The sequence below is a fragment of the Streptomyces sp. NPDC046308 genome (assembly GCF_055588065.1).
The window spans coordinates 361,381-417,538 of sequence record NZ_JBVJFB010000003.1 but is presented as its reverse complement, the minus strand read 5'-3'; the positions used below and the strand labels follow the sequence as shown (position 1 = coordinate 417,538).

General features: G+C 69.4%; 54 protein-coding genes, 1 tRNA gene and 3 pseudogenes (2 of these 58 running past the window's edge). 37 read left to right on the top strand and 21 right to left on the bottom strand.

What is annotated here, in order from left to right; genetic code table 11:
• Positions 1–245, top strand: the 3' end of a protein-coding gene (locus ACZ6JT_RS15705; protein WP_469210165.1) for a nuclease-related domain-containing protein. The gene continues 628 nt to the left of window position 1, outside the view; only the last 245 of its 873 coding nucleotides appear in the window; its start codon lies beyond the left edge, outside the window; its stop codon occupies positions 243–245.
• 336 nt (positions 246–581) lie between these two features.
• Here ACZ6JT_RS15705 and ACZ6JT_RS15700 read toward each other — a convergent pair.
• Positions 582–925, bottom strand: a pseudogene (locus ACZ6JT_RS15700) (transposase); the annotation flags it as partial.
• A gap of 61 nt (positions 926–986) precedes the next feature.
• Here ACZ6JT_RS15700 and ACZ6JT_RS15695 point away from each other — a divergent pair.
• Complete coding sequence (locus ACZ6JT_RS15695) at positions 987–1,805, top strand: hypothetical protein (protein ID WP_469210744.1); 819 nt, start codon at positions 987–989, stop codon at positions 1,803–1,805.
• A gap of 399 nt (positions 1,806–2,204) precedes the next feature.
• Here the strand turns inward: ACZ6JT_RS15695 and ACZ6JT_RS15690 are convergent, their stop codons facing one another.
• Positions 2,205–3,377, bottom strand: a complete 1,173-nt coding sequence (locus ACZ6JT_RS15690; protein WP_469210163.1) for a DUF6236 family protein — start codon at positions 3,375–3,377, stop codon at positions 2,205–2,207.
• A gap of 534 nt (positions 3,378–3,911) precedes the next feature.
• A pseudogene (locus tag ACZ6JT_RS15685) lies at positions 3,912–4,051 on the bottom strand (IS5/IS1182 family transposase); the annotation flags it as partial.
• 252 nt (positions 4,052–4,303) lie between these two features.
• Here ACZ6JT_RS15685 and ACZ6JT_RS15680 point away from each other — a divergent pair.
• Complete coding sequence (locus ACZ6JT_RS15680; protein ID WP_469210161.1) at positions 4,304–4,867, top strand: neutral zinc metallopeptidase; 564 nt, start codon at positions 4,304–4,306, stop codon at positions 4,865–4,867.
• Here ACZ6JT_RS15680 and ACZ6JT_RS15675 read toward each other — a convergent pair.
• Positions 4,812–5,332: pseudogene (locus ACZ6JT_RS15675) on the bottom strand (transposase); the annotation flags it as partial. The gene ACZ6JT_RS15680 and the pseudogene ACZ6JT_RS15675 overlap by 56 nt on opposite strands.
• Positions 5,333–5,701: 369 nt before the next feature.
• Here ACZ6JT_RS15675 and ACZ6JT_RS15670 point away from each other — a divergent pair.
• Complete coding sequence (locus tag ACZ6JT_RS15670; protein WP_469210159.1) at positions 5,702–6,823, top strand: pentapeptide repeat-containing protein; 1,122 nt, start codon at positions 5,702–5,704, stop codon at positions 6,821–6,823.
• A 125-nt stretch (positions 6,824–6,948) separates the two neighbouring features.
• On the opposite strand, the gene ACZ6JT_RS15665 is transcribed toward ACZ6JT_RS15670, so the two are convergent.
• From ACZ6JT_RS15665 to ACZ6JT_RS15645, 5 genes are all read right to left on the bottom strand, one after another.
• Entirely contained in the window at positions 6,949–7,401 is a 453-nt protein-coding gene (locus ACZ6JT_RS15665) for a cytidine/deoxycytidylate deaminase family protein (RefSeq protein ID WP_469210157.1), read from the bottom strand.
• Positions 7,398–8,081: a RibD family protein gene (locus tag ACZ6JT_RS15660; RefSeq protein ID WP_469210155.1), complete on the bottom strand. Its 684-nt coding sequence runs from the start codon at positions 8,079–8,081 to the stop codon at positions 7,398–7,400. Before ACZ6JT_RS15660 ends, ACZ6JT_RS15665 begins: the two co-directional genes overlap by 4 nt.
• Before the next feature lie 41 nt (positions 8,082–8,122).
• The gene (locus tag ACZ6JT_RS15655; protein ID WP_469210153.1) at positions 8,123–9,541 is read right to left on the bottom strand and encodes a helix-turn-helix domain-containing protein; all 1,419 of its coding nucleotides are present in this window, start codon (positions 9,539–9,541) and stop codon (positions 8,123–8,125) included.
• Between the two features lie 231 nt (positions 9,542–9,772).
• Complete coding sequence (locus tag ACZ6JT_RS15650; protein WP_469210151.1) at positions 9,773–10,123, bottom strand: winged helix-turn-helix domain-containing protein; 351 nt, start codon at positions 10,121–10,123, stop codon at positions 9,773–9,775.
• 111 nt (positions 10,124–10,234) lie between these two features.
• Complete coding sequence (locus ACZ6JT_RS15645; protein ID WP_469210149.1) at positions 10,235–10,675, bottom strand: DUF7674 family protein; 441 nt, start codon at positions 10,673–10,675, stop codon at positions 10,235–10,237.
• A 428-nt stretch (positions 10,676–11,103) separates the two neighbouring features.
• On the opposite strand from ACZ6JT_RS15645, the gene ACZ6JT_RS15640 reads away from it, so the two are divergent.
• Both ACZ6JT_RS15640 and ACZ6JT_RS15635 read left to right on the top strand, forming a co-directional pair.
• Complete coding sequence (locus tag ACZ6JT_RS15640) at positions 11,104–11,508, top strand: hypothetical protein (RefSeq protein ID WP_469210147.1); 405 nt, start codon at positions 11,104–11,106, stop codon at positions 11,506–11,508.
• 206 nt (positions 11,509–11,714) lie between these two features.
• Positions 11,715–12,365: a hypothetical protein gene (locus tag ACZ6JT_RS15635; RefSeq protein ID WP_469210145.1), complete on the top strand. Its 651-nt coding sequence runs from the start codon at positions 11,715–11,717 to the stop codon at positions 12,363–12,365.
• Between the two features lie 136 nt (positions 12,366–12,501).
• On the opposite strand, the gene ACZ6JT_RS15630 is transcribed toward ACZ6JT_RS15635, so the two are convergent.
• Positions 12,502–12,573 (bottom strand) — tRNA-Arg (locus ACZ6JT_RS15630).
• An 83-nt stretch (positions 12,574–12,656) separates the two neighbouring features.
• Here ACZ6JT_RS15630 and ACZ6JT_RS15625 point away from each other — a divergent pair.
• The 25 genes from ACZ6JT_RS15625 to ACZ6JT_RS15505 all read left to right on the top strand — a co-directional run bounded on the left by ACZ6JT_RS15625 (position 12,657) and on the right by ACZ6JT_RS15505 (position 38,897).
• Positions 12,657–13,154 carry a response regulator gene (locus ACZ6JT_RS15625; protein WP_469210716.1) on the top strand — a complete coding sequence of 166 codons (498 nt, stop codon included), beginning with the start codon at positions 12,657–12,659 and terminating at the stop codon, positions 13,152–13,154.
• A gap of 70 nt (positions 13,155–13,224) precedes the next feature.
• Positions 13,225–14,235, top strand: a complete 1,011-nt coding sequence (gene nrtL, locus ACZ6JT_RS15620; RefSeq protein WP_469210143.1) for an ArgS-related anticodon-binding protein NrtL — start codon at positions 13,225–13,227, stop codon at positions 14,233–14,235.
• A 19-nt stretch (positions 14,236–14,254) separates the two neighbouring features.
• Positions 14,255–15,646, top strand: coding sequence for a diaminopimelate decarboxylase (lysA, locus tag ACZ6JT_RS15615; RefSeq protein WP_365480955.1), 1,392 nt, complete (start codon positions 14,255–14,257; stop codon positions 15,644–15,646).
• A gap of 126 nt (positions 15,647–15,772) precedes the next feature.
• Entirely contained in the window at positions 15,773–17,062 is a 1,290-nt protein-coding gene (locus ACZ6JT_RS15610; protein ID WP_376612932.1) for a homoserine dehydrogenase, read from the top strand.
• 6 nt (positions 17,063–17,068) lie between these two features.
• Positions 17,069–18,139: a threonine synthase gene (thrC, locus tag ACZ6JT_RS15605; RefSeq protein ID WP_469210141.1), complete on the top strand. Its 1,071-nt coding sequence runs from the start codon at positions 17,069–17,071 to the stop codon at positions 18,137–18,139.
• A gap of 365 nt (positions 18,140–18,504) precedes the next feature.
• On the top strand, positions 18,505–19,431 hold the full coding sequence (gene thrB, locus ACZ6JT_RS15600; protein WP_030708122.1) for a homoserine kinase: 927 nt from the start codon (positions 18,505–18,507) through the stop codon (positions 19,429–19,431).
• 434 nt (positions 19,432–19,865) lie between these two features.
• Complete coding sequence (rho, locus tag ACZ6JT_RS15595) at positions 19,866–21,989, top strand: transcription termination factor Rho (RefSeq protein ID WP_469210139.1); 2,124 nt, start codon at positions 19,866–19,868, stop codon at positions 21,987–21,989.
• Positions 21,990–22,233: 244 nt separating this feature from the next.
• On the top strand, positions 22,234–23,334 hold the full coding sequence (locus tag ACZ6JT_RS15590; protein WP_469210137.1) for an LCP family protein: 1,101 nt from the start codon (positions 22,234–22,236) through the stop codon (positions 23,332–23,334).
• Between the two features lie 195 nt (positions 23,335–23,529).
• A complete protein-coding gene (rpmE, locus tag ACZ6JT_RS15585) occupies positions 23,530–23,748 on the top strand; it encodes a 50S ribosomal protein L31 (protein WP_030708126.1) in 219 nt (72 codons plus the stop codon).
• 117 nt (positions 23,749–23,865) lie between these two features.
• Positions 23,866–24,945, top strand: a complete 1,080-nt coding sequence (gene prfA, locus ACZ6JT_RS15580; RefSeq protein WP_469210135.1) for a peptide chain release factor 1 — start codon at positions 23,866–23,868, stop codon at positions 24,943–24,945.
• 50 nt (positions 24,946–24,995) lie between these two features.
• Entirely contained in the window at positions 24,996–25,841 is an 846-nt protein-coding gene (gene prmC, locus ACZ6JT_RS15575) for a peptide chain release factor N(5)-glutamine methyltransferase (protein WP_469210133.1), read from the top strand.
• A 49-nt stretch (positions 25,842–25,890) separates the two neighbouring features.
• Positions 25,891–26,538, top strand: a complete 648-nt coding sequence (locus ACZ6JT_RS15570) for an L-threonylcarbamoyladenylate synthase (protein WP_469210131.1) — start codon at positions 25,891–25,893, stop codon at positions 26,536–26,538.
• The gene (locus ACZ6JT_RS15565; protein WP_365480937.1) at positions 26,535–27,167 is read left to right on the top strand and encodes an arsenate reductase/protein-tyrosine-phosphatase family protein; all 633 of its coding nucleotides are present in this window, start codon (positions 26,535–26,537) and stop codon (positions 27,165–27,167) included. Before ACZ6JT_RS15570 ends, ACZ6JT_RS15565 begins: the two co-directional genes overlap by 4 nt.
• A gap of 357 nt (positions 27,168–27,524) precedes the next feature.
• Positions 27,525–28,754, top strand: a complete 1,230-nt coding sequence (locus ACZ6JT_RS15560; RefSeq protein WP_469210128.1) for a serine hydroxymethyltransferase — start codon at positions 27,525–27,527, stop codon at positions 28,752–28,754.
• A gap of 104 nt (positions 28,755–28,858) precedes the next feature.
• Positions 28,859–30,205: an MraY family glycosyltransferase gene (locus ACZ6JT_RS15555; protein WP_469210715.1), complete on the top strand. Its 1,347-nt coding sequence runs from the start codon at positions 28,859–28,861 to the stop codon at positions 30,203–30,205.
• Between the two features lie 274 nt (positions 30,206–30,479).
• Entirely contained in the window at positions 30,480–30,917 is a 438-nt protein-coding gene (locus ACZ6JT_RS15550) for a hypothetical protein (protein WP_469210126.1), read from the top strand.
• A gap of 213 nt (positions 30,918–31,130) precedes the next feature.
• Positions 31,131–31,967, top strand: coding sequence for a F0F1 ATP synthase subunit A (gene atpB, locus ACZ6JT_RS15545; protein ID WP_037805558.1), 837 nt, complete (start codon positions 31,131–31,133; stop codon positions 31,965–31,967).
• Positions 31,968–32,048: 81 nt separating this feature from the next.
• Complete coding sequence (atpE, locus tag ACZ6JT_RS15540) at positions 32,049–32,276, top strand: ATP synthase F0 subunit C (RefSeq protein ID WP_030386954.1); 228 nt, start codon at positions 32,049–32,051, stop codon at positions 32,274–32,276.
• Between the two features lie 41 nt (positions 32,277–32,317).
• Positions 32,318–32,857, top strand: coding sequence for a F0F1 ATP synthase subunit B (locus tag ACZ6JT_RS15535; protein WP_376678562.1), 540 nt, complete (start codon positions 32,318–32,320; stop codon positions 32,855–32,857).
• Positions 32,854–33,669: a F0F1 ATP synthase subunit delta gene (locus ACZ6JT_RS15530; protein WP_469210123.1), complete on the top strand. Its 816-nt coding sequence runs from the start codon at positions 32,854–32,856 to the stop codon at positions 33,667–33,669. Before ACZ6JT_RS15535 ends, ACZ6JT_RS15530 begins: the two co-directional genes overlap by 4 nt.
• A 129-nt stretch (positions 33,670–33,798) precedes the next feature.
• Complete coding sequence (gene atpA, locus ACZ6JT_RS15525) at positions 33,799–35,394, top strand: F0F1 ATP synthase subunit alpha (protein WP_469210121.1); 1,596 nt, start codon at positions 33,799–33,801, stop codon at positions 35,392–35,394.
• A 20-nt stretch (positions 35,395–35,414) separates the two neighbouring features.
• Entirely contained in the window at positions 35,415–36,332 is a 918-nt protein-coding gene (locus ACZ6JT_RS15520) for a F0F1 ATP synthase subunit gamma (protein WP_469210119.1), read from the top strand.
• Positions 36,332–37,774, top strand: a complete 1,443-nt coding sequence (atpD, locus tag ACZ6JT_RS15515; RefSeq protein WP_030386949.1) for a F0F1 ATP synthase subunit beta — start codon at positions 36,332–36,334, stop codon at positions 37,772–37,774. The genes ACZ6JT_RS15520 and atpD overlap by 1 nt, the downstream gene beginning before the upstream one ends.
• Positions 37,775–37,914: 140 nt before the next feature.
• Positions 37,915–38,286, top strand: a complete 372-nt coding sequence (locus ACZ6JT_RS15510) for a F0F1 ATP synthase subunit epsilon (protein WP_030708154.1) — start codon at positions 37,915–37,917, stop codon at positions 38,284–38,286.
• Positions 38,287–38,450: 164 nt separating this feature from the next.
• Positions 38,451–38,897 (top strand): DUF2550 domain-containing protein, encoded by a 447-nt coding sequence (locus ACZ6JT_RS15505; protein ID WP_030708156.1) that lies wholly within the window; start codon positions 38,451–38,453, stop codon positions 38,895–38,897.
• Positions 38,898–39,065: 168 nt separating this feature from the next.
• Here ACZ6JT_RS15505 and ACZ6JT_RS15500 read toward each other — a convergent pair whose 3' ends face one another.
• The 3 genes from ACZ6JT_RS15500 to ACZ6JT_RS15490 form a co-directional block, all read right to left on the bottom strand.
• Positions 39,066–40,919, bottom strand: a complete 1,854-nt coding sequence (locus tag ACZ6JT_RS15500) for a glycosyl hydrolase family 18 protein (RefSeq protein WP_469210115.1) — start codon at positions 40,917–40,919, stop codon at positions 39,066–39,068.
• Positions 40,920–41,103: 184 nt separating this feature from the next.
• The gene (locus ACZ6JT_RS15495) at positions 41,104–41,757 is read right to left on the bottom strand and encodes a response regulator (protein WP_469210113.1); all 654 of its coding nucleotides are present in this window, start codon (positions 41,755–41,757) and stop codon (positions 41,104–41,106) included.
• A complete protein-coding gene (locus tag ACZ6JT_RS15490; RefSeq protein ID WP_469210111.1) occupies positions 41,754–42,938 on the bottom strand; it encodes a sensor histidine kinase in 1,185 nt (394 codons plus the stop codon). Before ACZ6JT_RS15490 ends, ACZ6JT_RS15495 begins: the two co-directional genes overlap by 4 nt.
• A gap of 164 nt (positions 42,939–43,102) precedes the next feature.
• Here ACZ6JT_RS15490 and ACZ6JT_RS15485 point away from each other — a divergent pair, with 164 nt between their 5' ends.
• Positions 43,103–43,675, top strand: coding sequence for a hypothetical protein (locus ACZ6JT_RS15485; protein ID WP_469210109.1), 573 nt, complete (start codon positions 43,103–43,105; stop codon positions 43,673–43,675).
• A gap of 16 nt (positions 43,676–43,691) precedes the next feature.
• Here ACZ6JT_RS15485 and ACZ6JT_RS15480 read toward each other — a convergent pair whose 3' ends face one another.
• Positions 43,692–44,264, bottom strand: coding sequence for a cob(I)yrinic acid a,c-diamide adenosyltransferase (locus ACZ6JT_RS15480; RefSeq protein WP_469210107.1), 573 nt, complete (start codon positions 44,262–44,264; stop codon positions 43,692–43,694).
• A gap of 239 nt (positions 44,265–44,503) precedes the next feature.
• Between ACZ6JT_RS15480 and ACZ6JT_RS15475 the strand changes: the two genes are divergently transcribed.
• The 3 genes from ACZ6JT_RS15475 (at position 44,504) to ACZ6JT_RS15465 (ending at position 48,598) form a co-directional block, all read left to right on the top strand.
• Positions 44,504–45,352: a 3-hydroxyacyl-CoA dehydrogenase family protein gene (locus ACZ6JT_RS15475; protein ID WP_030708166.1), complete on the top strand. Its 849-nt coding sequence runs from the start codon at positions 44,504–44,506 to the stop codon at positions 45,350–45,352.
• Positions 45,353–45,529: 177 nt separating this feature from the next.
• Positions 45,530–45,853: an STAS domain-containing protein gene (locus ACZ6JT_RS15470; RefSeq protein ID WP_030153791.1), complete on the top strand. Its 324-nt coding sequence runs from the start codon at positions 45,530–45,532 to the stop codon at positions 45,851–45,853.
• 192 nt (positions 45,854–46,045) lie between these two features.
• Positions 46,046–48,598 carry an ATP-binding protein gene (locus ACZ6JT_RS15465; RefSeq protein WP_469210104.1) on the top strand — a complete coding sequence of 851 codons (2,553 nt, stop codon included), beginning with the start codon at positions 46,046–46,048 and terminating at the stop codon, positions 48,596–48,598.
• A 96-nt stretch (positions 48,599–48,694) separates the two neighbouring features.
• Here ACZ6JT_RS15465 and nucS read toward each other — a convergent pair whose 3' ends face one another.
• Positions 48,695–49,366, bottom strand: coding sequence for an endonuclease NucS (nucS, locus tag ACZ6JT_RS15460; RefSeq protein WP_469210102.1), 672 nt, complete (start codon positions 49,364–49,366; stop codon positions 48,695–48,697).
• 220 nt (positions 49,367–49,586) lie between these two features.
• On the opposite strand from nucS, the gene ACZ6JT_RS15455 reads away from it, so the two are divergent.
• The gene (locus tag ACZ6JT_RS15455) at positions 49,587–49,979 is read left to right on the top strand and encodes an SCO5389 family protein (protein ID WP_030660337.1); all 393 of its coding nucleotides are present in this window, start codon (positions 49,587–49,589) and stop codon (positions 49,977–49,979) included.
• 16 nt (positions 49,980–49,995) lie between these two features.
• Here the strand turns inward: ACZ6JT_RS15455 and ACZ6JT_RS15450 are convergent, their stop codons facing one another.
• Entirely contained in the window at positions 49,996–51,027 is a 1,032-nt protein-coding gene (locus tag ACZ6JT_RS15450; RefSeq protein ID WP_469210100.1) for an LLM class flavin-dependent oxidoreductase, read from the bottom strand.
• Between the two features lie 228 nt (positions 51,028–51,255).
• Here ACZ6JT_RS15450 and ACZ6JT_RS15445 point away from each other — a divergent pair, with 228 nt between their 5' ends.
• Complete coding sequence (locus ACZ6JT_RS15445; RefSeq protein ID WP_030009607.1) at positions 51,256–51,582, top strand: hypothetical protein; 327 nt, start codon at positions 51,256–51,258, stop codon at positions 51,580–51,582.
• A gap of 6 nt (positions 51,583–51,588) precedes the next feature.
• On the opposite strand, the gene ACZ6JT_RS15440 is transcribed toward ACZ6JT_RS15445, so the two are convergent.
• From ACZ6JT_RS15440 to ACZ6JT_RS15420, 5 genes are all read right to left on the bottom strand, one after another.
• The gene (locus tag ACZ6JT_RS15440; protein WP_469210098.1) at positions 51,589–52,425 is read right to left on the bottom strand and encodes an ABC transporter permease; all 837 of its coding nucleotides are present in this window, start codon (positions 52,423–52,425) and stop codon (positions 51,589–51,591) included.
• Positions 52,422–53,537, bottom strand: a complete 1,116-nt coding sequence (locus ACZ6JT_RS15435; protein WP_469210096.1) for an ABC transporter ATP-binding protein — start codon at positions 53,535–53,537, stop codon at positions 52,422–52,424. Before ACZ6JT_RS15435 ends, ACZ6JT_RS15440 begins: the two co-directional genes overlap by 4 nt.
• Positions 53,538–53,683: 146 nt before the next feature.
• On the bottom strand, positions 53,684–54,454 hold the full coding sequence (locus ACZ6JT_RS15430) for an ABC transporter permease (protein WP_469210094.1): 771 nt from the start codon (positions 54,452–54,454) through the stop codon (positions 53,684–53,686).
• Positions 54,455–54,456: 2 nt separating this feature from the next.
• A complete protein-coding gene (locus ACZ6JT_RS15425) occupies positions 54,457–55,488 on the bottom strand; it encodes an ABC transporter ATP-binding protein (protein WP_469210092.1) in 1,032 nt (343 codons plus the stop codon).
• Between the two features lie 104 nt (positions 55,489–55,592).
• Positions 55,593–56,158, bottom strand: partial view of a coiled-coil domain-containing protein gene (locus tag ACZ6JT_RS15420; RefSeq protein WP_030708181.1) — the 3' portion only. 373 nt of this gene lie beyond the right edge of the window; 566 of the gene's 939 nt are visible here — the last part of the coding sequence; the start codon falls outside the window, past its right edge; it ends in the stop codon at positions 55,593–55,595.

Genomic DNA, 56,158 nt, shown 5'->3' with positions numbered 1-56,158 from the left:
GGTCAGAGGCCGAGCGTGCGCGGAAGGTCCTGGAAGAGCACTGCGACTTCGCCGTACCGGTCGAACCGGTCCTGGTCTTCGTCGACGTCCTCAAGCTCGACGTCGTCGCCACGCAGCTCACGATCCGCGTCTACCGCGAACGGGAGGTCGCGGCCCTCGCCCCCCTCTCGGGAGCGTTCACCGCACCCCAGGTCGAGCAGCTCTACGACATCGCCCGAGACCGACGCACATGGCTCGCCGCGTGACCGTGACGAGGCCGTGCACCCGGCCCCGCTCCGCGTCGAGCACGTGCACAAGGCCATCACGCACCCCGGGGCCACAGCACTGTCATACGGCTGCGCAGCACGGCAGTTGACCGCGCACACGCGAAGACCCCGTCTCAACGAACTCGCTGATGGCGGGGTCTTTGGGCACTTCCTGCGAAGTGCCCCCGGCAGGATTCGAACCTGCGCACACGGCTCCGGAGGGCGTGATCTAGAAGGGGGCGATTGTGCCGTCTACCTGCGCAAACGCTGCCTGGCCCGGTGTCTGCTGGCCGTCTCACGCGTCCCTCACACGTGCTGCCCCCTCAGCCCGTGGGGCCCGACGAGCCAGGACGCGGTCCTCTCGACGACCCATGGTTCGCGTCCGAGTCGCTGTGAGGGTTCGACCCCTCTGCCGGCGATGCGGTGGTGGATGCCCTGTTCGCTGAGGCATCTGCGCAGGTGGTCGAGGTCGTAGTCGTAGCCCTTGCCGGCGTGTAGTTTCGCCGGGCGTTGATGGTGGGGTCCGTGACAGGAACGGATGGGCAGGATACCCCGCACGTGCGGCTCAAGCCCCTGGCTGTCGTGCATGTTGGCCCAGAGATGCCCAGCGACAACGGCAGTCCGTTCTGATCCGCGATCAGGTGGATCTTCGATCCCAGCTTGCCGCGATCACTCGGATTAAGGTCCCATTCGAAGAGAACCCCGCAGACAAGCCGCCAGCCGATGGGGCAGGATTCCCGGATGAAGAAGTGCCTGTTCTGTGGCCGGTCAGCTCCCAAGGTCAAGATGACCGGTGAGCACGTCCTCCGGCGCGAACTCGTCAACCAGGTCCTCTGGGAAGCCCCGAAGAGTCGCACCGAGACCGTCCGGCGCTACGCCGAGGGAACACCGACAGAGACGTCGCGCGAGATACCCCAGTCCATCCTCGATCAGACACTCAAGGACGTCTGCGGGGACTGCAACAACGGCTGGATGAACGACCTGGAGAACCGCGCGGGGAAGACTCTGGTCCCTCTCCTCCGCGGTGAGCGGGCAATGGTGACCAGCGCCGACGCCGAAGTCCTGGCAACGTGGGCAGTCAAGACCGCCATGGTCAGGGCGCGCGTCGACACCGACCCGTACACCGTCCCCGAAGACCACCGCACGCACCTTATGAGCGCCAAGACACCGCCTGCGAACGTCACCGTCTGGGCCGCGGCATGCGAACCCCACCCCAGCGCAAGAACCAAACATTTCCGAGTAGCGTTCGAGCTGCTGGCAACTCCCATCTTGGAAACCGACGAGGCCGGCGAGACGTGGGCCGTCGGCGTCGAGAGCAAGCACAGCCTCGGGCACGTGACCACCATTGTGATCAACCACCTCGCGCTCTTCATCGCCGAAGCCGATTCAGAGGAGCTTCACACCGACCTCGTCACGACCCTCGATCCCACCAGCACAGCAACAAGGCTGTGGCCAGCACCTCAACAGTTCCACTGGCCACTCCCACCAGTGCTCACGCCCGACCAGATCGACGACATCGGAAGCCTCGCCCAGCCCATCCCCACTACGAACACCCGCTGACACCCAACCAGTGCTCACCCCCTCACACCTGGCAAGGGCGAGCACGAGGAGCACCCCGTCGTCGCCGCGCCCGGACGCGGCGCTAACGCGCGCGGCCGCGGGTCTCCAGCGCGTTCCGAGCGTCGTACTGCGCGACCCACTCGACCACGTCGACCGGCACCAGAACGAATCCCATGGCTGGTCCGGCGTCGTGGTCAGGCCGGCTGCTCCGTCTGCTCCGGCGCCGGGTCGGTGAGCGGCTTCTTGAAGTGCTGCTCGGCACCGAGCGCGCACAGGAGGGGGCCGATCAGGCGGAGGGTGATGGCGCCTGGTGTGGTGGCCAGTTCATCTTCGCGGTCACGGCCGAACTCGTACGGGTGGCGATAACGGCCCGCCCTAGAAACCCCGGGCAGGCTCCTTTCAAATCTTTGGGCGCTGGTTCAGACCAAAGACTCGATCGGAAATACTACGGGGATGCAAATCCCGATGCAGGCCAAGCAAGTAACCGGCAGGACCTTTTCTCATTTTTTTGGCTTCCCTATGAGCTTGTGCAGCCGATGATACAGAGATGGCGGCTACGGCAAACCCCTTCCCTACGCCTGTCGGCACGGCGAGGGCGGCTATAGCCGCGGCCGGCAGAGCGGACAATTCAAATGACTTGATTGCCAGTGTTGCTTTAACGGGGTTCAGTGTATTGGCTCTCAGTCCTCGCTTTAGTTCGCTCACCGGTTTCTTGATGTGTCGATCGGCAAGGATTTCTAGCTCAGCAGTGAAGATTGCTTCACTGCTGATACTGGCGAGTTCGGAAAAATCTTCCACAAGCGAGTTCAATTGACTTCGGAAAGCGTCAAATTCTGCAGCAAGTTTTCTGCGTGCCTCGACAATTCTTTCGACGGGTACAGCGTCGAGGCCTCCAGGTACCACTATGTCGATGGCGAGGAGCGCATATGTCGAAGCCACTTGGTTTGCAGAGCGAGTAAAGTGTGTCGCCGTCTGCCGACCCAGAAGTTCGCCCGCGATTGCTTCCGTGGTCCACCCCTGAGTGTTGCCTAGGTTGTAAGGCTGGTCCGTTATGACCGCAGTTGAGTTGGCGTCGGCCACCCTCTGTGCAAGGGCGGTCAGGTATACGGCGGCAAGTCGAGGGTGCATGCCCAACCAGTGCCTGCCATGGTCGTCTACGCCGCGGATGGCCAGACCCAGCTCAATCAGCGGTTCCGCAACGTCGTCAAGCCCCTTGAACTTAAGGTCCACCCATTCGATAAGATGCTGCTCTACGGACCCAGGAACTCGATGAAATGGATGACCGCCTAGCCTGCCCGGCGGTGGTGCAACTGGAAATTTCGTAGGAAGACTATCGCGATACTGATACACGAAATCGAAAAATTCTACCCCTGTTTCATCTCCGTGATATTCCGGGTCAACGTCAACTAGGAATTCAAGCTCGTCGTTGAGGATTTCTGCCGTTCGACTCTCCTGAACGGGGTAGCCCTCCGGAATGATTCGCGCAATCTTCGGCCAATATAAGGCCGCGGCCTTTAGCCATGTATCGTCTTGTACGTGCATGTATGGGTAGTAGATCGGGATGTCATTCATTTTCGACCTCCACGAGGCTGCAAGCATGCTCCGCCCTATCTATCAGTATGGAGCAGAGTGCGGCAGCTCGCAGAACTAGTCTCTTATTCTCCCCTGCCCGAAGGGTGAGGCGACCCGCAGGGAGATGCAGCTCAGTTCAACAAAGTCTAAACAGGACGCAGCGACGCGGAGGGGCGGCGCCACTCTCTGCCTAAATTCCGACTCCGACTCTCCGAATTCACATTTTTTCAAGTTTCACCTGCTGCGCAGAACACACAGGTGGAGCGCAGTCCACGACGTGCAGTATGCGCGCTGTCGGCAGGGTCGGGGCGGCGCCAAGATCTAGCCGAGCCAGACGATGTCAGGACGAGGAGTACTTCGACGAGGTCTGCGCAGGGCTCGGCGTGCCCGGGCACCTACTGCACCCCGACACCGACGGCTCTCCCACCACGGCCGGCGCGGTGGAGCCGGGCCCGGAGCCGGCTCGGCTCTACTGGGCGAAGCGGCAGTAGACCGTCTGCTAACTCGGTCGGAACACCGGTGAAAGTGCCGCCGGGTGCAGCCCGACGTGGCCACGAAGATGATCGCGAACAAGGCCTCACGACCGCCTGCCCGACGTCGGCCCCCGCCCTCCGGGCGCGTCCCCTCAGCCGGGGGACTATCCGCCGAAACGGCGCCCGCAACCTGTCCGGCATCAGCCGCCTAACCCGGGGGCACAGTGCCCGCGCCCTTGCCAGGATGCGCTCTGCAAATATTGGGTGTCGACTGGATATTAGCGCAAGTCCATCGCGTCCACTGCGCTCAGCACTCGGGAATCAAAATTTCCAAACTATGGTGCAGCTATGATCGGAACACATTGGAAGCGTATATGTATAGAATTCGTTGTCACTCTACTAGTGGCTAGCGGTCCTTGTGTCTACGCCTTTCCTGCATCATTGAGCGACACAATGGAACAGGACATAGATGCGGCAGCGAAAGGCGTCGATGCGTTCTGGAGGAAGCACTGGTCTGAATTCTTTACAGGATCCTACGCTTCACCCATAGTTGTAGGCCTGTACAACGGTAATTCGGCAGATCCTCTTACGTGTGGCGGGGAGCCAGTGGAGGCCGGTAATGCGCTTTACTGCCTGCCGGAAGACTACCTCGCCTGGGACGTCGGTCTCATGCAGAAGGGCTACGAGGCTGGAGATGCTTACGTGTACTTCATCGTCGCACACGAGTGGGGGCATGCGGTGCAGAACCGTCTCAATGTCCGGCTGCGATCTATCGCCAAGGAGCTGCAAGCAGACTGCCTCGCCGGAGCCGAACTCAAGGGCGCCAAGGAAGACAAAATGATTATCTTCGAAGGCGGAGACACTGGTGAGTTGATCGAGGCGATCAATAGCCTTTCTGACGACCTGCCTTGGACCAAGGTCGGTGACCACGGTGACGCTACCCAGCGAGTCAACGCCTTTATCAGGGGGCTAGGAGGGGGAGTTGGAGACTGTCTGCCACTGGCGGCACCTCCCTAGTATTCCCGGGTGAGCCTGCTTCGATCGTCGCGAGGTGGATCACGGCTTCGGAGCGGTACGGGTGGGTTTCGTAGTCGCGAGAGAGGGGCCGTGATGCATGAACCAGCTGAAGGCCCGCTTTACAACTTTGAAGGGCGATCTCGACGTCGATGCCGAACCGGGCGCCATGGTCGATGGCTTTGGTCCGGTAGCCGGTGTCAGCCCAGGCCTTCGTGAGGCGGGGGTGGGCGGCAGCGATGTTCGCGAGTAGGCGGATGCCGCCAGCGTTGAACGAGACGCTGGCCGCGGTGACCCAAACGGCCAAAAGCAGGCCGAGAGTGTAGGCGCCCATGTGGCGTTTCGGTCGGCGATCTTCTTGCCCGCGTCGATAGCCTGGCCAGCGGCCGGAACGTTGGCGCTGGGCTTGACGCTCTGCGCGTCGAGGACGCATACACTCGGTTCGGCGTCCCGACCCTCCGCTATCCGCGGGTCCGCTCCGGCCGCGATGACTTCTTCACTCTGAGCGCAGACCTGGCCACGTCCGCATGCTGGCCTGCGACAGGAGCGCGTGCGGAGGCCATCAGCGAGGTAGTCGCGCGGGTGCCGCAACGACGGAGGTAGTGACGCCGACGGAGGCTATTCTGGTGGCTGTGATTCGCGCGGGTGAATTCGGGGACTGTATGGCTGACGTGGGTGAAGCCCATAGGTGCACGTCCCACGATTCTCTGGTGCCATGGCGCAATGTGGATCAGGCGGTCACAGCCGGAGGAACGGGTCGCGCATAGGCCGGCGGCGGCGCGACGGCGTCGGATGCGCCGCACCGGAGGGGCGTCGCCGTGGTTGACACTGGCTGGCATGTTGCCGGGGGTCGCCGCACTCGTGGGGCTTGGTTTGACCTATGCGGCCGTGGAGCAAACGCAGACCGAATTGGCGATTACCGAGCAGGGGCAGATCACCACCAGGTTCAATGAAGCGGTTTCGCACCTGGCTTCGCCGTCGAGAGACGTGCGGTTCGGGGGCATCTATGCGCTGGAACGCATCATGCAGGACTCGCCCCGCGACCAGCCGAGGATCATCGCGGTGCTTTCGACGTATATGCGTACCCGGTCCCCCACTCCCAGGAGTAGTTGGGAGGCAATGGACACTGGTTTCCCATATCCGATCGACGCCGACATTTCTGCTGCGGCAGAGGTGCTGGCCGAGCGCCCTCGCGACAAGGATGGTCGGGAAAGGGTTAATTGGAACTACGCGGATCTGCGCGGCCTGGAGTTGCAGGCTCGCCACGGCAATACGACGCTCGGAAGTGGAGATCCTTCCGCCGCGCCTTTCTTCACTTTCGGATACGCAAAGCTGAATCATGCGGACCTGAGGCGCGTGATCCTTACGGGTGTGGACCTGAATAATGTGTTGGCTTACGAATTGAACCTTGCCAATGCGTATCTCGTTAATGTGAGTTTTATTAGCGCGAGCATGCCCTGGGCGAACTTGACGAATGCGCGATTTGAAGGCAATACGAGTCTGGCATATGCTGACCTTTCTGATGCTACCTTGGTTGACGCTGAACTGATCGGTGTCGATTTGGTTAAGGCTGACCTGGGGCCAATCGAAACTGATGAGCAGGACAAGACCGGTGCGAATCTGACTCGCGCGAATCTGACGAATGCGAACCTTGGGCCGGGCAAGGAAGGGGGAAAGGGGGCGAACCTGACAGGTGCGATCTTGGACAGCGTGAACCTGGCCGGCGCGAACCTGACGAACGCGGACCTGACGAACGCGGACCTGACGAACGCGAATCTTGGACCGGCCGAGAAGGGGAGTAAGGGCGCGAATCTGACAGGCGCGAATCTGACAGGCGCGAATCTGGCCAACGTAGACCTGACCAACGCGAACCTGACCGGTGCCATCGTAACGAAGGAACAGCTGGCCGAGGTGAAGACGCACCACGGGGCAATCGGACTGCCATCGGAGCTTCGCTAGCTTCGCCGAGGTGGGCGGGCCATTTTGGCCAACGCCTGTGAAATCCCCGGACGTAGTTTGGGCGGAGATCATATGCTGTGGATGGTTGAAGTAACTCGTTGCCATTGCGGCCGAGATCCTTCGGGCTAATTCAACAAGTGGGCGTTTACCGCGCGGGCCTGGTCGGCGAGGTTGGGGAGCTCCACGACTTGGATGCCCTTTGCGCGGAGGGTCTCGACGCCCACGCAGTCGGCTACGAGGAGGCTTGGTTCCCTCCAGGCAATGACCACGTGGCGGATAGGGGAGCGGAGGATCAGCTGGGTGCAGGTGAGGGGGCGGGACTTGCGTTCCGAGCAGGGTTCCAGGGTGCTGTAAAGCGTGGCGCCGGCCAGGCGGGGGTCGTCCGCCGGGAGTTTGGCCAGGGCTGATTCCTCGGCGTGGACGTGGGCGTCCGTCTCGCGGGAGTAGCCGTTGGCGAGCTCCGTGCCGTCGGCGCCCACGATGATGGCGCCGACGGAGAAGGCGCCCTCGGCCGGTGGGCACTTGCGGGAGAGTTCGATGGCCCGCTCCATCCAGGTCACATCGTCGGCGTGCGTCATGCGGGGCCCTCCTGCTTGGGCAGGTAGCGGAGAAGGACCACGTCGCCGATCGTGCTGGCCTCTGCCAAGTGCATTCGGCGGGTGGAGCCTCCGGGGTAGGTGGCGGGGTTCAGGAAGCGGGGGGCGCCGGGGTCGCCGACGACCAGCGGGGCGATGGCGAGGTGGATCTCGTCCGCCAGGCCCTGTGAGAGGAAAGCGGTGTGGATCTGGCCGCCGCCCTCCACCATCAGCCGCTCTATGCCGCGGGCCCCGAGGTCGTCCAGCAGGGCGCCGAAGTCGATGGCCGGGCCAGTGGAGACGACGTCAGCCAGGCCGGCGAGCCGCTCGCGGAGCTTCTCCTCGCCCGCGTCCGTCGTGTAAGCGAGCTTCTCGCCGCCGTGGTGCCAGAACTTCAGGTCGGCTTCAAGGTCTCCGCTCGCGGAGATGGTGACCTTCAGGGGGTACGCGGGCTTGCCTGAAGCGACACGTGACGCGCGCCGCTCCTGGCTGTTCACCAGGAGCCGCGGGTTGTCGGACCGCATCGTGCCGGCGCCGATCAGGATCGCGTCGGACTCGGCGCGGACCTGGTCCACCCGGTCGAAGTCCTCGCTGTTGCTCAGCAGCAGACGTTCGGTGCTGGTGTCGTCGATGTAGCCGTCCACGGACGTGGCCACGCTCAGGAGGACGTACGGGCGGGGCATGGGGTCTCCTTCATGTGCTGGTCAGGGCGGAGGGAGCCTGTTCAGGCCTGGCGCAGAACTGCCTCGGTCAGAGCGTCCTTGAAGTCGCTCACGCCAGGGACCGTACGCCATTGATCAAGTGCGCCGTCGAGTTGGGCCAGCTCGCGCGAGATGCGGTCGGAGCCGGTCTCCTTCGCGATGGCCAGGGCCTGCAGTCCGATGGAGGCTGCCTGCTCGGCCTCGCCTGCGTGGGCCAGTGAGACGGCCTCGCGTCCCAGGTAGACCCCGCGGTCTCGGTGGAAGCCGGCGGGCAGTCGGCTGATGGCGTTCCGGAAGCCGGCCGCTGCTCCGTGGTGGTCCCCGAGTGCCGCGAGGCTGTGGGCTCGCTGCACGTCTATGTACGCGCCGTCGAGCCAGACACCCCACGGTGAGGAGGGGTCCGGATCCATCGTGGCGTGCAGCTCTCGTGCGTGTTCGTACGCGCGCTGCGCCATGAGCGGGTCTTTCCGAAGGGCGTGACCGTGGGCTCCGTACGTAGCGGCCACCGCAGCGAGGCGACTCCTCGGCGCCGCGCGGTCCTCCGCGGCCTCGGCGACGTCGACGGCCTCGATCGGATCCTTCATGTCGCCGGCCAGCTGGCTGCGGCGCGCCAGGATGTACGTGGTCAGTTCGTCGTCGCCCGCCATGTGCGAGGCCTCCAGGGCCTCTCGCATCCAGTGCTGGGCGGCACGGAAGTCCCCGAGGTCCTGGTAGAGCCAGCCGCACAGCTCGGAGTACTGCGTCTGCAGCTGGAGCAGCTGCCGGCGATCGGTGCCGCGGCGATCCGCGCGCAGTGCCTTGATTGCGGCGATCTGCTGCTGGACCGTCGGTATCACCCGATGGGGACCGAACAGGTTGTCGTTGTCGATCAGCACCCGTCGCGTTGCCTGGAGCAGCTCGATCGGGTCGGCCCCTGAGGCGATGAGATCGGACCGTGGGGCAGGGCTCGCGGCCGCTGAAAGGTCGGAGGTCGCGGCGATCGCGGCACCAGCGCCGAGCGCACCGATCAGAGCCCTTCGAGACAGGGACACGAAGATGATCCTTCCGTCATCGGAACGTACGGGGATGGACATCCCCTCCTCCGACGGTGCCTGAGGCTCCGCTTCCCCAGCCAGGGCCACAGAGCCGTTGGCCACATGGGGCCCTCGATTAGCCACATCCCCTGTGGGGAGGGCCTCAACGCTGACCCCTTCGAGGATCGTTGCGTGGAGCTGGACGAGCGAGCCGCTCGCGCCGAGCGCGTCGTCGTACGCCCGGACCAGATCGGCGGATGCGGCCTGCCCGCCGCGCTCCACTCGTGCCATGTAGCTGGTGTTGAACAGGATCGATCGGCTGAGCTTGCCCAGCGATAAGCCCCGCTGTGTGCGCCAGGCGCGCATCTCGGCGCCGAGGTAGTGCTGAGGGCTTGCATGCGGTGTCAGATCGTTCGGTCGCTGCCCCACTCGTCCCCCCTCATGCGGCCTGTGTGGTCGCCCGATGGCGGCCACATAGCAGATCTGTCGGTCCATCAAATGCCTGGTCTGCAAAGGATGCAGAGGGCGGCGACAGCCTAGCGGCGCAGGTCGGAGCCCTCCATTCGATCCGAGCGAAGGGGGCAGATTACGGCAACGGCAGCCGATCGTGATCCCGGCTCGCGCCCCGAGGGTGGCGCCCGGAGCGGTGTGGGGGAGAAGCTACTTCTCCTCCGGCTCCGCGACCCGCTCACGGAGGTCGGTGACCTCGCCCTGGAGCCGCGCCACCTGCTCGCGGAGCTCCGCGATGGCGGCCTCGGGGCCGGCGAACTTGGCGGCCTCGAAGGCTTCGGCGGTCAAAAACGCCCCCTTGCCCTGGTGCCTTACGGCGACACCGTCCGTCTTGAGCTGTCGGGTGGCGTCGCGAGCCACGGTCACGGTGAGGCCGTACGTCGCCTGGAGGTCCGCCAGGGACGGCAGCTTGCGCGACTCCGCGAACTCTCCGGCCGCGATCCTCCGCCGCAGCTGCTCGGCCACCTGCTGATAGGCGGGCTTGCCGGTCCACTCGACCATCTGCACCTCATGTCTCTGCGCTGTCACTGCCTCAGCGCGCCCAAGTGGCACAGGGAGAGCTAGTACTCCAGCCGGACTTCTCCATTACCGATGAACGCTCCTTCCGTACCGCTACCGCTGCTGGTCAGGAGGGGGCAGGCCGTCCTCGTAGCCCTCGACCTCATGGTTCCTGAGCATCTTGGACACAGGCTCCTTGAGGTTTCCCCGCAGGAACGGGACCGCGTTGACCAGGTACTCCCTGGCGTCGAGGAGGTTCTCCAGGACCTGGAAGTACACCGCGCCGCGGGTGAACTCGGTGTCCACCTCATAGATCTCCTCGACGAAGCCGAAGCACCGCCGCAGCAGGTCATCGTCCCGCTCCGGCGCCGCCAGGGCGGGCTGGAGGACGGGCCTGACCAGCCCGTCGAGCAGGATCGCGTAGAGGTCCAGGTCGGTGTCCGAGGTCGGCAGCGCCTCGATCGGTCCGTCCTCCTCCTCGTATACCTCCTCCAGGAAGGGCCTGGTCTCGGGAACCCTGTCGAGCAGGTGTCCGAGGTAGTGGTCCGCGATCATTCCTGATCACCTCATCCCGAAGGGTCCAGGAGCGTGTCGACGGCCGACTCGGACGCCTCGCCCCAACCGTAGTCGTGGACGTCCACAGGGTACGAGAGGACGCCCACACTCAAGCCGTTGACCAGCGGCAATGGAGAAGTCCCGGCTGGAGTACTAACTGGCAGATGGGTCAGGGGGGTGCTTGAATGGGAATGCCGCGGTGAGCTGGCACTTCGTGAACACACCGAAGCCGGACCGCGTATCTCACGCCACGCAGGCTGCCTATTGCCCTGCGGAGGATCCCGAGCCACAGCTGTAGCTCGGGCTGCTGAAGGGACCCAACCATGGCCAAGTACACGAAAGAGCCGCCCGACTGCAGATCTGAGATTCTGTTCGTCGGCACCACAGGTCTATGACCGCTCGCCAACTCTCCTGATGTTCCCGTCGAGATGTACATCGACATCCTGGCACCCGAGAGATACATGAGTGTGTACTTCGAACAGGTGTCGCTCTACATCGAGGTCCTGACGGAAGGTGTGAAGATAGTCCCGCACCCGACCGTCAACCCTAGTGGTGAGTGGTCAATATGGGACGGTGGCCAGTGGGTCGTGACCTCGCCGATGAGCCGTCCGCCCACAGATCGACTGCGTTTGAGGCATTACGACAAACGCGTCACCTCTGGCTCCACCAATGGAAAGACACACTGGCTCGGCGTGACGGGTCTCCCGAGTACCGGAGCGTTGGAGATGCGCGCCTATTGCGATGCGATCAACGCTGTCGCTGACGCAAAGAGTTGCAGGATCCACATGGACGACTTTCACGTGGGCCAGCAGCTGTCGGGATTCCTGGACTGACTCTCTTCCCGTCCAGCAGCTGCTGGACGGGAAGAAGGAGCGCAGCCGCTCGCGTCGAGCACGTCTTCTCCGTGTGTGAAGACCGGGGAGGCGACCCGCAGCTGCTGCCGCTCAAAGGCGACCGCATGCACAGGCGCGAGGTGTATCGCACGGGCACGTCCGCACCAGCCCGGAGGTCTCTACGGGGCAGCCCTTAGTCTGCGCTCATGCGACAAGTGACAAGATCCTTAGGTCTGTTCGCGCTTCTGCTCTTCATGACTGGGTGCGGTGGCAAGCAGACGACCACCACGACCGGTGATGTCACCACAACGGTGGTGCAGGACAGTCGATGGGTTACTGCCGCGATCTCGGCCGGCGCTGTTCTCATCAGCTCGGCTGCAGCCGCCTGGATCACTCACTACTTCACTGGGCGGATCGAGAGGAGGAGGCAGCAGCACGTCGACGCCTTGGAGGCCGCGAAGCGCGAGCACGAGGCCAGGCTGACGCACGAGCAGCGCGTGCGGGAGCAGGTGGTCGCCACCTCCAAGACCATCTCGAAGATGCTTCAGGACTTCCGGGCGAAGATCGGTGAGGCCACGGAGGCCGCGGACACCTTGGCCGCCACGCTCCTATACGACGAATGCGCGGCCGTAGTCCGCCGGCACCATGACGACGCCCTGCCCGTCATCGAGGTCATGCCGGATCTGGAGCTCCGGCAGCGGGCCAACGCCGTCTTCGAGGCCTACGGGGAGTGGGCGGCCGGCACGGCCGAAGCGCTGTCGAATCTCACGAGGCGACCCGATGCCGCTGGGCTGGACGGCACTCGCGAGGAGTTCTACGAGCGCGCCCGACGGGTGATCAGCGATGCGTCAGGCTGACGCGCGGCCCACACGTCCCTCACACGGGACCAGTGCTTAACAACGACAAAGGCCCGGACTCAGTGGGACTGAGTTCGGGCCTTCATGCTTGGCACTTCAGCTGGTCAGCGGCGCGATCGCGCTGTCTCTGCTGGAGTGCCCCCGGCAGGATTCGAACCTGCGCACACGGCTCCGGAGGCCGTTGCTCTATCCCCTGAGCTACGGGGGCGCGGTCGCCGGTGTTGCGGCGACGGGTTGAACACTACCAGCTTCCGTGGGGTGATCAGGAACTGGTTTCGGGGGGAGGAGGGGGTGGGTCGCCCGGAGGGGGTGGAAGTGGCAAAAACCCGGACGCGGGGCCCCGGCTCGACCTACTCTCGAGTTGTGCCAGGCGTCTCAGGCCGGGTGCTTGTTGTCGACGACAACAAGGTCATCCGGCAGCTGATCAAGGTCAATCTCGAGCTGGAGGGCTTCGAGGTCGTGACCGCGAACGATGGTGCCGAGTGTCTGGACGTGGTCCATCACGTGTGTCCCGACGTGATCACGCTCGACGTGGTCATGCCGCGCCTGGACGGGTTCGGGGCGGCCGCGCGGTTGCGGGCCGATCCGCGGACCAGGGACGTGCCCGTCGCCATCGTGAGCGCCTGCACGCAGCTCGAGGTGGAGGCCGGGATCGGGGCCGGGGTGGACGCCTTCCTCGCGAAGCCCTTCGAGCCTGCCGAGCTCGTGCGCGTCGTACGCAGGCTGGTCGAGCGCAAGGACCGGCGCGACGGGAGGAAAGGGGCGCCCGCCGGGCGGGGGAGGGGCTGAGCCCGCGGCCTGCTGTTCACATGGCGAAATCCTTCGTGGGATGACACGGCGTCTCCCCTAGGCTGGTCCCGTGACCCCCGCAGACCTCTCCCCTTGCGTCGTACGCGCCGTGCGCTGCGCCGTCGCGGACGGGGAGCTGGCCGCCGCCGCGGCCGCGCCCGAGCGGGTCGTGATCGAGCGGACCCGGCCCGGTGGGGTGGGGGAGTATGCCACCCCCGTCGCCTTCCAGATCGCCAAGGCGGCCGGCTGCCCGCCCCGTGACGTGGCGGACGTACTGGCCCGGCGGCTCGGCGCGGAGCCCGGGATCGAGCGCGTCGAGGTCACGGGAGCCGGTTTCCTCAATTTCGTGCTCGCCCCGCCCCGCGCCCCCGATGTCGTCCGCGACGCCCTCATCCGCGACATCGTCATCCGGGACGTGCGCGGCGGGGCCGTGTTCGCCGACCGGGGCGATGAAGCCGCCCCCGCCGGCGAGCCCGAGCCAGACCACGGCCTCGGGCTGCGCGAGCGCGTCGTGCGCCGCAGCGTCCTGCGGCTCGTGTGCGCCCAGGGCGGTACCGCGCGCGACCTGCCCGAGAGCCTGCCCGTCGCCCCCCTCGCCAGGCGGGACTCCGACGTCGTCGCCCGGTACGGCGCCGGGGCCGCGTACTGGCGGATGCTCTCCGTGCCGGCCCGCGAGACCCCCGTCTTCTCCGAGGACCTGCTCCTCCAGGGCGAGGGCAACGAGTTCTTCCGGGTGCGCTACGCCCACGCCCGCAGCCGGGCCCTGCTCGGGAACGCCGGCCGGCTGGGCTTCCACCCCGAGACCGGGGAGGTCCCCGACGCGCCCGCGCTGCTGCGCGCCCTCGCCGACCACCCCCTCGCCCTCGAAGCCGCCGCGCACCACCGTGCGCCCGAGCGGCTCACCCGGGACCTCGTCGAGCTGGCGGACGCGCTGCTCGACTTCCAGTACCGCGTACTGCCCCAGGGCGACGAGAAACCCTCGGCCGCCCACCGCGCCCGGCTGGCTCTTGCCGAAGCCGCCGGGACGGTGCTGGCCGGCGGCCTGGCCCTGCTCGGCATAGACGCACCGACACGACTGTGAACCGCGAAGAGAGATACCGATGAGCCGTTCCGCGCACCCCGCCGGACCCCGCCACGCCGACGTCCTGCCCGAGGGGCACTACTCCCCGCCGCCCGCCGACCTGAACGCGCTGGACGAGAAGGTCTGGGCGCGGACCGTCACCCGCGGCGGCGACGGGGTCGTGTCCGTCGGCGGCATCGAAGTGACCCGGCTGGCCGAGGAGTTCGGCACCCCCGCGTACTTCCTGGACGAGGAGGACTTCCGGGCGCGGTGCCGGGCCTGGGCGCACGCCTTCGGTCCCGACGCCGACGTCTTCTACGCCGGGAAGGCGTTCCTCTCCAAGGCCGTCGTGAAGTGGCTGAAGGAAGAGGGGCTGAACGTCGACGTCTGCTCCGGCGGGGAACTGGCCACCGCCCTCGCCGCCGGCATGCCCGCCTCCCGCATCGCCTTCCACGGCAACAACAAGTCCGAGGCCGAGATCCGCCGGGCCGTCGGCGCCGGAGTCGGACGGATCGTCCTCGACTCCTTCCAGGAGATCGCCCGCGTCGCGCACATCGCCCGTGAGCTGGGTGTGCGCCAGCCCGTGCAGATCCGCGTGACGGTCGGCGTCGAGGCGCACACGCACGAGTTCATCGCGACCGCCCACGAGGACCAGAAGTTCGGGATCGCCGTCGCGGACGGGTCCGCCGCCGAGGCCGTGCGGCGCGCGCTCGGCCACGACAGCCTGGAGCTGCTCGGCGTCCACTCCCACATCGGCTCGCAGATCTTCGACATGGCCGGCTTCGAGGTCTCCGCCAAGCGCGTCGTGCGGCTGCTCGCCGCCGTGCGCGACGAGCACGGGGTGGAGCTGCCCGAGATCGACCTCGGCGGCGGGCTCGGCATCGCCTACACCTCGGGCGACGACCCGCGCGAGCCCCACGAGATCGCCAAGGCCCTGCACGAGATCGTGGCCCGGGAGTGCGAGAGCGCCGGGCTGCGCGCCCCCCGGATCTCGGTCGAGCCCGGCCGCGCCATCGTCGGCCCGACCGCCTTCACCCTGTACGAGGTCGGGACGATCAAGCCCCTCGAGGGACTGCGTACGTACGTGAGCGTCGACGGCGGGATGTCCGACAACATCCGCACCGCCCTGTACGACGCCGAGTACTCCATCTCCCTCGTCTCCCGCACCTCCACGGCCGAGCCCATGCTCGTACGCGTCGTCGGCAAGCACTGCGAGAGCGGTGACATCGTCGTGAAGGACGCCTTCCTGCCCGCCGACCTGGCCCCCGGCGACCTCCTCGCCGTGCCGGCCACCGGCGCGTACTGCCGTTCCATGGCCAGCAATTACAACCACGCGCTCCGGCCGCCGGTCGTCGCCGTGCGTGACGGACAGGCGCGAGTGATCGTCCGTCGCGAGACGGAGGAAGATCTCCTGCGTCTCGACCTCGGATAATGAAATTGGTGTCTCACTCAATGGACCGAGGATGGAAACTGCTGTCCATTGAGTGAGACTGGTTCCACCCGGCGCGCAACCCGTGCGCGGGGTCTCGATGGAAGATCGAAAGGCGTAGGTCGAATGATGCGTACGCGTCCGCTGAAGGTGGCGCTGCTGGGCTGTGGAGTGGTCGGCTCAGAGGTGGCCCGCATCATGACGACGCACGCCGACGACCTCACGCAGAGGATCGGCGCGCCCGTGGAGCTCGCCGGCGTGGCGGTGCGCCGCCCCTCGAAGGTGCGCGAGGGCATCGACCCCTCCCTGATCACCACCGATGCGACCGCCCTGCTCAAACGCGGTGACATCGACATCGCCATCGAGGTCATCGGCGGCATCGAGCCCGCGCGCGGCCTGATCACCACCGCCTTCGAGCACGGCGTCTCCGTGGTCTCCGCGAACAAGGCACTGCTCGCCCAGGACGGCGCCGCGCTGCACGCGGCAGCCGAGCGGCACGGGCTGGACCTGTACTACGAGGCCGCCGTCGCCGGCGCCATCCCGCTGGTCCGCCCGATGCGCGAGTCCCTCGCGGGCGACAAGATCAACCGGGTGATGGGCATCGTCAACGGCACGACGAACTTCATCCTCGACAAGATGGACTCCACCGGCGCCGGCTACCAGGAGGCGCTCGACGAGGCCACCGCCCTCGGGTACGCCGAGGCCGACCCGACCGCCGACGTCGAGGGCTACGACGCCGCCGCCAAGGCCGCGATCCTGGCCGGCATCGCCTTCCACACCCGGGTCCGCCTCGACGACGTCTACCGCGAGGGCATGACCGAGGTCAGCTCCGCCGACTTCGCCTCCGCCAAGCGCATGGGCTGCACCATCAAGCTCCTCGCCATCCTGGAGCGCGCCGCCGACGGCGAGTCCGTCACCGCCCGCGTCCACCCGGCGATGATCCCGCTCACCCACCCGCTCGCCTCCGTCCGCGAGGCGTACAACGCCGTCTTCGTCGAGGCGGAGGCCGCCGGACGGCTCATGTTCTACGGGCCCGGCGCGGGCGGCGCGCCGACCGCCTCCGCGGTCCTCGGCGACCTCGTCGCCGTCGCCCGCAACAAGCTCGCCGAGGCAACGGGGCCCGGCGAGTCCGCGTACACCCAGCTGCCGGTCAGCCCCATGGGGGACGTCGTCACGCGCTACCACATCAGCCTCGATGTGGCGGACAAGCCGGGCGTCCTCGCCCAGGTGGCGACCACCTTCGCGGAGCACGGTGTCTCCATCGACACGGTCCGCCAGCAGGGCAAGGACGGCGAGGCCTCCCTCGTCGTCGTCACTCACCGCGCGCCCGACGCGGCCCTCTCCGGGACCGTCGAGGCACTGCGGAAGCTGGACACCGTCCGCGGTGTCGCCAGCATCATGCGTGTTGAAGGGGAGTAAGGACCCATGAGCAGCAATCGCACCCACCAGTGGCGCGGCATCATCGAGGAGTACCGGGACCGCCTGCCGGTCACGGCCAAGACCCCGGTGGTCACGCTCCGCGAGGGCGGCACTCCCCTCGTCCCCGCGCAGGTGCTCTCCGAGCGCACCGGCTGCGAGGTCCACCTGAAGGTCGAGGGCGCCAACCCCACCGGGTCCTTCAAGGACCGCGGCATGACCATGGCGATCACCAGGGCCAAGGAGGAGGGCGCCAAGGCCGTCATCTGCGCCTCCACCGGCAACACTTCGGCCTCCGCCGCCGCGTACGCGGTGCGCGCCGGGATGGTCTGCGCGGTGCTCGTGCCGCGCGGCAAGATCGCGCTCGGCAAGATGGGCCAGGCCCTCGTGCACGGCGCCAAGATCCTGCAGGTGGACGGCAACTTCGACGACTGCCTGAACCTGGCCCGCGCGCTCTCCGACAACTACCCCGTCGCGCTGGTCAATTCGGTCAACCCGGTGCGCATCGAGGGCCAGAAGACGGCCGCGTTCGAGATCGTCGACGCGCTCGGCGACGCCCCCGACGTCCATGTGCTGCCCGTCGGCAACGCCGGCAACATCACGGCGTACTGGAAGGGCTTCAAGGAGTACAAGGCCGACGGCCTGTCCTCCCGTACGCCCCGCGTGTGGGGTTTCCAGGCCTCCGGCTCCGCGCCGATCGTGCGCGGCGAGGTCGTCAAGGAGCCGCACACCGTCGCCACCGCGATCCGCATCGGCAACCCGGCCTCCTGGGACTACGCCCTGCAGGCGCGCGACGAGTCGGGCGGCTTCATCGACGAGGTGACCGACCGCCAGATCCTGGCCGCCTACCGGCTGTTGGCCGCCCAGGAGGGCGTCTTCGTCGAGCCCGCATCGGCCGCCTCGGTGGCCGGCCTGCTCAAGGCCGCCGAGCTGGGCCTGGTGGACCCCGGTCAGAAGATCGTGTGCACCGTCACCGGCAACGGCCTGAAGGACCCCGACTGGGCGATCGCCGGCGCTCCGCAGCCGGTCACCGTTCCGGTGGACGCCGAGGCCGCCGCCGTCCGTCTCGGTCTGGTCTAGGCCGGACCCGGTGGGGGGACCCGGCGCCGTGCGCCTGGTCCCCGCCCGGTCCCAGGAGTAACGCACACCACGTGCGAGCCGGTTCCGGAGGGCTTCCGAGGCCCTCCGGAACCCGGCAACTCACCCCGTACGACGACAAAAGTGCGGCCGAAGCCGTCGAAGCCGGCGACACGCATCGTGCGCCTCCTGTGCGCCCTATGTCGCGAGAGAACCTTCCTTCGATACGCTGTACTTACATCCGCCACCGCGCATATGACCGCGGTGCTGCCCCGAGGGCCTTCGGGTGTCGTACGTTCTCCAGTACATTCGCAGCGAGCCAGCGAAGAGCGAAGATCTCGCACAGTCACAAGGAGTGTCATCGGACGATGGCCGGTCCAGCGTTCCGCGCCGCCGCCGTACGGGTGCGCGTCCCCGCCAGCAGTGCCAACCTCGGCCCGGGCTTCGACGCCCTGGGCCTGGCCCTGGGGCTCTACGACGACGTAGTCGTCCGGGTGGCCGACTCCGGCCTGAACATCGACATCGCGGGCGAGGGCGCCGACACCCTCCCGCGGGACGAGAGCCACCTGCTCGTACGCTCCATGCGCACCGCCTTCGACCTGCTGGGCGGGCAGCCGCGCGGCCTCGAGGTCGTCTGCGCCAACCGGATCCCGCACGGCCGCGGCCTCGGCTCCTCCTCCGCCGCGATCTGCGCCGGCATCGTCGCCGCCCGCGCCGTGACCATAGGCGGCGAGGCCAGGCTCGACGACGCGGCGCTGCTGGAGCTCGCCACCGAGATCGAGGGACACCCCGACAACGTCGCCGCCTGTCTGCTCGGCGGGTTCACCCTGGCGTGGATGGACGGGGGCAGTGCCAAGGCGATCCGAATGGAGCCTGCCGAATCCATCGTTCCGGTGGTCTTCGTGCCTTCCAAGCCGGTCCTGACGGAGACCGCGCGCGGCCTGCTGCCGCGCAGCGTCCCGCACGTGGACGCGGCCGTCAACGCGGGCCGCGCGGGCCTGCTCGTGGAAGCCCTGACCAGGCGTCCCGAGCTGCTGCTGCCCGCGACCGAGGACCGGCTCCACCAGGAGTACCGGTCCCCGGCGATGCCCGAGAGCGTCGCCCTGGTGAACCGACTGCGGGCGGACGGGATCCCCGCGGTCATCTCCGGCGCGGGCCCCACGGTCCTCGCGCTGGTCGACAACGGCGCGGCCGACAAGGTCGCGCAGCTCGCGGGCGAGGGATGGGCGGCCAACCGGCTCGCCCTCGACGCCGCGGGCGCGAGCGTACTTCCGCTGGGCACCCAGGGCGGCTGAAGCCGTTCTCGTGGGGTGCGCAGCCGGTCAGGGGCGGGCGGCCAGGGCAGGCCGCCCGCGCGGAAGGGCGCGATTGCCGGTGATTGAGAGGGGGAATATCTATTGGATCCGGTAGTGTTAGTCTCAAGTGCGCATCGGAAGCCGCCATGGCTCGGTGCTCAGTGTCCCCATCCGGGACCACATTTCTTCCGGGAGCCTCCCCGACTGCTTTGATCACTTCCAGCAGTTTCGGGCACGCTCCGGAATCGGCGTGACATTCCCACGCTTTCAGCTCGGGGGCTTCTCGCCGGAAACACCCATGCATGTTTTCTCTCCGCCGTATCTCTATCGGCGGACCACCGCCCCGGCACGGTCCACACCTAGGACTGTTGTCGGACAGCACAACCGGTCGCCGAGCCAGACAGGCCGACGTCCGCTCCAGGGAAGGACCCTTCGTGAGCGACACCACCGATCTGATGGGCGCTGCCGACACCTCTGTCGACACCAGTGCCCCCGCCGCGGGCGCCGCACCCAAGCGTCGACGCACCGGCACCGGCCTTGACGGCATGGTCCTGGCCGAGCTGCAGCAGGTCGCGTCGGGCCTCGGGATCAGGGGCACCGCGCGCATGCGCAAGAGCCAGCTGATCGAGGTCATCAAGGAGGCGCAGGCGGGCAGCGGTGCTCCCAAGGCCGCGGCCTCCGCCGCCGGGGACACCGCCGAGGCCAAGCCGAAGCGCCGCGCCACCAGCAAGGCCCGAACGGGTGAGGCCGCCGCCGAGGCGCCCGCCGAGAAGCCTGCCGTGCAGGCGCAGATCGAGATCCCGGGTCAGCCGGCCGGGGGCCCCTCCCGCTCGAGCGCAGCCGAGAGCGGGGGAGACGACGCGCCGGCCGGCGAGCGCCGCCGCCGTCGGGCCACGGCCCCCACCGGCAGCCCGGAGGCCTCGGCCCCCGTCGCCGTGCAGGTCGAGCAGAAGACCGAGACCGTGACCGCCGCCCCCGCGCAGTCCGAGGTCAAGGCCGACGCCACGGCGGTCTCCGCCGGCCAGGGCCAGGGTCAGGACGGCGAGGGCCGCGGCCGTCGCGACCGCCGTGACCGCGCCGAGCGCGGCGACCGCCAGCGCGACCGCCGTGACCGCGGCGCCAAGGCCGACGACCAGGGCCAGGGCGGCCAGGGTCAGGCGGCCCCGCAGGGCGGCCAGGGCGGACAGGGCGGCGGCCGTCAGGACCGCGCCGACCGTCAGGACCGCCAGCAGCAGGGCGGCCGTGGCCAGGGCCAGGGCCAGGGCCAGCAGGGCCGTCAGGACCGCCAGGACAACGGCCCGCAGGACGACTTCGACGACGAGAGCGGCCGCCGTGGCCGTCGCGGACGCTACCGCGACCGCCGTGGCCGTCGCGGCCGCGACGAGTTCGCCCCGAACGAGCCGCAGGTCGCCGACGACGACGTGCTGATCCCCGTCGCGGGCATCCTCGACATCCTCGACAACTACGCGTTCATCCGGACCTCGGGCTACCTGCCCGGTCCCAACGACGTGTACGTGTCCCTCGCCCAGGTCCGCAAGGCGGGCCTGCGCAAGGGCGACCACACCACCGGTGCGGTCCGTCAGCCCAAGGACGGCGAGCGCCGCGAGAAGTTCAACGCCCTCGTGCGTCTGGACTCGGTGAACGGCATGGCGCCCGAATCCGGCCGTGGCCGCCCGGAGTTCCAGAAGCTGACCCCGCTCTACCCGCAGGACCGGCTCCGTCTGGAGACCGACCCGGGCGTGCTGACCACCCGCATCATCGACCTCGTGTCGCCGATCGGAAAGGGCCAGCGCGGCCTGATCGTGGCCCCGCCGAAGACCGGCAAGACCATGATCATGCAGGCGATCGCCAACGCGATCACCACGAACAACCCCGAGTGCCACCTGATGGTCGTCCTGGTCGACGAGCGTCCGGAAGAGGTCACCGACATGCAGCGGTCGGTGAAGGGCGAGGTCATCTCCTCGACCTTCGACCGCCCGGCCGAGGACCACACCACCGTCGCCGAGCTGGCCATCGAGCGCGCCAAGCGCCTCGTCGAGCTGGGTCACGACGTGGTCGTCCTGCTGGACTCCATCACCCGTCTGGGCCGCGCGTACAACCTCGCGGCGCCCGCCTCCGGCCGCATCCTGTCCGGTGGTGTCGACTCGACCGCGCTGTACCCGCCGAAGCGCTTCTTCGGTGCCGCGCGCAACATCGAGGACGGCGGCTCGCTGACCATCCTGGCCACCGCGCTCGTCGACACCGGCTCGCGCATGGACGAGGTGATCTTCGAGGAGTTCAAGGGCACCGGCAACATGGAGCTCAAGCTCGACCGCAAGCTCGCCGACAAGCGCATCTTCCCGGCCGTCGACGTCGACCCGTCGGGCACCCGCAAGGAGGAGATCCTCCTCAACGCGGAGGAGCTCGCCATCGTCTGGAAGCTGCGCCGGGTGCTGCACGCGCTCGACTCGCAGCAGGCGATCGAGCTGCTGCTCGACAAGATGAAGCAGACGAAGTCGAACGCCGAGTTCCTGATGCAGATCGCGAAGACGACCCCGTCGGGCAAGAACGACGACTGAGGTCCGGAGTCGGGCGCATGACGCCTGACACGCGGCATCACCCCGGCAGCCCCCACCGCGCCCGCGGCGGGGGCTGCCGCGCGTTCCGGGGGCCCCGCACGGGCCACGGGGGTGCCGGTGCGGGCTTCGCCACACCCCGTCCTGGAACCCGGCGCAGCGTTCACCCGTCTGTGTGAGAGGAGCCCGTGGAGTGGACGGCGGGCCGGAACGGGCCAGGGGACCGGACTCAGGGACTGAGGAGAGCATGACCGAGGACAGCAAGGGCCGCGGCCGGCGTGCCGCGGGCCGGCGCCGACGCAAACCGGCGAAGCGCCGCAGGGCTCTCGTCATCGCCGCGTGGAGCGCTGCGGGGGTGGTCCTGCTCGGGGGCGCGGGCCTCGGCTACTTCTACTTCAAGCTCAACGGCAATCTGAAGACCGTCGACATCGACCAGGCGCTCGGCACCGACCGCCCGCAGAACGTCGACAACGGCTCGATGGACATCCTCGTCCTCGGCTCCGACTCCCGCGGCGGCGCCAACGGCGAGTACGGCCGGGACGACGGCGGCTCGGCCCGCTCCGACACCGCGATGATCGTGCACCTCTACGAGGGCCACAAGCAGGCCAGCGTCGTCTCGATACCCCGCGACACCATGACGGCCCGCCCCGAATGCCCCACCGGCAAGGGCAAGACCGACCCCGGCGGCCCGCGCAAGCAGTTCAACGAGGCGTACACCATCGGCGGGGCCGCCTGTGCGGTCAAGACCGTCGAGAAGATGTCGGGGATCCGGATGGACCACTACATCGAGGTCGACTTCACGGGCTTCAAGAAGATCATCGACAACCTCGGCGGCGTCGACGTGACCACCACCAAGCCGATCAAGGACGGCGCCAGTCACCTCGAACTCGCGGCGGGCCCGAACCACCTCAACGGCGAACAGGCCCTCGGCCTCGTCCGTACCCGCAAGAGCGTCGGCGACGGCAGCGACCTCGGCCGAATACAGCTCCAGCAGGCCTTCATCAAGGCACTGATCAAGCAGGTCAAGAGCATCGGGGTGTTCGACAACCCCAAGCGGCTCGTCGACCTCGCCGACTCCGCGACCAAGGCGCTCACCACCGACAAGTCGCTCGGTGACGTGAAGTCCCTCATGGGCTTCGCCCAGGGCCTGCAGGGCATCGAGGCCCAGAACATGCACATGATCACCCTGCCGGTGACGGTGGACCCGCGCGACGCCGATCGCGTCGCCCCGCTCACGAAGGAGTCGAAGCTGGTCTGGGAAGCGCTGCTCGCGGACCGGCCGATCCCGGCCGAGGCCACCGAGAAGTCCATGGGGGACAAGGGCACGGTCGGCGGCATCGTCCAGTAGGGAGCCCTGCTCGCGCGGCTTCCGGACGGATTGCGCGGGGGTGCGGAATAGGTGGCGGCCCCCCTCCGTTGAGGGAGGCGTCCTCAGAATTTTGACAGGCAGCCCGGTCCTGGCAGACTGGTCTGTCGGCCCCGGTTCACGCAGTGCGCAATTCGGCTCCTGCGACCCGGCGCCCTCCCGAATCTAGGAGACACCTTGAAGCGCGATGTTCACCCCGAGTACGTCGAGACCCAGGTCAGCTGCACCTGTGGCGCGTCGTTCACCACCCGTAGCACCCTGACCGAGGGCTCCATCCGAGCCGAGGTCTGCTCCGAGTGCCACCCGTTCTACACGGGCAAGCAGAAGATCCTCGACACCGGTGGCCGCGTGGCCCGCTTCGAGGCGCGCTTCGGCAAGGGTGCGGCCAAGAAGTAGCGCGACCCAGGCGCCGGTCACCGGCCGCCCCCTGTCCACTCGGGGGCGGCCGGACCGGCGCCTTTGTCGTCGTCTCGCCAAGTCACCCCGTTCGTACTTTCACCACAGGAGCCCCCGATGTTCGAGGCGGTCGAGGAATTGGTCGGCGAACACGCCGATCTTGAGAAGAAGCTCGCCGACCCTTCGGTCCACTCGGATCAGGCCAACGCGCGCAAGCTGAACAAGCGCTACGCGGAGCTGACCCCGATCGTCGCGACCTTCCGTGCCTGGAAGCAGTCCGCCGAGGACATCGAGACGGCCAAGGAGTTCGCGGCCGACGACCCGGACTTCGCCGCCGAGGTCAAGGAGCTGACCCAGCAGCGCGAGGAGCTCACCGAGAAGCTCCGCCTGCTGCTGGTCCCGCGCGACCCCAGCGACGACAAGGACGTGCTCCTCGAGGTCAAGGCGGGCGCGGGCGGCGACGAGTCGGCGCTGTTCGCCGGCGACCTGCTGCGCATGTACCTGCGCTACGCCGAGCGGGTGGGCTGGAAGACCGAGATCATCGACGCCACCGAGTCCGAGCTCGGCGGCTACAAGGACGTCCAGGTCTCCGTCCGCACCAAGGGCGGCAACGGCGCCACCGAGCCCGGCCAGGGCGTGTGGGCCCGCCTGAAGTACGAGGGCGGCGTGCACCGCGTCCAGCGGGTTCCGGCCACCGAGTCCCAGGGCCGCATCCACACCTCCGCCGCCGGCGTGCTCGTCACCCCGGAGGCCGAGGAGGTCGAGGTCGAGATCAACATGAACGACCTCCGCATCGACGTGTACCGCTCGTCCGGCCCCGGCGGCCAGTCCGTCAACACCACCGACTCCGCCGTGCGCATCACGCACATCCCGACCGGCGTGGTCGCCTCCTGCCAGAACGAGAAGAGCCAGCTCCAGAACAAGGAGCAGGCCATGCGCATCCTGCGCTCGCGCCTGCTGGCCGCCGCCCAGGAAGCCGCCGAGCAGGAGGCCTCCGACGTGCGCCGCAGCCAGGTGCGCAGCGTGGACCGGTCCGAGAAGATCCGCACGTACAACTACCCGGAAAACCGGATCTCGGACCACCGGACCGGTTTCAAGGCGTACAACTTGGACCAGGTGCTCGACGGCGACCTCGACCCGGTCATCCAGGCCTGCGTGGACACCGACTCCGCAGCCAAGCTCGCGGCCGCGCACTGACCCCTGATCCCTGCTCCACCCCCCGTTCGACAGCAGCCCGGAGGACCAGCGTGAACTTGCTGCTTGCCGAGGTGGCCCAGGCCACCCAGCGGCTGGCCGCCGCCGGCGTGCCCTCACCGCGTTTCGACGCGGAGGAGCTCGCGGCCTTCGTGCACGGCGTCAAACGGGGGGAACTGCACCACGTCAAGGACGCGGACTTCGACGCCCGCTACTGGGAGGCCGTCGCCCGCCGCGAGGCGCGCGAGCCGCTCCAGCACATCACCGGCCGCGCCTTCTTCCGGTACCTGGAGCTCCAGGTCGGGCCCGGGGTGTTCGTGCCCCGGCCCGAGACCGAGTCGGTCGTCGACTGGGCCATACACGCCGTCCGGGCGATGGACGTGGTCGAGCCGATGATCGTGGACCTGTGCACCGGCTCCGGCGCCATCGCGCTCGCCATGGCGCAGGAGGTGCCGCGCTCGCGCGTGCACGCGGTCGAGCTGTCCGAGGACGCCCTGCGGTGGACCCGCAAGAACGCCCAGGGCTCCCGCGTCACCGTCCACCAGGGCGACGCCCTGAGCGCCCTGCCGGAGCTCGACGGCCAGGTGGACCTGGTCATCTCCAACCCGCCGTACATCCCGCTCACCGAGTGGGAGTACGTCGCCCCCGAGGCCCGCGACCACGATCCGGAGATGGCGCTCTTCTCCGGCGAGGACGGCCTCGACACCATCCGCGGGATCGAGCGCACCGCCCACCGCCTGCTGCGGCCCGGCGGCATCGTCGTCATCGAGCACGCCGACACCCAGGGCGGCCAGGTCCCGTGGATCTTCGCCGAGGAACGGGGCTGGGCCGACGCGGCCGACCACCCGGACCTCAACAACCGTCCCCGCTTCGCGACCGCGCGCAAGGCACTGCCGTGACCGGCGCGACGATTCCCGCCACCCCCCTGCTGCACGAGGAGGCCCGCTGATGGCCCGGCGATACGACTGCAACGACGCGACGGACCGTAAGACGGGTCTGCGTGAAGCCGCATCCGCCGTGCGCCGCGGCGAGCTCGTCGTGCTGCCCACCGACACCCTGTACGGGATCGGCGCGGATGCCTTCAGCCCGGAGGCCGTCCACGACCTGCTCGCCGCCAAGGGCCGGGGGCGCGGTATGCCCACCCCGGTGCTCATCGGTTCCCCGAACACCCTGCACGGCCTCGTCACGGACTTCTCCGAGCAGGCGTGGGAGCTCGTCGACGCCTTCTGGCCGGGCGCGCTGACGCTGGTCGCCAAGCACCAGCCGTCCCTGGCGTGGGACCTGGGGGACACCGGCGGCACGGTCGCCGTCCGCATGCCCCTGCACCCCGTCGCGATCGAGCTGCTGACCGAGGTCGGCCCGATGGCGGTGTCCTCGGCCAACCTGACCGGGCATCCGGCGCCCGAGGACTGCGACGCCGCGCGCGAGATGCTCGGGGACTCCGTGTCCGTGTACCTGGACGGCGGCCCGACGCCCGGCATCCAGCCGTCGTCGATCGTCGACGTCACCGGGAAGGTTCCCCTCCTGCTGCGGGAGGGCGCGCTCAGCGCCGAGCAGCTGCGGGAGGTCGTACCCGACCTCGAGGTCGCCCCGTGAGCCCTGAGGGGCGTGGCATAGCTGGGGGAAACACTTTCCGCATACTCCACGTCAGCACCGGCAACGTGTGCCGCTCGCCGATCACCGAGCGGCTGACGCGGCACGCCCTGTCGCACCGGCTGGGCGGGATCGTGACCGGCGACCTCATCGTGGAGAGCGCCGGCACGTGGGGCCACGAGGGCGCCCCGATGGAGGCCAACGCCGCCGCCGTGCTGGCGGACTTCGGGGCCGATGCCTCCGGTTTCACCGGGCGCGAGCTGCTGGACGAGCACGTCATACGCGCCGACCTGGTCCTGACCGCCACCCGTGACCACCGGGCGCAGGTCATCTCGATGGGCCACTCCGCCGGACTGCGGACCTTCACGCTGAAGGAGTTCACCCGGCTGGTGCGGGCGATAGATCCGGCCACGCTGCCGCCGCTGGACGACGGCATGGCGGAGCGGGCGCGGGCGCTGGTGCGGGCCGCCGCGGCGCTGCGGGGGTGGCTGCTGGCGCCCTCGCCGGACGCGGACGAGGTGTACGACCCGTACGGGGCGCCGATCACCTTCTTCCGGTCGATCGGCGACGAGATCAACCAGGCGCTGGACCCCGTGGTCACGGCCCTGACGGGCGTCACGGCGTCACGCTGACCCCGCCGGGGGCTGCGCGGGTCCCGGGCCTCAAGCGCCGGCCGGGCTCAAAGACCGGGGCTCCGCCCCAACCCCCGCGCCTCAAGCGCCGGCGAGGCTGGGTGGTGCGGCCGGGTCGGACTGTGCGGCTTGAAGATCGGGGCTCCGCCCCAACCCCCGCGCCTCAAGCGCCGGCGGGGCTGGATGGTGCGGCGGGGTTGGGCCGTGCGGCTCCAAGATCGGGGCTCCGCCCCAACCCCCGCGCCTCAAGCGCCGGCGAGGCTGAAATGTGCCGGCGGGGGCGGATGTCGCCGTAGGGCGGGGTGGGGGGCGCGGGCCTACAGTGGCTGGTACCCGGTACCAACCTGGAGTCGCGCCATGAGCGTCATCACCCAGCCCACGGACCTGCTGCGGCAGCAGGATCCGCAGATGGCCGACGTGCTCGACGGGGAGCGGCGGCGGCAGGCCGGGAGCCTGCAGCTGATCGCCGCCGAGAACTTCACCTCCGCCGCCGTGCTCGCCGTGCTGGGGTCGCCGCTCGCCAACAAGTACGCCGAGGGGTACCCGGGCAACCGGTACCACGGCGGCTGCGAATACGCCGACCTGGCCGAGCAGACCGCCGTCGAGCGGGCCAAGGCGCTGTTTGGGGCCGAGCACGCGAACGTCCAGCCGCACTCCGGCTCCTCCGCCGTGCTGGCCGCGTACGCCGCGCTGCTGCGGCCGGGGGACACCGTGCTGGCGATGGGACTCCCGTACGGGGGCCACCTCACCCACGGCTCGCCCGCGAACTTCTCCGGGCGCTGGTTCGACTTCGTCGGGTACGGGGTCGACGCCGAGACGGGTCTCATCGACTACGAGCAGGTGCAGGACCTCGCCCGCGCGCACCGCCCCAAGGCGATCGTCTGCGGGTCCATCTCCTACCCCCGCCACCCGGAGTACTCGGCCTTCCGGGAGATCGCCGACGAGGTCGGGGCCTATCTGATCGCCGACGCGGCCCACCCGATCGGGCTCGTGGCCGGCGGGGCCGCGCCCAGTCCCGTGCCCTACGCCGACGTCGTCTGCGCGACCACGCACAAGGTGCTGCGCGGGCCGCGCGGCGGGATGGTCCTGTGCGGCGCCGAGTTCGCCGAGCGGATCGACCGGGCGGTGTTCCCGTTCACCCAGGGCGGCGCCCAGATGCACACCATCGCCGCCAAGGCCGTGGCCTTCGGCGAGGCGGCCCGGCCGGCCTTCACCACGTACGCCCACCGGGTCGTCGCCAACGCCCGGGCGCTGGCCGGCGCCCTCGAGGAGCACGGTTTCACCATCACCACCGGGGGCACCGACACGCACCTGATCACCGCCGACCCGGCGCCGCTGGGCATGGACGGCCCGACCGCGCGCGGCAGGCTGGCCGCCGCGGGGATCGTCCTCGACACCTGCGCCCTCCCGTACGGGGACCAGCGCGGGGTCCGGCTGGGCACGGCCGCGGTGACCACCCAGGGGATGGGCGGGGCGGAGATGCGCAGGATCGCGGCGCTGTTCGCCGCGGCGCTGCGCGGCGACGCCGCGAAGACACGTACGGAGGTCAATGAGCTGGCGCAGGAATTTCCCCCTTACGGGGAGTAAGTGGGACAAGAGGGGCGTAGTGGAACCGGGATACGGCCCCCTCGCGTCCTCGGGTGAGGGGACATCGCAGCTAATGTGTGGGGCTGAGATGGCCGGCGATACATCTGGGGCAGCCCGTGCGTGAATATCTGCTGACGCTTTGCGTCACGGTCGCGGTGACCTACCTGCTGACCGGGCCCGTGCGGAAGTTCGCGATCGCGGCCGGGGCCATGCCGGAGATCCGTGCCCGCGACGTGCACCGAGAGCCCACGCCACGGCTGGGCGGCATCGCCATGTTCGGCGGTCTGTGCGCGGGCCTGCTGGTCGCCGACCACCTGCGGAACCTCAACGGCGTCTTCGAGCTGTCGAACGAACCGCGCGCGCTGCTCTCCGGCGCGGCCCTGATCTGGCTCGTCGGCGTCCTCGACGACAAGTTCGAGATCGACGCCCTCATCAAGCTCGGCGCCCAGATGATCTCCGCCGGCGTGATGGTCATGCAGGGCCTGACGATCCTGTGGATCCCGGTCCCCTTCTTCGGCACGGTCTCGCTGACCCAGTGGCAGGGCAACCTGCTCACCGTGGCCCTCGTGGTGGTCACCATCAACGCGGTGAACTTCGTCGACGGCCTCGACGGCCTGGCCGCGGGCATGGTCTGCATCGCCGCCGCGGCGTTCTTCCTCTACGCGTACCGGATCTGGTACGGCTACGGCATCGAGTCGGCCGCGCCCGCCACCCTCTTCGCCGCGATCCTGATGGGCATGTGCCTCGGCTTCCTGCCGCACAACATGCACCCCGCGCGGATCTTCATGGGCGACTCCGGCTCGATGCTGATCGGCCTGGTGCTCGCCGCCGCCGCCATCTCCATCACCGGCCAGGTGGACCCCGACGCCCTCGCCCTGTACGCGCAGGGCGAGCGCAACGCGACGCACGCGATGCTCCCCGTCTTCATCCCGCTGATCCTGCCCCTGACGATCATCGCGATCCCGATGGCGGACCTGGTCCTGGCCATCGTGCGGCGTACGTGGAAGGGCCAGTCGCCCTTCGCGGCCGACCGCGGACACCTCCACCACCGGCTGCTGGAGCTCGGGCATTCGCACAGCCGCGCGGTCCTGATCATGTACTTCTGGTCGGGGCTCATCGCCTTCGGCACGGTGGCGTACTCGGTGCATTCCGCCACCATGTGGATCGTGCTCGCGATCGCCGCGCTGAGCGCCGTGGGCCTGATCCTGCTGCTCCTGCCGCGCTTCACCCCGCGCACCCCGCGGTGGGCGGAGGGTCTGGTTCCGCCGCGTTACCGGCACGCCGCACGGGCGGCCGAGGCGGCCGCGGAGGCGGCGGCGCTCGATGTATCGGGCACGGAGCCGCAGCCCGCCAGGCCGATCGCGGCGGGCGTCTCCGGCGTCAACGGAGCGACCGCCGTGGGCCCCCGTTCGCGCTTCCCCGACCGGCGTAAGGCTGAATCCACTCGCTGACAGCCGCCTCGCATGTCGGACATGGATGCCCTTTACCAGACAAGCCGCCTGCCTGTCGCGCACACACGCGCAGGGTCCCTCTCATGTGTGACAGTCAGCACACCGGGCAGGTAAAGCTCTCATCAAATAGTTTGTGATACCGTTCACTAAACCCGGCGACAGAGCCGAAGGACCGTAGTGCGACGGTCCCTTGGCCCGAGGTTCTCTCTCGGACCGGGCTTACGCTCGTCCCGTACGAGTCCCGTGCCCCCACCACCACGCGGAGCAAACCGCCATGCGGTCAGATGACGTCCGATCCCTTCTGCAAGCCGCCGTACCCACGGCTGTCGCCGGCGCTCTCGCCGCAGCGATCAGCGCGTTGGTCGTCGGAGGCAAGAGCGCGGTCGGGGCCGTCGTCGCGACGCTGGTCGTGATTCTTTTCATGGGCATCGGATTCGTCGTTCTGCAGCGCACGGCGAAGTCACTCCCGCACCTTTTCCAGGCCATGGGGCTCATGCTCTACACGGCCCAGATCCTGCTGCTTTTCGTGTTCGTCGCGGTGTTCAAGAACACCACCCTGTTCAATCCCAAGGCCTTCGCGCTCACGCTCGTCGCCACCACCCTGGTGTGGATCGGCGCGCAGACGCGTGCTCATATGAAGGCCAAGATTCTTTACGTCGAACCGGACTCGGTGAAGGGCGACAAGCCCGAAAATCCGGGGCCGAAGTCGTGAAGGGTAGGGCCGGGATAAGCGGGCGTTCGAGATCCTGCTATCGTCCGGTGCTGCCAACTGCGGCACTGCGGGCGCGGGCATCTGAGCTGACGCCTGTCCCATCGCGAGGCTCGATGCCTGACCGCCGCCCCCACACCCGTAACACCAGTCCAGTGCCGAACAGCGGCTGTCCGCCGCGCCGACACAACGAGGTTGCCGTACCTATGCGCCACGCTGAAGGAGCCCGCGGTGAGTGCTGACCCGACGACGGTGCTCGCCTTCGAGACCGACTGCCACATCTTCGACGGTTGTGGCTTCCCGGCTCCCGGCCTGCACTCGTTCCTGTTCCAGCCGATCTTCGGCGACGCGGACAGCAACTTGTACTTCAACAAGACGATGCTGCTGGCCCTTCTCGGCTCCGTCATCATCGTCGGCTTCTTCTGGATGGCTTTCCGCAAGCCGAAGGTCGTCCCGGGCAAGCTGCAGATGGTCGCCGAAGCCGGTTACGACTTCGTGCGCCGCGGCATCGTCTACGAGACGCTCGGCAAGAAGGAGGGGGAGAAGTACGTCCCCCTGATGGTCTCCATCTTCTTCTTCGTCTGGGTCATGAACCTCTGGTCGATCATCCCGCTCGCCCAGTTCCCGGTGACCTCGATCATCGCGTACCCGGCCGGCCTCGCGCTGATCGTCTACGTGATCTGGATGAGCGTGACCTTCAAGCGCCACGGCTTCGTCGGCGGCTTCAAGAACCTCACGGGCTACGACAAGTCGCTCGGCCCGGTCCTTCCGCTCGTCATGGTCATCGAGTTCTTCTCGAACGTCCTGGTCCGGCCCTTCACCCACGCGGTCCGACTGTTCGCGAACATGTTCGCCGGTCACACCCTGCTGCTGCTGTTCACCATCGCCAGCTGGTACCTGCTGAACGGGATCGGCATCGCGTACGCGGGCGTCTCGTTCGTCATGGTCATCGTGATGACCGCGTTCGAGCTCTTCATCCAGGCTGTCCAGGCGTACGTCTTCGTCCTCCTGGCCTGCAGCTTCCTCCAGGGCGCGCTCGCCGAGCACCACTGAGCCCCGTCCGCCCCGCTCAGCCCCCCGTATTCGTCCGGTGGCCAACCCCCACCGGTCCGTGAAAGAGAAGGAAGAACTGGCATGTCCCAGACCCTTGCCGCCGTCACCGGCTCCCTCAGCTCCGTTGGTTACGGTCTCGCGGCCATCGGCCCCGGCGTCGGCGTCGGCATCATCTTCGGTAACGGCACGCAGGCCCTTGCCCGTCAGCCCGAGGCTGCCGGTCTGATCCGCGCCAACCAGATCCTCGGCTTCGCCTTCTGTGAGGCGCTCGCCCTCATCGGTCTGGTCATGCCGTTCGTCTACAGCTGACGAACCGCGATCACTAGTCCGAACCGACGAAAGGCACTGATGTGAACCTCCTGGTTCTCGCGGCCGAGACGGAAAACCCGCTCGTTCCGCCGATCCCCGAGCTCGTCATCGGTCTGATCGCCTTCGTCATCGTCTTCGGTTTCCTCGCGAAGAAGCTCCTCCCGAACATCAACAAGGTTCTGGAAGAGCGCCGCGAGGCCATCGAGGGCGGTATCGAGAAGGCGGAAGCCGCCCAGACCGAGGCCCAGAGCGTCCTGGAGCAGTACAAGGCCCAGCTCGCCGAAGCCCGGCACGAGGCCGCGCGCCTGCGCCAGGAAGCGCTGGAGCAGGGCACTGCGCTCAAGGAAGAACTGCGCGCAGAGGGCCAGCGGCAGCGTGAGGAGATCATCGCTGCCGGCCACGCCCAGATCGCGGCGGACCGCAAGGCCGCTTCCCAGGCGCTGCGTCAGGACGTGGGCAAGCTCGCCACCGACCTGGCCGGAAAGCTCGTCGGCGAGTCCCTTGAGGACCACGCCCGGCAGAGCCGTACGATCGACCGCTTCCTCAGCGAGCTCGAGGAGAAGGCCGAGGCGGCCCGATGAACGGAGCGAGCCGCGAGGCGCTGGCCTCCGCGCGTGAGCGTCTCGACGCGCTGACGGACAACACGTCCGTCGACGCGGCGAAGCTCGCCGGTGAGCTGGCCGCCGTCACCGCGCTGCTCGACCGTGAGGTCTCGCTGCGTCGGGTCCTCACCGACCCGGCGCAGTCCGGCGAGGCCAAGGCCGAGCTGGCCGGGCGGCTGCTCGGCGGCCAGGTCGGCGGGGAGACCCTCGACCTGGTGTCCGGCATGGTCCGGTCCCGCTGGTCGCAGTCCCGCGACCTGGTGGACTCGCTCGAGGAACTGGCGGCCACCGCCGACCTCACGGCGGCCCAGCAGGGCGACGCGCTCGACAACGTCGAGGACGAGGTGTTCCGGTTCGGCCGGATCGTCTCCTCGAGCACCGAGCTGCGTTCCGCGCTGACCGACCGCGCGGCCACCGCCTCCGCCAAGAGCGAGCTGCTGCGCAGCCTGCTCGGCGGCAAGGTGAACGCCGTCACCGAGCGCCTGGTGATCCGTCTTGTCACGCACCCGCGTGGACGTAGCCTGGAAGCGGGACTCGAGTCCCTTTCCAAGCTCGCCGCCGAGCGCCGCAACCGCATGGTCGCCACCGTGACCAGCGCGGTTCCGCTCAGCGACGTGCAGAAGGCACGCCTCGGTGCGGTGCTGGCCAAGCTGTACGGCCGCCAGATGCACCTGAACCTCGACGTGGACCCCGAGGTCCTCGGCGGGATCTCGGTGCGAGTCGGCGACGAGGTCATCGACGGCACCATCGCGGACCGCCTCGCAGAGGCGTCCCGCCGCATGGCCGGCTGACCAGCCACCAAAAGAACAAAGCATTCCTAGCGGCCCGGTTGGGCCGTGCAGAACTTGCAGAAGATTCCTGGGGGTCGCCCCCAGACCCCTAAGAAGCTTCAGGCCCAACAAGGAGAGCAGGGAACCCAGATGGCGGAGCTCACGATCCGGCCGGAGGAGATCCGGGACGCACTGGAGAACTTTGTCCAGTCGTACCAGCCGGACGCGGCCTCGCGCGAGGAGGTCGGAACGGTCAGCGTTGCCGGCGACGGCATCGCGAAGGTGGAGGGCCTGCCCTCCGCCATGGCGAACGAGCTGCTGAAGTTCGAGGACGGCACCCTCGGTCTCGCCCTCAACCTCGAGGAGCGCGAGATCGGTGCGGTCGTCCTCGGCGAGTTCAGCGGTATCGAGGAGGGCCAGCCGGTGCAGCGCACCGGTGAGGTGCTCTCCGTCGGCGTCGGCGAGGGCTACCTCGGCCGCGTCGTCGACCCGCTCGGCAACCCGATCGACGGTCTCGGCGAGATCGCGACCGAAGGCCGCCGCGCCCTCGAGCTGCAGGCCCCCGGCGTCATGGTCCGCAAGTCGGTCCACGAGCCGATGCAGACCGGCTACAAGGCCATCGACGCGATGGTCCCCGTGGGCCGCGGCCAGCGTCAGCTGATCATCGGTGACCGTCAGACGGGTAAGACCGCCCTGGCCGTCGACACGATCATCAACCAGCGCGACAACTGGCGCTCCGGCGACGTGAACAAGCAGGTTCGCTGCATCTACGTCGCCATCGGCCAGAAGGGCTCGACCATCGCGTCCGTTCGCGGCGCCCTGGAAGACGCCGGCGCGCTCGAGTACACGACGATCGTCGCCGCCCCGGCGTCCGACCCGGCCGGCTTCAAGTACCTGGCGCCGTACACCGGTTCCGCCATCGGCCAGCACTGGATGTACGCCGGCAAGCACGTCCTGATCATCTTCGACGACCTGTCGAAGCAGGCCGACGCCTACCGCGCCGTGTCGCTGCTGCTGCGCCGCCCGCCGGGCCGTGAGGCCTACCCGGGTGACGTCTTCTACCTGCACTCCCGTCTGCTGGAGCGCTGCGCGAAGCTGTCCGACGACATGGGTGCCGGTTCGATGACCGGTCTGCCGATCGTCGAGACCAAGGCGAACGACGTGTCGGCGTTCATCCCGACCAACGTCATCTCCATCACCGACGGCCAGTGCTTCCTCGAGTCCGACCTGTTCAACGCGGGCCAGCGCCCGGCGCTGAACGTCGGTATCTCGGTCTCCCGCGTTGGTGGCTCCGCCCAGCACAAGGCTATGAAGCAGGTTTCCGGCCGTCTGCGCCTGGACCTCGCCCAGTACCGCGAGCTGGAGGCGTTCGCCGCCTTCGGTTCCGACCTGGACGCCGCGTCGAAGGCCGCGCTGGAGCGGGGCAAGCGTCTGGTCGAGCTGCTGAAGCAGGGCCAGTACCAGCCGATGCCCGTCGAGGAGCAGGTCATCTCCGTCTGGGCCGGCACCACCGGCAAGATGGACGACGTCCCGGTGAACGACATCCGTCGCTTCGAGTCGGAGCTGCTGGAGCACCTGCGCCGCGAGCGCAAGGACCTCCTCACCTCCATCGCCGACGGCGGCAAGATGTCGGACGACACCCTGACGTCGGTCGCGGACGCCATCGCTTCCTTCAAGCGCCAGTTCGAGACCTCGGACGGCAAGCTCCTGGGCGAGGACGCACCGGCCGTCAACGTCTCCAAGTGACGACGGAAGGGACCTGACTCATGGGAGCGCAGCTCCGGGTCTACAAGCGTCGCATCCGTGCCATCACGGCGACCAAGAAGATCACCAAGGCGATGGAGATGATCGCCGCCTCGCGCATCGTCAAGGCGCAGCGCAAGGTGGCGGCATCGATGCCGTACGCGACCGAGCTCACCCGTGCGGTGACCGCGGTGGCGACCGGCTCGAACACCAAGCACGCCCTGACCACCGAGGTCGAGACGCCGACCCGTGCCGCGATCGTGCTCATCACGAGCGACCGCGGTCTGGCCGGCGGCTACTCCTCGAACGCCATCAAGCAGGCGGAGCGGCTCACCGAGCGGCTGCGCGCTGAGGGCAAGGACGTCGACACGTACATCGTCGGCCGCAAGGGTCTGGCCTACTACGGCTTCCGCGAGCGCAAGGTCGCGGATTCGTGGACCGGCTTCACCGACAGCCCGGCCTACGCCGACGCCAAGCGCGTCGCGGAGCCGCTGATCGAGGCCATCCAGACGGAGACGGCCGAGGGTGGCGTCGACGAGCTGCACATCGTCTACACGGAATTCGTGTCGATGATGACGCAGAACCCGGTCGACGGCCGGATGCTGCCGCTCAGCCTCGACCAGGCTGCGGAGGAGAGCGGTACGAAGGGCGAGATCCTTCCGCTGTTCGACTTCGAGCCGTCGGCGGAGGACGTCCTCGACGCCCTGCTGCCGCGCTACGTCGAGAGCCGTATCTACAACGCACTGCTGCAGTCGGCCGCTTCCGAGCACGCCGCCCGCCGCCGCGCGATGAAGGCGGCGACCGATAACGCCGGAGACCTCATCAAGAGCCTCTCCCGGCTTGCCAACGCGGCCCGCCAGGCCGAAATCACCCAGGAAATCAGCGAGATCGTCGGTGGCGCGAGCGCCATGGCTGACGCGACCGCGGGGAGTGACAAGTAATGACGACCACTGTTGAGACGGCCGCCGCCACGGGCCGCGTCGCCCGGGTCATCGGCCCGGTCGTCGACGTGGAGTTCCCCGTCGACGCCATGCCCGAGATCTACAACGCGCTGAAGGTCCAGGTCGCCGACCCGGCCGAGGACGGCGCGCTGAAGACCCTGACCCTCGAGGTGGCGCAGCACCTGGGTGACGGCCTCGTCCGTACCATCTCGATGCAGCCGACCGACGGCCTGGTCCGCCAGGCCCCGGTGACCGACACGGGCGAGGGCATCACCGTCCCCGTCGGTGACTTCACCAAGGGCAAGGTCTTCAACACCCTGGGTGAGGTGCTGAACTACCCGGAGGAGAACGCCAACGTCACCGAGCGCTGGCCGATCCACCGCAAGGCGCCCCGCTTCGACGAGCTCGAGTCGAAGACCGAGATGTTCGAGACCGGCGTCAAGGTCATCGACCTCCTCACCCCGTACGTCAAGGGTGGAAAGATCGGTCTGTTCGGTGGTGCCGGTGTCGGCAAGACCGTTCTGATCCAGGAAATGATCTACCGCGTCGCCAACAACCACGACGGTGTGTCGGTCTTCGCGGGCGTCGGTGAGCGTACCCGTGAGGGCAACGACCTCATCGAGGAAATGGCCGACTCCGGCGTCATCGACAAGACGGCGCTCGTCTTCGGCCAGATGGACGAGCCCCCGGGCACCCGTCTTCGCGTCGCGCTCGCCGGTCTGACCATGGCGGAGTACTTCCGCGATGTGCAGAAGCAGGACGTGCTCTTCTTCATCGACAACATCTTCCGTTACACCCAGGCCGGTTCGGAGGTGTCGACCCTTCTGGGCCGCATGCCGTCCGCCGTGGGTTACCAGCCGAACCTGGCTGACGAGATGGGTCTGCTGCAGGAGCGCATCACCTCGACCCGCGGTCACTCGATCACCTCGATGCAGGCGATCTACGTCCCCGCGGACGACCTGACCGACCCGGCGCCGGCGACCACCTTCGCCCACCTCGACGCGACGACGGTTCTCTCCCGTCCGATCTCCGAGAAGGGCATCTACCCGGCCGTGGACCCGCTGGACTCGACGTCCCGCATCCTCGACCCGCGGTACATCGCGGCGGACCACTACGCCACGGCGATGCGCGTCAAGGGGATCCTGCAGAAGTACAAGGACCTCCAGGACATCATCGCGATCCTCGGTATCGACGAGCTGGGCGAGGAGGACAAGCTCGTTGTCCACCGTGCCCGTCGCGTCGAGCGCTTCCTGTCGCAGAACACCCACGTGGCGAAGCAGTTCACCGGCGTGGACGGTTCGGACGTCCCGCTCGACGAGTCGATCACCGCGTTCAACGCGATCTGCGACGGTGACTACGACCACTTCCCCGAGCAGGCGTTCTTCCTGTGCGGTGGCATCGAGGACCTGAAGGCCAACGCCAAGGAGCTGGGCGTCTCCTGATCCGGCGCGCTCCGCGAGGGGCGCATCCGGTTCGACGGTTCGACGGAGAGGGGCGGGTGTGTCCCGTCCCTCTCCCCACGCCCATTAGAATTTGACCCAACACCCGGCTGACCCGCCGGGTGGTGACCCGAGGAGCCACCTTGGCTGCTGAGCTGCACGTCGAGCTGGTCGCGGCGGACCGCAATGTCTGGTCCGGCGAGGCCACCCTTGTTGTCGCCCGCACCACGTCCGGCGACATCGGCGTCATGCCCGGTCACCAGCCGCTTCTCGGTGTGCTGGAATCGGGCCCTGTGACCATCCGCACCAGCGAGGGCGGCACTGTCGTCGCCGCGGTGCACGGCGGTTTCATCTCGTTCGCGGACAACAAGCTGTCCCTGCTGGCCGAGATCGCCGAGCTCGCGGACGAGATTGACGTCCAGCGTGCGGAGCGGGCACTGGAGCGCGCGAAGGCGGAGGCGGACGCCGCCGCCGAGCGTCGCGCTGATGTCCGGCTGCGCGCCGTAACGGGCTGAACGCCCGTCGGAGTTTGAACCGCTGAGTACCGGGGGGCGACCGCCGGTACCCGGCAGACCTCAGCCGCGGTCCGTTCTGGAATTTTCCAGACCGGGTCGCGGCTGAGGCGATGCAGGTCGTTTTTTTCTCATGCGGTATTCGATGAGCGAGGAGGTCGGTGAAGATGCTCCTCGCTCTGCTTGTGAGCGGCCTGGTGGTAGCCCTGGTGGTGATCGGGCTGTTTGTCTTCGGGCTGCGCCGCAGGCTCATCCAGCGGTCCGGCGGGACCTTCGACTGCAGCATGCGCTGGGGCGTGGCCGACAAGCCCGACGTCTCCGGCAAGGGCTGGGTGTACGGGGTCGCGCGCTACAGCGGTGACCGGATCGAGTGGTTCCGGGTGTTCTCGTACTCCCACCGGCCGCGCCGGCTGCTGGAGCGGTCCTCCATCGAGGTCGTCGCCCGCCGCGCCCCGGAGGGCGAGGAGGAGCTGGCCCTGCTCTCGGACGCCGTCGTGCTCGGCTGTCTCCACCGGGGGACCCGCCTTGAGCTGGCGATGAGCGAGGACGCGCTGACCGGTTTCCTCGCCTGGCTGGAGGCGGCGCCCCCCGGCCAACGGGTGAATGTTGCCTGAATTCCTTTCCCGTTGGGTGGGGGTCCCCCCGGACGAAGTCTGGGGGAGGGTGAATGTCGCCTAGGTTCCTTTCCCGTGGCCTGGGGGTCCCGCTGTGGGCCGAGGACTTCAGGACGTGAAGAAGCCGGGGAGACGGGGGCGGACCCGTCTCCCCGGCTTCCGTCCTTCCTACTGCAGCCCGGTGTGGATGGCGTTCGCGAGCTCACCGTTGGTGGTGTCCCCGCTGAACTCCCAGAAGAAGGCTCCCTTGAGGCCCTGCTGCTTGGCCCAGGTCATCTTCCCGGCGATGGTGGCCGGGGTGTCGTAGCTCCACCAGTTGCTGCCGCACTTGGCGTAGGCCGTGCCGGCGATCGTGCCGGTGGCCGGGCAGCTGGTCTTGAGCACCTTGTAGTCCTCGATGCCCTGCTCGTACGTGCCCGGGGCGGGTCCGGTGGCGGTGCCGCCGGGGGCCGCCTGGGTGACGCCGGTCCAGCCGCGGCCGTAGAAGCCGATGCCGAGGTTGAGCTTGGCGCCGGGGACGCCCTTGGCCTTGAGCTTGGCGATGGCGTCGGCCGAGTTGAAGCCGGCCTGCGGGATGCCCGCGTACGAGGTGAGCGGGGAGTGCGGGGCCGTGGGGCCCTGCGCCGCCCAGGCGCCGAAGAAGTCGTACGTCATCACGTTGTAGAAGTCGACGTACTGCGCGGCGCCGCCGTAGTCGGCCGCGTCGATCTTGCCGCCGCTGGAGGCGTCGGCCGTGATGGCGGCGGTGACCAGGTTGTTCGCGCCGAACTTCGCGCGGGTCGCCTGCAGCAGGTTCTTGAAGGCGGCGGCGCCGCTGGTGTCACAGGACAGTCCGCAGGCGTTCGGGTACTCCCAGTCCAGGTCGATCCCGTCGAAGACGTCGGCCCAGCGCGGGTCCTCGACGAGGTTGTAGCAGGACTGGGCGAAGGCGGTCGGGTTGGCCGCGGCCTGCGGGAACCCGCCGGACCAGGTCCAGCCGCCGAAGGACCACAGGATCCTGATGTTCGGGTAGGCCTTCTTCAGCTTGCGCAGCTGGTTGAAGTTGCCGCGCAGCGGCTGGTCCCAGGTGTCGGCGACGCCGTCGACGCTCTGGTCGGCGGTGTAGGCCTTGTCGTAGTCGGCGTAGGCGTCACCGATGGTGCACTGGCCGTTCTGGACGTTGCCGAAGGCGTAGTTGATGTGGGTGATCTTGCTCGCGGTCCCCGAGGTGACCAGGTTCTTCACGTGGTAGTTGCGCCCGTAGACGCCCCACTCGGTGAAGTAGCCGAGCTTGACCTTGCCGCCCGGGTCCGGGGGCTGGGTGCCGCCGGCCGTCGTGAACGACGCGGTGGGGGACGCGGCGCCGGTCTGGTCGATCGTGTCGCGCGCGACCACGTGGTAGCTGTAGGTGGTCCCCTTGGTCAGGCCCGTCTGGGCGTAGGTGGTGCCGGTGACCGTGGCGATCTTGGCGCCGTCGCGGTAGACGTCGTAGTTCTTGACGCCCTTGTCGTCGGTGGCGGCGCCCCAGCTGAGGTTCAGCGAGGTCTCGGTGATGTTGGAGGCGGTCGGGGCGCCCGGGGACGAGGGGGGAGCGTCGCCGGGCTGGGTGGAGCCGTCACAGGAGGCGCCGTTGATCTTGCAGCCGGTGGGGGAGCCGCCGCCGGCGCCGTTGAAGCCGAAGCTGGCGCTCGCGCCCGGGGCGAGGGTGCCGTTCCAGCCGACGTTCTTGGCCGTCCAGTGGGTCCCCGAGGCCGTGACGGTGGCGTCCCAGGCCGAGGTGACCGAGGTGCCGGCCGGGTAGTCCCACTCCACGGTCCAGCTGGTGAGGGTGGTGGTGCCGGTGTTCTTCACCACCCACTTGCCCTCGAAGCCGGTGCCCCAGTCGGAGACCTTGGTGTACGTCGCGGTCGCCGCGGCGGCCGCCTGGGCCGGGGCGGCGAGCACGACGAGCCCGGTGACGGGCAGGGCGAGCGCGGCCACGATCGCCGCGACGCGGGTGAAGAACCGGGTGCGCCTGGTGCGGGGTGGGGATGCTGTGCTCAAGGGTGATCCTCCGTAGGTCCGTCTCGGTCGTGGGGGACCTCGACATGGGGGTGGGACCTGCGCCGCCCGTGAGCACGCTTTGTCATGGCACGCTCACCACAGTGTTGCGGCGAGCGTAGAAAGGTCTGGACCAACCGTCAAGAGGTCCAGACCGGTACGCGCGAACGGCCGCCCGCAGACGGACCTATATCCCCAACTCCTGCGCCAGTACCGCGGCTTGGAGCCGGCTGCGCAGTTCCAACTTGCCGAGCAGGCGACTGACGTGCGTCTTCGCCGTCGCCTCCGCCATCTCCAGCCGCTGGGCGATCTCCGCGTTCGACAGGCCCTCGCCCAGCGCGCTCAGCACCTCCCGCTCCCGCGGGGTCAGGGAGGCCACCGCCGCGGCCGTCTCCGGCGCGGGGGTGGCCCGCGTCGGCCGGGGCGCCGCGAACTCGGCGATCAGCCGCCTGGTCACCGCCGGGGCGATCAGGCCCTCCCCGCGCGCGACCGTCCGTACCGCCGCGATCAGCTCCGCCGCGTCGGCGTTCTTCAGGAGGAAGCCCGCGGCCCCCGCCCGCAGCGCCCCGAAGACGTACTCGTCGAGGTCGAAGGTGGTCAGCACCAGCACGTCGGCCAGGCCCTCCGCGACCACCTGACGCGTCGCGGACACCCCGTCGAGCCGGGGCATCTGCACGTCCATGAGGACGAGGTCCGGCCGCAGCTCCCGGGCCAGGCGCACCGCCTCCTCCCCGTCGCCGGCCTCGCCCACCACCTCGACGTCCCCCGCGCTGCGCAGGATGAGCACCAGCCCGGCCCGTACCGCGCTCTGGTCCTCCGCCACCACCACCCGGATGGTCATGCCTCCACCGCCTTCTCCTCCGCGGGCAGTGTCGCCCGCACCTGCCACACCGCGCCGGACCGGCCGGCCGTGAACGCGCCGCCCAGCAGCTCCGTCCGCTCCCGCATGCCGACCAGACCCGCCCCGGAGCCGGGGGCGCGGGGGCCGGGCCGGTCGCCGTACGGGGAGTCCACCGCCACGGTCAGCAGTCCGTCGGCGCGCGCCACACGGACCGTGACCCGGCCAGGGGCGGCGTGCTTGATCGCGTTGGTGAGCGATTCCTGCACGATCCGGTACGCGGCGAGCTCCACGGGGGCCGCCGCCGACTCCCCGGACGGCCGCTCGTCGTGGAGTACGAACGTCAGCCCGCTCGCCGAGCCGTTGGTCCCGGCCTTGGCGATCAGGGCGTCCAGGCCGTCCAGCGAGGGCACGGCGACCGGCTCCTGGTCGCCCCCGGCATCCCGCAGCAGCCCGATCAGCCGCCGCATCTCGGCCAGCCCCTGCACGCTGTTCTCGCGGATCACACCGAGCGCGTCGCGGCTGGTCGCGGCGGTGTCGATGGAGAGCGCGGCGGTGGAGTGGATGGCGATGGCGGAGAGGTGGTTGGCCACCATGTCGTGGAGCTCTCGGGCCATCCGGGCGCGCTCGGCGGCCACGGCCTGGTTGCGGTCCATCTCGGCCAGCAGCGCGGTCTGCTCCGCGCGCAGCCGGGCGGCCTCGGCGGCCTCGCGGTGGTTGCGCAGGGTGGCGCCGGTCAGGGCAGGGCCGAAGCTGACGATGCCGGTGATCGCGCCGATCAGCAGGGCCTGCGGGGTGCGCAGCCAGGCCAGCGAGGCGATGGTGACCACGATGGTGATCAGACCGGTGGTGACCGGGAGCCGCCGGGCCCTGGCCGGTTCTCCGTACACGACGGCGGCGTACATCAGGTCGGTGAAGATCACGACGGTGGCGAGGCTGCCGACCGTGAACTGGTCGGCGATCACGCCGGCGGTGCCGACGGCCAGGGTCACATTCGGCTTGGTGCGGCGCAGCAGCTCCATCGCACCGAGGGCCACGAGGGGGACCAGGGCGGCCCAGGCCGGCAGGAGGTCCCGGCCGGGGCTGCTGTAGACGCCGAGCGACCAGAAGACCAGGCCCGCGAGCACGCTGACCACCGCGAGGAGGACGTCGTCACGGTGGGGGCGCAGGCTCTTCGGGGTCACGGTCCCATCCAACAGGGTGCGCGGGCGGCGCACGTCGGCGGAGCGGCCGAGGTGCGGCTACATCGAAGGATGCAGGCCCACATGGTCAATGGCGACGACGAAACGGGCCCGGCCGGACGGGAGCCTGGAAGGGAAGGGAAAACCCCGAGCGGACGGAGAATCCCATGATCGTGGCGCTGGTCGTCGCCTGCGAGGTCGGCTTCTGGGTGCTGCTGGCGGCCGGACTGGCCCTGCGGTACCTCGCGAAGAAGCCCAGGCTGGGGGCGGCGGTCCTGCTGTGCGAGCCCCTGATGGAGCTGGTCCTGCTGGTGGTCACCACGATCGACCTCAAGAACGGCGCCGAGCCGGACTGGAAGCACGGTCTGGCCGCGCTCTACATCGGCTACACCGTCGGCTACGGCCACTACACGGTCAAGTGGCTCGACGGGCACGCCGCCCACCGGCTGGCCGGGGGGCCCAAGCCGGCCGGCGCCGGATACGGCAAGGCCCGGGCCGTGCACGAGTGGAAGCTGTGGGTCCGTACCGTCGTCGCGGCCGCCGTCGCCCTCGCCCTGCTCCAGGTGGCCATCTGGTACGTCGGGGACGCGGGCGACGTCAGCTCGCTCGAGGCCTGGCAGTTCGGCGCCCTGCGCGCGGTCGGCATCCACGCCTTGGTCGCCGCCGCGTACACGATCTGGCCGAAAAAGGCCCCCGCGGGCGTCGAGGAGCGGCCCGCACTGGCGAAGACCGACCGATAGCGACCGATAGCGCGTCCTACCGCTCGCCGCCCGGCACCCAGAGCACGTCGCCGACCTCCTTGTTGGCCACCCGCGCCAGGATGAACAGGAGGTCGGAGAGGCGGTTCAGGTAGGTGGCGGTCAGCGGGTTCATCACCTCGCCGTGCACCTCCAGCGCCGCCCACGTCGAGCGCTCGGCGCGCCGGACCACCGTGCAGGCCTGGTGCAGCAGGGCCGCTCCGGGCGTGCCGCCGGGCAGGATGAAGCTGCGCAGCTTCTCCACCCGCTCCAGGAAGAGGTCGCAGTCCGCCTCCAGCTTGTCGACGTAGAACTGCTCCACCCGCAGCGGCGGGTACTCCGGCTTCTCGACCACCGGCGTGCACAGGTCGGCGCCCACGTCGAACAGGTCGTTCTGCACGCGGACCAGGACCTTCACGACCTCTTCCGGCAGCCCGCCGAGCGCGATGGCCGTACCGATGGCCGCGTTGGCCTCGTTGGCGTCGGCGTACGCGGAGATCCGCAGGTCGGTCTTGGCCGTGCGGCTCATGTCGCCGAGGGCGGTCGTGCCCGAGTCGCCGGTACGGGTGTAGATGCGCGTGAGGTTCACCATGCGGCCAGCGTAGACGGACCACCTCCGGCCGCGGCGAGCCGGAGCACGGGTGAACCGCACGGGTGAACTGGAGGGCTGGGCAGGGGCGCTGGGCCGTACCGGTGTGATGTCCGTCATCTGAGACGTGACGCGTGTTACTTCGCGGTCACACCGCACCGCCCGGACGCTAGTCTCCGCCGGAGTGGCTACGAGACCGTGCCGTGTTTGAGACTGGTCATTTGAAGAACGTGGGGTGTGCAGTGGCTGGGAAGCTCGCCGTCATCGGTGCCGGACTGATGGGTTCCGGGATCGCTCAGGTCTCCGCTCAGGCGGGTTGGGACGTCGTGCTGCGCGATGTCACCGACGCCGCGCTGACCCGTGGCACGGACGGCATCAAGGCCTCGTACGACAAGTTCGTCTCCAAGGGCAAGCTGACGGCCGAGGACGCCGAGGCGGCGCTCGCGCGCATCACGACCACCACCGACCTCGACGCGGTGGCCGACGTGGACATCGTCGTGGAAGCCGCCTTCGAGAAGATCGAGATCAAGCACGAGATCTTCCGGGCCCTCGACAAGATCGTCCGTGAGGACGCGATCCTCGCCTCCAACACCTCCGCCATCCCGATCACCAAGATCGCGGCCGTGACGGAGCGTCCGGAGCGGGTCGTCGGCGCGCACTTCTTCTCGCCCGTCCCGATGATGCAGCTGTGCGAGCTCGTGCGCGGCTACAAGACGAGCGACGAAACCCTCGCCACCACGCGGGCGTTCGCCGAGTCCGTCGGCAAGACCTGCATCGTCGTCAACCGCGACGTCGCCGGCTTCGTGACGACCCGTCTGATCTCCGCGCTGGTCGTCGAGGCCGCGAAGCTGTACGAATCGGGCGTGGCCTCCGCCGAGGACATCGACATCGCGTGCAAGCTGGGCTTCGGCCACGCGATGGGGCCGCTGGCCACCGCCGACCTCACGGGCGTCGACATCCTGCTCCACGCCACCAGCAACATCTACACCGAGTCGCAGGACGAGAAGTTCGCGCCGCCGGAGCTCATGCGCCGGATGGTGGACGCGGGCGACATCGGCCGCAAGAGCGGCCAGGGCTTCTACAAGCACTGAGGCCGGGCCAGCCACTGAGCACCACCGTTCGAATACTTCGTTCACCCCTCCGGGTGATTTAGGTATCGGTTCGCTCACGGTCGGCAACTTCCCTGCCCGTGGGGCAGTCAGTTGAAGTGAGAGTTGCCGACCACGGACCAGTCGGACCATACGTACGCAGTACTGCCGGGAGTACACATGCACATCAGGGGCGACCACGCCGAACTCGCTGTCGGGGGCCGCCTCGACGTGCGCAGCGCGGCGGACGCCCGTACGGCCCTCCACACCGCGCTCGACGACGGCCACGGCGACCTCGTGCTCGACCTCACCGGGCTCGACTCCTGGGACGCGACCGGCCTCGGCGTGATCATGGGTGCGCACCGGAGGGCCGGCCGGACCGGCCGGCGCCTCGTCCTGCGCGGGGTGCCGCCCCAGATGCAGCGGCTGCTCGTCGCGACCCGCCTGCACCGGATCCTCGCCATCGAGGGCGGCCTCGAGGCGGAGTCCCTGCCCCGCGTCTGAACGGCAGGCCGCTGACCTTTGCATTTCCTGCGGAAACGTAACGGTCCGGTGGTGATCGCCCCCCTGCGGTTTCCCGCACCACCGGCCACGGTCTAGGGTTCGGGCGGAAACCGGACCAGGAGCGACCGCGGGTGCGCCGAGGCCGGGCGGTACGACGGCGAGGCGCGCGGCCCGCGATCGGGGGACTGGGTCATGGACCGTACACAGGGGCAGATCGAACAGGACGGGCAGTCCGCGGGCGGCTCCGCGCCGCCCGGGCCCGGATCCGGGCAGGCTCAGGGCCCGTCCGCCACGAACGCCGCGCCCACGCCGCACGGGCCCGCCCGGGTCGTCACCCTCACCGCCGGCGACTTCACCCTCACCGTCAACCCGGTCGACGGCAGTGAGATCGAGCCGCTCCGCCCCGGCACCGAGCGGGGCCGCCCCGCCAAGCGCGACGCGGCCGCCCGTACGGCCCGGGAGAGCGCGGCACGGGTCCCCGCCCTGCCGGGCCCCGGCAACCGCATACCCGCCCTGCTCGGCCGCGACGAGGAGCGGGAACGCCTCGTCCGGCTGCTGGCACGGGGCCGGTCCGTACGGCTGACCGGGCCTTCCGGGTCCGGCCGCAGCGCACTGCTCGACGCGGTCGCCGCCCGCTGCGCGGGCCTCGCGCCCGACGGCCTCGTACGGCTCTCCGGGTACGGGCACCAGCAGCCCTCGGAACTCCTCCAGACGCTCTACGCGACCGTGTACGACGCCCCGGGGGAGCGGCCCGAGCGGGACGAGCTCCTCGCCCGCGTACGGGACATCGGAGCCGTCGTCCTCCTCGACGACCTGGAGATGGGCGGACCCGCCCTCGACGAACTGCTGCGCGCCACCCCCGAATGCGCCTACCTGCTCGCCACGACCCCCGACACCCGCTCCCCCTCCGACGACTCGCACCTCGAGGAGGTCTTCCTCACCGGGCTGGGCAAGGCCGACTGCGCGCACCTGCTCGAAGCGGGCGTCGGACGGCCGCTGACGGACGAGGAGACCGCCTGGGCCGGGGACCTGTGGTTCGCCTCCGAGGGGCTGCCGCTGCGCTTCGTACAGGCCGCCGCGCTGCTGCGGCAGCGGGACGAGCTCAACCACACCGCCGAGGACGACGACGAGGAGGAGCCCGGGGTCTTCGACGAGCGCCCGCGTGACCCCGCGCAGGTTCCGCTGCCGACGCTGGCCGAGGGCGCTGCCCCGGCCGAGCTGCTGGCCTCGCGGGTCAGCGAGTCGGCGCGGGCCGCCCTGCGGATCGCCTGCGCGCTCGGCGGGGAACTGCCGCACCACGCGCACCTGCCGGCCCTGGTGGGGGACACCCACGCCGACACGGCGGTGGCCGAACTGCTGGCCTGCGGGCTGCTGACGCCCGTCGGGACGCGCTACCGGCTGGCCGCGGGCGTCGCACGGCAGCTGGAGGAGGCCGGGTACGGGGACACCGCCGCGGAGGAGGCCCGTACGGCCGCGCGGCACTACGCCTGGTGGACCGGGCACTCCTCGGTGACCCCGGAGCGGGTCGCGGCCGAGGCGGACGCGGTGCTCGCGGCGCTGGCCGGCGCCGACGTGGTGGCGGCGGTGCTGCTGGCGCGGACGGCGGCTCCGGCCTTCGCGGGCTCACTGCACTGGGAGGCGTGGGAGCGGGTGCTGCGCTCCGGAGCGGAGGCCGCGCGCAAGGCGGGAGAGGTCGCCGAGCAGGCGTACTTCCACCACGAGCTCGGTGTGCTGGCCCTGTGCGAGGGGCGCCTGGACCGGGCCCGGGCCGAGCTGGAGACCTCGATCGGGCTGCGCGGCGCGCTGGCCGACAAGCGGGGCACGGTGGCCGGGCGGCGCGCGCTGGCGCTGGTCGTGGACCGGGAGGCGGAGGTGGCGGCTTCGCCGCCGCTGCGACTGGAGGCGCCGGCCGCCCTCGCGGCGGCTTCGGAGGCGCTGACGGTGCCGACGCCGGCCACCCCGGCCGCCCCGGCCACCCGTGCCGTCCCGGCGGGCTCGTCCGCCCCGACCGCCCCCCTCGCCAAGACCGCGCCACTCGCCAAGACCGCCCCGCTCGCCAAGGCCGCCCCGGCCGCGGACCGCCCGGCTCCGTCGGCCCGCGTCGCCCCCGTGGTCCCGGCGGGCCCGGTCTCCGCCGAGGCGGTGACGCGGATGACCCCCGTCGTGCCGGTGAACCGGAGCCAGGAGCCGCCCACGACGCTGTCGGAGGTGTTCGAGGACGCCTTCCCGCCGGCGCCCAAGCCGGCCGCGCCCGCCGCCCCGAGGCCCGCGGCCGCGCCGGACCGGCGCCCGGACCGGCGCCGGGTGGTGCTGCTGGCCGGGGCGGGCGCCCTGACGGTGGTGGCGCTGGGCACGGTCGTCGCCCTGGCGCTGGGCTCCTCGGACGACACGCCGCCCGCGCAGGGCCCGGCGGTCTCCTCGACCCCCTCGTCCGTGGTCACACCGACCGTGCCGAGCGTCAGCGGGAACGATCCTGCACCGGAGCCGCCGGCGGCCTCGGCCCCCGCGTCGGAGGCCGCGCAGCCGGGGCAGAGCGCCGGCGCCCCGACCCCGGGCCGCACGCCGGGCCGGACCCCGTCCCGCCGTCCGTCCGCGACGCCGCCGAACTCGCCGCCGCCGTCGTCCGTTTCGCCCCCGCCGACCACCGCGGGGCCGTCCCCGACGCCGACCGAGACCGCCGACCCGACGCCGACGGCCACCCAGGCGGTCACCGCCACGGCCGCCTCGCCCACCGCGGGCCCGTGAACGCCGACGGCTCCGTCCCCTTCGGGACGGAGCCGTTGCGTCAGCGGGCGGTCGGCCGGGCGGCCGCGCCGTAGGGCAGCCGGGCGGGGCCGGTGATCAGAACAGGCGGAGCTTGTCGTCCTCGATGCCGCGCAGCGCGTCGTAGTCCAGGACCACGCAGTCCATCCCGCGGTCCGTCGCCAGCACCTTGGCCTGCGGTTTGATCTCCTGGGCGGCGAAGACGCCCCGGACCGGCGACAGGTGCGGGTCGCGGTTGAGGAGCTCCAGGTAGCGGGTCAGCTGCTCGACACCGTCGATCTCGCCGCGCCGCTTGATCTCCACGGCCACCGTCGCGCCGGAGGCGTCCCGGCACAGGATGTCCACCGGACCGATCGCCGTCATGTACTCGCGCCGGATCAGGGTGTAGCCCTCGCCCAGCGTTTCGATGCGGTCCGCCAGGAGTTCCTGGAGGTGGGCCTCGACGCCGTCCTTGATCAGACCCGGGTCGGTGCCGAGCTCGTGGGAGGAGTCGTGCAGGACTTCCTCCATGGTGATGATGAGCTTCTCGCCCGCCTTGTTGATGACCGTCCACACCCCGGCGTCATCACCGCTCCCCTCCTTGAGGGTGCACGGGGGCGACATCCAGTTGAGCGGTTTGTACGCCCTGTCGTCCGCGTGGATCGAGACACTGCCGTCGGCCTTCACGAGGATCAGACGGGGTGCCGAGGGCAGATGGGCGGTGAGCCGGCCCGCGTAGTCGACGGAGCAGCGGGCAATGACGAGACGCATGGTCGGCAACGCTACTCGACGAGAAGGCCTCCACGCGATTCGCCCCTGAAAGCCCCCTTCGCCGATGGCGCGTTGTATGCGCATTCTCCTGGTGCGTCACCCATGGGGCGCCTACCGTGGTGAGCGGGAGGTTGCGGAGCGTGCACGCTGCGTCGCGATCTCCTTCCCTGCCCGTAAGGCTCCGGCAACCCAATCGGCCGGGGCCGCGAGAGGAGAACCCATGTCGCTCGACGTCTCACCGGCCCTACTCGAACAGGCCGAGCGAGGCGAGGTCGACGAAGCCGCTTTCGTCGACTGCGTCCGGACCTCCCTGCCCTACGCATGGGAGATGATCAGCTCGTTGGTGGCCCAGCTGAAGGTGGACGGCGGACAGTTCGCCGACAACCAGACGCCGCCGCCCGACGAGCAGGCGCGGGGGCAGCTGCTGCGTGCCCTCGCGAGTGACGCGATACGGGGTGCCCTGCAGCGGCACTTCGGAGTGCGCCTGGCATTCCAGAACTGTCACCGGGTTGCGGTGTTCCCGCTGGACCCCTCGGTGGACGACCGGCTGGCCAAGTTCACTTCGATCCGCGGTCAGCTGCTCAACCAGTCTCCGGAACTGCGGGACTGCTAAGCAGGTCCGGTCGATCTCAGCCGAGGCGGGGCAGGACCTCGACGCCGAGTCGTCGTACGTTCTCCTCCGTCGCGGCGAGATCGCCGGAGCCCTCCGTCAGGAGGGCGAAGCGCGTGATCCCGGTCCGTGCGGACGTGGCCGCCAGCCGGTCCGCCGCCACCTCCGGGGTGCCCACCGGGTGCAGGTCGCACAGCAGTTCCGTGTACGCGACGGGATCCCGCATCGCGCGCACCCGCCCGTCCACGGTCACGTGCGCGTCCAGGCCCTGCTTGAGCCAGCCCGGCATCGCCTTGAGCAGGGTCTCGCGGGCGTCCGCCGTGCGGTCCGCGAGCTGGCACACCCCCGCGGAGACGTGTCCCGCGTCGGCCACGTGCTCGCGCGAGTGACCCGCCGCCAGCGCCGTGGCGCGCCACAGCGCGACCATCTCCGCCTTGGTCTCGTCCCCGCAGTGCATGCCGAGGAGCATCGGCAGCCCCCGCTGCGCGGCCAGCCGTACGGAAGCGGGCGAGGTGCACGCCACGATGACCTCCGGCCCGGAGCCGTCCCCGTCCAGGGCCTGCGACGGCCGCGGTACGACGGCCACCTCGCGGAAGCCGTACCGCTCGCCGGCGGCCCCCACCCGTGCCTCCGTCAGCCAGCGCCGCAGCAGGTCCAGGGCCTCCGGGAACCCGTTCTCGTACGCGTCCAGACCGCCGCCGAACACCTCCAGGTCGACCCACGGGCCGCCGCGGCCGACCCCCAGGGTGAACCGGCCGCCCGAGGTCACGTGGAGCAGCGCCGCCTGCTCGCCGAGGGCCACCGGGTGCGTGCTCGGCAGTACGCTCACCGCCGTGCCCACCCGCAGCCGCCGGGTCCGGCCCAGCAGCAGGGCCGCCAGGGTCACCGCCGAGGGGCAGACCCCGTACGGGACGAAGTGGTGCTCGGCGAGCCAGACCGAGTCGAGCCCGGCCACCTCGGCCACCTCGGCGGTCCGCACCGCCCGGTGCAGTGCCTCTCCCTGTCCCTGGCCCGGGAACTGGGCCGCCAGTACAAACGCTCCTACGCGCATCGCCTATAGCCTCCTCGCGGCTGACGCGGCCTCCCCAGGTGGACCGGTTCTTCCTATGGCAACAACGTCTGACACGTGCCAAAGGCACGGGCTGACACGAAAGTTATTGGGATTGTCGGGCCATTCCTCTTCGCGCCGGCACCTCCCTCGGCAACCCTGCGGGTACCCGGCCACGCTGCGCGTAGTCTGGGAGAAAGTCACTGCCGTCCGCCCTTCCGTGAGGTATACGTGTCACCGCGCAACAACCGCCCCAGGGGCGGCGAGACCCCGGACGAACGCCCCAGCACCGGCCTCGACCGCTACGGGCTGGAGCGCACCGAGGAGTACCAGGGCGAGGACTGGAAGGTCCGGCACGTCGCCGGCGCCAGCGCGGCCGGCAAGCGCTACCGCTGCCCCGGCTGCGACCAGGAGATCCCCTCCGGCACCCCGCACCTGGTGGCCTGGCCCGAGTACGGCGGCGTGGACGACCGGCGGCACTGGCACAAGGCGTGCTGGAACGCGAAGGACCGCCGCACCTCGAAGGTGCAGCGGTCCCGTAACGCGCCGAGGTACTAGGACTCCCTAGACGTCCCGGCGGCCGAGCGACACGTACGAGGCGGTCACGGCCGCGCCCGTCACCAGCACGATCAGCAGCACGTGCGAGAGGGTGCTGGGCGCCGCGCCCAGGTCGCCGCCCTCGCTCATGCCGAAGAGCTGGCTCAGCGCCACCGGCACGTTGCGTTGGAGGACCGCCCGCCCGAGCGGCGCCACGAACTCCCAGGCGCTGAGCATGGCCCCTACCACCGGCGGCAGCGTGACGAGGCCGAGCATGACGGCGATCGCCCCGGCGGAGTGCCGCACCAGCGCGCCGATCGCGAGAGCGAGCACGCCGAGCAGGGTGACGTAGAGGCAGCCGAGCAGCGCGCCGAGCCACTCGTGGAAGGCGTGCGAGCCGGCCGCGGCGCCGTCGTGGACGAGCGACGCGGCGATGCCGACCACGAAGACGGACAGCGCGGTGGTGACCAGGGCCGTGGCGCTGAAGACGAGGTACTTGGCGGTGAGCACCCGGTACCGGTCCGGGGCGGCGGTGAACGTGGTCCGCGCCAGCCCGGTGCCGTGCTCCGAGGTGATGGTCAGCACGCCGAGGACCATCACCGCGATCTCCCCGACCAGCAGGCCGAAGAGGGCGGGTGTGGTGAAGGTGATCCCCGTGTAGTCCTCGTCCGAGGTCTGCGAGACGAAGAGCAGCCCGACGCCGACGACGATGAGCACGAGCGAGCCCAGCGTCCACAGGGTGGAGCGGATGGAGACCAGCTTGGTCCACTCCGAGGCGACGGCGTGCCCCAGGTGCGGCCGCGGCGTGGGGAGGGAGGAGCTGTAGCTCCGGGGCCGCTCCGGCGTCGTGGTCGTCGGGGTCATCGTCTGTCCTCGGGGGAATTCTTGGCGGTGCTCGTGAGCTCGCCGGGATCACTGGGCATGAGGAAGGGCTGCCCGCCCGCCGTGGGCGGCGGCGGGGCGAAGAAGCCCGTCTGCGGGACCTCCGGCGGCGCCGGTTCCTCGTCCCACGCCGGGAGGGTCAGCGGTTCGGGCTCCCAGAGCTCGGCCCGCGGGTCCTCGGTGGAGGTGTACTCGACGGCGGACTGGGTCATCCGCATGTACGCCTCCTCCAGCGAGGCGTGGTGCGGTGACAGCTCCCACAGCCGTACGCCCGCCGCGTGCGCGAGGTCCGAGATGCGGGGCAGCTCCAGGCCGGTCACGCGCAGTGCTCCGTCGGGCTCCTGGAGCACCCGGCCGCCGGCCTCGGTGAGGGCCGTACCCAGCGTGTCCCGGCCATCCGGATCAGTGTCGGCCGCACGCACCCGAGCGAATCCGGCCGAGTTGTGCGCGATGAACTCCCGGGTGCCCATGTCGGCCAGCAGCCGGCCCCGCCCGATCACGATCAGGTGGTCGGCGGTCAGCGCCATCTCGCTCATCAGGTGCGAGGAGACGAAGACGGTGCGGCCCTCGGCGGCGAGCCGGCGCATGAGGTTGCGGACCCACAGGATGCCCTCGGGGTCGAGGCCGTTGACCGGCTCGTCGAACAGCAGCACCTGCGGGTCGCCGAGCAGGGCGGTGGCGATGCCGAGCCGCTGGCCCATGCCGAGCGAGAAGCCCTTCGTGCGCTGCCGGGCGGCGTCCTGGAGTCCGACCACGGCCAGCACCTCGTCCACCCGCTTCTCCGGGATCCCGGAGAGCTGGGCGATGGACAGCAGGTGGGTACGGGCCCGGCGGCCGCCGTGCACGGCCTTGGCGTCGAGCAGGGCGCCGACGTGCCGCTGGGCGTTCGGCAGGTCCCGGAAGGGCCGGCCGTTGATCGTGACATGACCGGAGGTGGGCCGGTCCAGGCCCACGATCATGCGCATGGTGGTGGACTTCCCGGAGCCGTTGGGTCCCAGGAATCCCGTGACGTGACCCGGCTTGACCTGGAAGGACAACTGGTCGACGGCGGTCTTGGCGCCGTAGCGCTTGGTCAGGCCGACTGCCTCGATCATCTTGCTGCCCCTTACCAGGCCGGGACGACTCTCGCCCGCGTAAGGGTTAAGAGGATAACGAGCTTCCTCCGGTTCCGTCCCGGGCCGGATCCCTGAGCTGCCCCTGAGACCGACCCGGGGATCCCCCGTAGTACCTCGGCAGGAGGTCAGGCGTCCCTCTTGCGGAGGACGGCGTAGCCCCCGAGTACCGAGGCCAGCGTCCAGAGGACCATGATCCCGAAGCCGCCCCACGGTCCGTACGGGGTCTCGAAGGACCCGAGGGCGTCGGGCACGACCTGCATGATCCTCCCGCCGGCGTTGCTCGGCAGGTACTGGCCGACCGTACGCGTCGCCTCGAAACCCACGAGGAGGTTCGAGACGATCAGGAAGAACGGGACCAGGACGCTGATGGCGGCGACCGAACTGCGCAGCATGGCCGCCACGCCCATGCAGAACAGGGCCAGCAGCGCCAGGTACAGGCCGGCGCCGGTCACGGCGCGCAGCACGCCCTCCTCGCCGATCCCGATGCCGAGGTCACCGAGCAGGGCCTGGGTGAGGAAGAACGACACGAAGCTGGTCAGCAGCCCCACCGCCAGGGCCAGCGCCGTCGCCACCGCCATCTTGCCGAGCAGGAAGTGCCCGCGGCGCGGCACGGCGGCCAGCGAGGTGCGGATCATGCCCGTGCTGTACTCGGTGCTCACGACCAGCACACCGAAGACGATCATGGCCAGCTGGCCGAGCTGCATCGAACTGAGGCTCGTGGCGGTGGCGTCGAACGTGGCCCGCTGGGCCGCGTCCAGGCTGTTCGGGTCGAACGTGGCGCTGAACAGCGCGGCGAACCCGACGGTGACGAGGAAGACGAGGGCGAGCGTCCAGCTGGTGGAGGCGACCGTGCGGATCTTGGTCCACTCGGACCGGAGGACTGCGGTGAAGGCCATGGTCACTCGCCGCCCTTGCGCGTCGCCTCGAAGCCGGCGCCCCAGGCGGGGACGTCGGCCGGCCGGGCCGGGTTGTCGGCGGCCATGCCCGGCGGGACCGGGGCGCCGGGTGCGCCCGGTGCGCCCGGTGCGTGGGCGTGGTATTCGACGGAGTCGGCCGTCATGCGCATGAACGCCTCTTCCAGTGAGGCCCGTTGCGGGCTGAGCTCGTGCAGCACGATCTGATGCCGGGCGGCGAGCTCGCCGAGCTGTTCCGCGCTCGCCCCGTCGATCTCCAGCGTGCCGGTGGCGGGGACGCTGACGGCGTTGATCCCCGCGTCGTGCAGGACGTCCTTGAGCCGTTCCTGCTGCGGGGAGCGCAGCCGGACGTAACTGCGGGAGTTCTGCTGAATGAAATCGGCCATCGGCAGATCGGCCAGAAGTCTCCCTTGACCAATGACGACCAAATGGTCTGCGGTCAGCGCCATTTCACTCATCAGATGGGAGGAGACGAAGATCGTCCGTCCTTCCGCCGCCAGGCCCTTCATCAGATTGCGGATCCAGAGAATTCCCTCCGGGTCCAGACCATTGACGGGCTCGTCGAACATCAGGATTTCCGGATCACCCAGCAGGGCGGAGGCGATTCCCAGCCGTTGGCCCATGCCCAGCGAAAATCCTTTGGACTTCTTCTTCGCGACGGCCGTCAGCCCGACGAGGTCCAGCACCTCGTCGACCCGGCTCCGCGGGATCTCGTTCGACTGGGCCAGGCAGAGCAGGTTGTTGTACGCGCTGCGCCCGCCGTGCATGGCCTTCGCGTCCAGCAGCGCCCCGATGTGCTTCAGCGGCTCCGGCAGCTCGCGGTAGTGCCTCCCGTCGATCCGGACCGTCCCGCTGGTCGGATGGTCGAGGTCGAGCATCATGCGCATGGTCGTGGACTTCCCTGCCCCGTTGGGGCCGAGGAAGCCGGTCACCACCCCCGGTCGGACCTGGAAGCTGAGGTTGTCCACGGCGGTCTTCGCGCCGAATCGTTTGGTGAGTCCCTCTAGCTCGATCATGCGGCCACGCTAGAACGCCCGAGGGCCCTACGCCACCTCGAAGAGGTGACACAGGGCCCTCGGTCGGGCCAAGCACGTGCGACGGGTTTCGACCCGCCGGTCGATCAGCGGCTCTGCTGCGCCGGGACGCCGCGGCTGACCGGCTCGTCGTCCACGATCGGGTTGGCCGCCGCGACGGCCGCACCAGTGAGCGTCGCCAGCATCTCGCGGACGTTCGTCAGCTGCGCGTTGATGGAGTCGCGGCGGTTGGTGAGCGCCGCCAGCTCGCGCTCGGACTCGCTGCGGATACGGTCCGCCTTGGCGTTGGCGTCGGCCACGATGTCCTCGGCCTGGCGCTGCGCGGTCTCCACCGTCTGCCGGGCGCGGCGCTCCGCGTCCGTACGCAGCTTCTCGGCCTCCAGGCGCAGCTGCTCCGCGCGGTGCTCGATCTCGGCGAGGCGCTTCTCGGCCTTCGCCTGACGCGAGGCCAGGTCGCGCTCGGACTGCTCACGGCGCTTGGCCAGGTTGGTCTCGAAGTCCGCGGCGGCCTGGGCGGCCTTGGCGCGGGTCTCCTCGAACAGCGCGTCGGCCTCCTCGCGCTTGGAGGCCGCGTCCTTCTGGGCCTCCGCGCGCAGGGTCGACGCGTCGCCCTTCGCCTTCTCGACGATGCGGACGCCCTCGTCCTCCGCCT

Bases quoted from the DNA above. Each gene is read 5' to 3' on its own strand.
- ACZ6JT_RS15430 (WP_469210094.1), bottom strand. From the start codon at position 54,454: ATGGCCTTCACCGCAGTCCTCCGGTCCGAGTGGACCAAGATCCGCACG.
- ACZ6JT_RS15455 (WP_030660337.1), top strand. From the start codon at position 49,587: ATGTCGCTCGACGTCTCACCGGCCCTACTCGAACAGGCCGAGCGAGGC.
- ACZ6JT_RS15485 (WP_469210109.1), top strand. From the start codon at position 43,103: ATGATCGTGGCGCTGGTCGTCGCCTGCGAGGTCGGCTTCTGGGTGCTG.
- ACZ6JT_RS15680 (WP_469210161.1), top strand. From the start codon at position 4,304: ATGGAACAGGACATAGATGCGGCAGCGAAAGGCGTCGATGCGTTCTGG.
- ACZ6JT_RS15520 (WP_469210119.1), top strand. From the start codon at position 35,415: ATGGGAGCGCAGCTCCGGGTCTACAAGCGTCGCATCCGTGCCATCACG.
- ACZ6JT_RS15640 (WP_469210147.1), top strand. From the start codon at position 11,104: ATGTACATCGACATCCTGGCACCCGAGAGATACATGAGTGTGTACTTC.
- ACZ6JT_RS15650 (WP_469210151.1), bottom strand. From the start codon at position 10,123: ATGGTCGAGTGGACCGGCAAGCCCGCCTATCAGCAGGTGGCCGAGCAG.
- ACZ6JT_RS15465 (WP_469210104.1), top strand. From the start codon at position 46,046: ATGGACCGTACACAGGGGCAGATCGAACAGGACGGGCAGTCCGCGGGC.
- ACZ6JT_RS15635 (WP_469210145.1), top strand. From the start codon at position 11,715: ATGCGACAAGTGACAAGATCCTTAGGTCTGTTCGCGCTTCTGCTCTTC.
- ACZ6JT_RS15435 (WP_469210096.1), bottom strand. From the start codon at position 53,537: ATGATCGAGGCAGTCGGCCTGACCAAGCGCTACGGCGCCAAGACCGCC.
- ACZ6JT_RS15440 (WP_469210098.1), bottom strand. From the start codon at position 52,425: ATGACCCCGACGACCACGACGCCGGAGCGGCCCCGGAGCTACAGCTCC.
- ACZ6JT_RS15665 (WP_469210157.1), bottom strand. From the start codon at position 7,401: ATGACGCACGCCGACGATGTGACCTGGATGGAGCGGGCCATCGAACTC.
- ACZ6JT_RS15610 (WP_376612932.1), top strand. From the start codon at position 15,773: ATGCGTACGCGTCCGCTGAAGGTGGCGCTGCTGGGCTGTGGAGTGGTC.
- ACZ6JT_RS15645 (WP_469210149.1), bottom strand. From the start codon at position 10,675: ATGATCGCGGACCACTACCTCGGACACCTGCTCGACAGGGTTCCCGAG.
- ACZ6JT_RS15480 (WP_469210107.1), bottom strand. From the start codon at position 44,264: ATGGTGAACCTCACGCGCATCTACACCCGTACCGGCGACTCGGGCACG.
- thrC (WP_469210141.1), top strand. From the start codon at position 17,069: ATGAGCAGCAATCGCACCCACCAGTGGCGCGGCATCATCGAGGAGTAC.
- lysA (WP_365480955.1), top strand. From the start codon at position 14,255: ATGAGCCGTTCCGCGCACCCCGCCGGACCCCGCCACGCCGACGTCCTG.
- nucS (WP_469210102.1), bottom strand. From the start codon at position 49,366: ATGCGTCTCGTCATTGCCCGCTGCTCCGTCGACTACGCGGGCCGGCTC.
- ACZ6JT_RS15560 (WP_469210128.1), top strand. From the start codon at position 27,525: ATGAGCGTCATCACCCAGCCCACGGACCTGCTGCGGCAGCAGGATCCG.
- thrB (WP_030708122.1), top strand. From the start codon at position 18,505: ATGGCCGGTCCAGCGTTCCGCGCCGCCGCCGTACGGGTGCGCGTCCCC.
- ACZ6JT_RS15495 (WP_469210113.1), bottom strand. From the start codon at position 41,757: ATGACCATCCGGGTGGTGGTGGCGGAGGACCAGAGCGCGGTACGGGCC.
- ACZ6JT_RS15590 (WP_469210137.1), top strand. From the start codon at position 22,234: ATGACCGAGGACAGCAAGGGCCGCGGCCGGCGTGCCGCGGGCCGGCGC.
- ACZ6JT_RS15470 (WP_030153791.1), top strand. From the start codon at position 45,530: ATGCACATCAGGGGCGACCACGCCGAACTCGCTGTCGGGGGCCGCCTC.
- prfA (WP_469210135.1), top strand. From the start codon at position 23,866: ATGTTCGAGGCGGTCGAGGAATTGGTCGGCGAACACGCCGATCTTGAG.
- ACZ6JT_RS15450 (WP_469210100.1), bottom strand. From the start codon at position 51,027: ATGCGCGTAGGAGCGTTTGTACTGGCGGCCCAGTTCCCGGGCCAGGGA.
- atpE (WP_030386954.1), top strand. From the start codon at position 32,049: ATGTCCCAGACCCTTGCCGCCGTCACCGGCTCCCTCAGCTCCGTTGGT.
- ACZ6JT_RS15660 (WP_469210155.1), bottom strand. From the start codon at position 8,081: ATGCCCCGCCCGTACGTCCTCCTGAGCGTGGCCACGTCCGTGGACGGC.
- ACZ6JT_RS15505 (WP_030708156.1), top strand. From the start codon at position 38,451: ATGCTCCTCGCTCTGCTTGTGAGCGGCCTGGTGGTAGCCCTGGTGGTG.
- ACZ6JT_RS15550 (WP_469210126.1), top strand. From the start codon at position 30,480: ATGCGGTCAGATGACGTCCGATCCCTTCTGCAAGCCGCCGTACCCACG.
- atpA (WP_469210121.1), top strand. From the start codon at position 33,799: ATGGCGGAGCTCACGATCCGGCCGGAGGAGATCCGGGACGCACTGGAG.
- ACZ6JT_RS15670 (WP_469210159.1), top strand. From the start codon at position 5,702: ATGTTGCCGGGGGTCGCCGCACTCGTGGGGCTTGGTTTGACCTATGCG.
- ACZ6JT_RS15690 (WP_469210163.1), bottom strand. From the start codon at position 3,377: ATGAATGACATCCCGATCTACTACCCATACATGCACGTACAAGACGAT.
- ACZ6JT_RS15530 (WP_469210123.1), top strand. From the start codon at position 32,854: ATGAACGGAGCGAGCCGCGAGGCGCTGGCCTCCGCGCGTGAGCGTCTC.
- atpD (WP_030386949.1), top strand. From the start codon at position 36,332: ATGACGACCACTGTTGAGACGGCCGCCGCCACGGGCCGCGTCGCCCGG.
- ACZ6JT_RS15695 (WP_469210744.1), top strand. From the start codon at position 987: ATGAAGAAGTGCCTGTTCTGTGGCCGGTCAGCTCCCAAGGTCAAGATG.
- ACZ6JT_RS15425 (WP_469210092.1), bottom strand. From the start codon at position 55,488: ATGATCGAGCTAGAGGGACTCACCAAACGATTCGGCGCGAAGACCGCC.
- ACZ6JT_RS15570 (WP_469210131.1), top strand. From the start codon at position 25,891: ATGGCCCGGCGATACGACTGCAACGACGCGACGGACCGTAAGACGGGT.